The organism is Leptolyngbya sp. GGD (assembly GCF_026735145.1).
In the GTDB taxonomy this organism is placed as follows: domain Bacteria; phylum Cyanobacteriota; class Cyanobacteriia; order Leptolyngbyales; family Leptolyngbyaceae; genus Leptolyngbya; species Leptolyngbya boryana.
On record NZ_JAPQKE010000001.1, the window covers coordinates 1,898,838 to 1,944,626 of the forward strand.

Here is a 45,789-nt window from a genome sequence, read left to right on the forward strand (position 1 = left end):
ATCGTTTGAGGAGAAATGTCCTCCATGTGAGTCTAAAACTTCGCATCCGTGTCCTATCCACAGCAGAAGTTCTTCATAAGCCTTGGGTATGGGTAGATTTAGAAAGTTCTTCAACTCATCAATTTCCGCTATAGTACAAGGCTGAAACCACAAAGGCTTGTCTATTAACTTATGAAGTTGGCGAAATTTCGCCTTTGATTCACGTAAATACATTAGCAACAATAAGCCCTCAATAGAACAAATAGACTCCCTTTGTTTTCAACTAATTCGGATAACTAGTCTCTCTTTTGTTACTCCGTAGAAATAGAGACAGGTACGGGGGTTAAGCTACTGACGTGACAGTAGTTTTCAGGCTTTATGTAATAGATGTAAAATTTGCGATGTAATTATCAATCCAAGGCAAGCAAAACTCATCCAAGTTAGGGGAAAAGTTCCACTCGAAATGTGGATGACTTCTAAATTGACCGTTCTGATCTGGCTCTATCTCGGAGAAAAAATGAACTGGCGGATTGTCGCCTTCCGAGGCTCTTATAAATGCAAAAGAGAAATCTTGATCAAGAATCCAAAATACGATCGCGTCCTCCGGAAGAGTATCTGAAAACTCACTCTCCTGCATCATTTCGAGTGCTAGATCTTGTAGGTTTACCCCATCACTTGAAGAAAAGTGACCTCTGTACGATTCAAATACTTCACATCCATGTCCCACCCATAGAAGGAGTTCCTCATACGCTTTAGAAAGAGGGAGTGTGAGAAATTTTGTTAGTTCATCGATTTCACTTGGGGTGCAAGGTTGAAACCACAAAGGTTTCTCTGCTCTCTCAAGAAGTTGCTGAAATCTTTCTTTTGATCGATCGAGGTACATCAGCTAGTTCATCCTCGAATAAAGACGGATTGTACCTTCAATGCGTTGCAGAAGATAGTCCTCGATCGTCTCTGCGTAGTTCCACTCAATTTGTCCTCCATCTAGCTCTTGGAAGAAGATATGTACAGGTGGGTTACCTCCTTCAGAAGCTCGAATGAAGCCGAATTTATCAGCTTCTTGAGGCATGAAAAAGACGATCGCATCATCAGGCAGTTCTCCCCGAAAACCAAATTCTTGCATGATTTCTTGGGCTGTTTTCCGTCCATCCCAAACATCACTCAACCGACAATTATCAGAGTCGAAGTAACGTGCACCTTGTCCTATCCAAAGTAGGAATTCTTGAAGGGCTGTCGGAACTGTCAAGCCGAGATGCTGCTCCAGTCGGTTGATATCATCGATTGAGCAGGGTTGTGCATCTTCTTTGAAATTTAGTAATCGACATAAGAACTGATAACGTTCTTTAACATGCTTTAAGTACATCAGCGCCTAAGTTCTCTTAGCTTAGTTAATCATGATTCAGATAAATTAGGGTAACTTGATTGAATTATCCCTGCCAAACAATGGGTGAATTTGAGGATTTTAATCGCTCTTCATACCACTCGATACCATTTAAGAGTAGGGCTTCAATGTTCTCGAATTGATTCCATGTGAACCCTTCTCCTTCATAGAATTCATGGACTCTTGGATTGTCTCCATCGGAGGCACAAATGAATTTGAAGTAATAGCCCTGATTTCCCCAAAATAGGACGATCGCATCTTCAGGTAACGTTTCTGAAGTATCATCTTCTACTAATTCTCTCGCATCTATTTGATTTAATGGAAGCCGAGAAATAGAAAAAACAAAATGATCGAGAAAATGATGACCTCCGTTTCCCATCCAAAGCAAAAATTCACGATATGCAATGGGAAAACGAATACGCAGTTGCTGCTCAGCATTTTGAATCTCAGCTTCGCTTGCAGGTCTAGCTTCAAAGGGAATGCGTTCATTTTGACAGAGTTGCTCGAATTGGGCTTTGGCATCATCTAAATACATAATTCAGCGTTCTGTTCATGCAGTTAGTTCTTTTGGTTTGGCAAGAACTCCGGATGTTCCACGCACCATTTAATTCCATCTAAGACAAGACTCTGTAGATCTGGATACTGTCTCCAGGTAAATCCGTCTCCCTCATAGAAGTCGTGTATTGGTGGATTGTCTCCCTCACTGGCTCGAATAAATTTAAAATAGCCGCCTTGTGATCCTCCAAAAATTACAATGGCATCCTCTGATAGTTTTTCGAGTTCGTCTTCTAGTAATTCATCGGCATCCTCTCGGATACCATACAAACTGCGGGTATGAAAAATAAAGTTACCGAGGAAGCCTCCAGCACCGTTGCCCATCCATAGGAGAAATTCACGATAAGCTTCAGGAAAAGAGGTATTTAGCCTGCCTTCCATCTCTGATATCTCTGACTCACTTGAAGAAGTTGGAACAAAACTTGTTCTACGGAAAATCTCTGAAAATCGGGTTTTAGCCTGGTCTAAATACATAAGCATATGCCTTGCCAGCAATAGATGATGAAGCATTCAAGTTTTTCAAGTTTAGAATCCCTCTCTCAGTCCATCTAAAAGCCAAGGTTGTCTCTCATAACCGTTAATGCACTCTAAAAGAAAGCTCTGAAGATCTGCATGAGTTTCCCAAAAGATTCCATCTCCTTCAGAATACTCATGAACTCGTGGATTCTCGCTTTCAAAAGCCTGAATGAATTTGAAGCAGTCTCCTTGTGAACCCCAACAGAAGATGATTGAGTCATCAGGGAGAGTGACTAAAGCATCCTTTTCCACTAATGCTTTGGCATCTTCTAAGTTAAGCGGTAAGCTATGGGTACGGTAGGCAAAGTGACCAATAAAGCCGCGTGTACCATTTCCCATCCACAAAAGAAATTCTTTGTAAGCAGCAGGGAAGGAAAGATTTAAGTCCTTTTCCATTTCTCGTATTTCAGCCTCAGTAGAAGGCTTCGCTTCGCAATTTGTCCCCTGAAAAACTTCTGCAAATTTGACTTTAGCTTCATCTAAGTACACCATGAGATCTGCTATCATCACAACTAGACATTGATTTGGTTCGTTAGAATTTAATCAGTAATAACTGTATCTAGGAACATCTGTCAAAATTGCTGGGCACTAGTATTCGTATCCCGCTCTCAGTCTCGCCAGAAGTTCTGGACGCTCGTCATACCATTTGATGCAATTTAAGATGAAGTTCTGAAGATCAGGACGATGTTCCCATAGGAAACCTTCTCCTTCGTGGTAATCATGCACCTTCGGATTGTCTCCGTCATGCGCTTGAATGAACTTGAAGTAATAGCCTTGGTTTCCCCAGCAGAACACGATCGCATCATCGGGAAGAATGAGTCCTTCATCTTCAATCAGTTCTCTAGCACTCTCCTGATTACGCGGTAAGCGATGGATATTAAAGATGAAATGACTAGCGAAACCGCCAGCACCATGCCCCATCCATAACAGGAATTCTCGATATGCTGGAGGAAAGGTGAGATGGAGTTCCTGTTCCATCTCTTGAATCTCACCTTCAGAAGCGGGTTTAGGGACAAAATTTGTTCCTTGAAATACTTCTGAGAACTTTGCTTTAGCAGTATCTAGGTACATATATCAAATCTTCGGTTGAGGACTCAGTTTCTCACTTTACAAATCCATAGCATCAGGTCCATGTATTACTCTAATCTCAATGTTTTTGAAGAGTTGATTCCATGTACCACCTGGTGCGAGGAGGGGAGCGCACGCTAGACAAGGTTTCCTTTCAGTAAATAGCGTGATTGTGCCATGTATGCCATCTCTAATTTCAATCCATCCAAAATTCTCGCACCTTCTTGCGGTGAGACTTCTGCCAACCTTCCTATCCAAGCCTCTAGATTCTCTCCTAATCCCTTACTCCCTCCATTCAATCCAATGCTTAAGCTTCTGGGATTACCCCGCCTCATCAAAATCTCAAGTGCATCTGTACCAAACCCTAAGAAAGTTTCAGTCACTTTTCCTGCTGCTCCTGATTGACGAGCATTCACCGCCTTCATCGCTTCAATGATGCGTGGGTAATTCTCGATCGCTTGAGATAGTTCCTCCAAACGCCGATAATTGCCCGCTGACTTGAATCGTTTCAGCAATCCTGCCGCTGCTTCAACACCGAGAACATCAACTAACTTCGTCGCGCCTGAGATTCCTTGTCCACCAACTTTCAGCATCCCACCCTTGAATACTTTCAACGCATCCAAGAGCTTGCCCATATTGCCTGCTCCATAGGATGCCAGCAACACACCCAAAGCAACAGCAGCCTCATTCAATTTGTCTTCTCGATTCTTCTCTTTTGCCTCAAATAACGCCTGAAAGAACTTCGCGAGTTCTTGTGCATCTCCAACAAAACCGACGACTGCTAGAATTGCCCCAAATATCAATCCGCCAAAAATCGTGCCCACAATCAGTACTAGCAGCATGATGCCTAGAACGGCTGGGTTGCTTAGAATCTCTTTGACTTGCTGTCGCAGTTCTTTCCCCACTTGGCAGGGAACTCGGCTCAGTACCTCAAGCAGAACCTCCAACTCATCCATGTCAGAAATGGGTTTAGAGAGCGCTCTAGGTTTGCAAGCATTTGGGTCGTTGTCGCCATCCGGTAAAAAATTGGGAGGCGCACCGTCGTAACGAGTTGGGTCAACCTCTTCAAACGGTGCAATGCCTCCACTCGGCAAGTCACGAGTTTTGTCCCCAGGGGAAATGGGATCACCCGGAACTAAACCAATGGGTAAATTGAGCGGTGGCGAAACAGGTGGATTCGACGGCATTTGTGGAATCGGACGGAATGGATCAGGCAATCCATCTTTTGCCGTGGGTAACGGTCTTCCACCATTTGCGCCCAACCCCATTGCATCACTCCCTTCTGGCAGTGGTGTATCTGAGAAGACCGGGCAGAATTAGTTGGGTCAGGGTGCTGGATATCTTCGTTCTATACAAGCTTCGATCCAAGACAGGCAGAGTTTATCTAATGTTGAGCACCAGTTCCATTGCACACTTGGATGATTTTGATATTGACCATTTGCATCTCGTTGTAAGCCCGAGAAGTAGTGAATTGGCGGATCATCTCCTTCTGATGCTCGAATGAAAGCAAAGGAATAAGCTTCATCAAAAATCCAAAAGACGATCGCGTCATCTGGAAGAGTTTCTAAGGCTTCATTGTCTTCCATAATCCCAAATGCTAATTCTTGCAAATTAACACCATTGCTTGAAGAAAAGTGCCCCCCATGTGAGTCTAAAATTTCACATCCATGCCCTACCCACAGAAGAAATTCTTCATATGCCTCCGGAAGTGAAAGCTGAAGAAATCCTCTCAACTCATCAACTTCCTCTAGAGTGCAAGGTTGAAACCAAAGGGGCTTCTCTACTACTTCAAGAAGCTGGTGAAATTTTTTCTTTGATTTTTCTAGATGCATTAATTGAAGGTGTCATTTCAAAAAATCAGCACCCCAAAAATGAGATGCTGAAGAAACTATGTAACTTAAAATACTGTCCCTAATCAGGTAATCACGGTTGGTTTGTCCATGCCCGTTAACGATTTAATCTGAGCAATTGTATCCGCGATCGCAATTAATTCACCCAATGCGACTTGAGGATCATCATTGTGTTTCGTCGGATCAGCCTCATACCGTTCCACATACAGTCGCAAAGTTGCGCCTTGTGTTCCCGTTCCCGATAGTCTGAACACAATCCGCGAACCATCTGTAAAGCCAATCCGCACACCTTGTTTCTGGCTGACACTGCCATCGATCGGGTCGGTATAGCTAAAGTCGTCACTGTATTCGACTTCGTAACTGCCGAATTTCTGACCCTTGAGCGTCGGCAATTTGTCGCGCAGTTGAGTGATCAGTGTGTTTGCTCGATCGCTGTCGATCGCTTCATAATCGTGCCGCGAATAGTAATTCCGTCCGTAAGTCTGCCAATGCTCTTTCATCAGTTCTTCAACTGATTTTCCGGTCACTGCCAGAATGTTTAACCAGAACAAGACCGCCCACAGTCCATCTTTCTCACGAATGTGATTTGATCCGGTTCCAAAGCTCTCTTCACCGCACAGAGTTGCTTTCCCTGCATCGAGCAGATTGCCGAAGAATTTCCACCCGGTCGGGGTTTCATAGCAATCAATTCCAAGCTTCGCAGCAACACGATCGGGAGCTTGAGAAGTCGGCATCGATCGTGCAATTCCCGCCAGTCCGTTGCGATATCCGGGAACTAACGTTGCATTCGCAGCAAGCACTGCCAAACTATCACTGGGAGTCACAAAGAAATTGCGACCGAGAATCATATTACGATCGCCATCGCCATCCGATGCGGCTCCAAAATCCGGTGCGTTCTCACCAAACATGACTTCGACTAAATCATGTGCATAGACCAAATTTGGATCAGGGTGTCCACCGCCAAAATCTTCGAGCGGAACGCCATTTTGAACCGTTCCTTTCGGTGCGCCTAAGCGTTGTTCAAAAATCGCATGAGCATACGATCCGGTCACGGCATGAAGTGAATCCATGCACATGCGGAACTTGCCCGTTGTGAACAATTGACGAATTCGATCAAAATCAAACAGCGATTCCATCAATGCAGCGTAATCAATCACCGAGTCAATCACTTCAACGGTCATGCCTTCAAGCGTTGAAGTGCCGAGAATATCGAGATTGATATCCGGAGCATCGACAATTTTGTATTCGGTGATCGTCTTACTGCGATCGTAAATTGCGTCCGTGACTTTTTCCGGTGCAGGGCCGCCATTGTCGATGTTGTATTTGATGCCAAAATCGCCATCTGGGCCACCCGGATTGTGGCTGGCGGATAGGATAATGCCACCAAACGCGTTGTATTTGCGAATCACAGCCGAGGTCGCAGGCGTTGAAAGAATTCCGCCTTGACCGACTTTCACCCGACCGAAACCATTCGCCGCCGCCATTTTCAAAATAATTTGCGTCGCCTGACGATTGTAAAATCGACCATCACCGCCGACAACTAAAGTCTGTCCTTTGAAATCACCAATGCTATCGAAAATCGCTTGGACAAAATTCTCTAAATAGTGGGGCTGTTGAAAGACTGAAACGAGTTTCCGTAAACCTGATGTTCCAGGCTTTTGATCGGAAAACGGTTGCGTTGCTACGGTTTTACAGGTCATTCCAGAACTTCCTTCCTTTTTTCGCTGGCATGTCTGATTGTGCATCAATTCTGCACCAACACAAAACTATCCGGAGGTAGCCACTCTCTTCAGCCGGATGATGAGCGAAATTTCAGCGATCGACGCTCCGCATTTTTCACAATTATTTATTAATCTGAGGTGATTTTTCTTGCTACCTTATCAGCACATCCGTTCTGCGGTCATGTTATGCAAACTGAAGATATTCAAATCAGAATTGAAGACGATCGGACTGGCTTAGAGATTGAAACCCTAAAACGTGCGATTTTAGATAACCTCTTCTATATTCAAGGCAAGTTTCCAGAGATTGCCACACTGAATGATTACTACATGGCACTGGCATATACGGTGCGCGATCGCTTAATTCACCGTTGGCTAATTAGTTCTCAAACTTATACGAAAGTTCAGCCTCGCGAAGTGTGCTATCTCTCGGCTGAGTTTCTCATGGGACCGCATTTAGGCAACAACTTGATCAATTTGGGTATCTACGATCGGATGCGGCAAGCGGTTCAAGAACTCGGGTTGAATTTTGAGGCATTGCTCGAACAAGAAGAAGAACCGGGACTCGGCAATGGCGGTTTAGGACGGCTCGCAGCGTGCTATCTCGATTCGATGGCGACGTTGGATATTCCGTCAGTTGGGTATGGCATTCGCTATGAATTTGGCATTTTTGATCAAGATATTCACGACGGATGGCAAGTCGAAATTACAGATAAATGGCTAAAAAATGGCAATCCCTGGGAAATTGCCCGTCCAGAATGGGCATTCGAGGTCAAATTTGGGGGACGAACCGAGCGTTACACCGATGAAAAAGGGCGGAGTCGGGTGAAATGGATTCCCGATCGTATGGTGCAAGGTGTGCCTTACGATACGCCGATTTTAGGCTATGACACGAGTAGTACGAATACCCTGCGGCTTTGGTCAGCCCAAGCAGTCGAATCGTTTGATTTCCGAGCCTTTAATGCAGGCGATTACTATGGTGCAGTTGGTAACAAAGTCTTTTCTGAAAACCTCTCTAAGGTTCTTTATCCGAATGATGAGCAGATCCAGGGTAAGCAGTTGCGCTTAGAGCAGCAGTATTTCTTTGTGTCTTGTTCGCTGCAAGATATGATTCGGACGCATTGCGATCGCCGAGGATTACCGATCTCGATATTCCACGAGAAATTTACGGTGCAACTGAATGATACGCATCCCGCGATCGCAGTTGCAGAATTAATGCGATTGCTGCTCGATGAACATGACATCGAGTGGGATCAGGCGTGGCACATTACACAAAATACAATGGCGTATACGAATCATACGCTGTTACCTGAAGCGTTGGAGCGCTGGGCAGTTGGGCTGTTTGGGTCTTTACTGCCTCGGCATTTGGAAATTATTTATGAGATTAACGGGCGATTTCTCAATGAAGTGCGATTGAGATATCCGAAAGATGACGAGCGCATTCGGCGCATGTCGATCATTGATGAAAGTGGCGATCGCTATGTGAGAATGGCGCATTTAGCAACGTTGGGCAGTTATTCGATCAATGGAGTTGCTGAACTGCATACTCAATTGCTCAAGCAAGATGTCTTGCACGATTTTGCTGAGATGTATCCAGAGCGCTTCAACAATAAAACCAACGGGGTAACACCGCGCCGATTTATGGTGCTGAGTAATCCGAGATTAACAAAACTGATTACTAGTAAAATCGGCGATCACTGGATTAGAAATCTACAAGAACTCCGCAAACTCGAATCCTTTGTCGAAAATCCAGAATTTAGAAGTGAATGGAGACAGATCAAGCTAGCGATCAAACGAGATCTCGCAAACTATATTCAAAAACAAAATGGAATTGAAGTGAATGTTGATTCAATTTTTGACATTCAAGCGAAGCGATTTCATGAATACAAGCGTCAGCACTTGAATGTATTGCACATTATCACGCTTTACAATCGTCTCAAAGCGAATCCTAATCTAGACATTACGCCCCGCACCTTTATCTTTGGTGGCAAAGCTGCACCTGGCTATCAGATGGCGAAATTAATCATTAAATTGATTAATTCGGTTGCAGATGTCGTGAATTCTGATCCGGATGTTCGAGATCGCATTAAGGTCGTTTTCCTCAAAGATTACAACGTCAAATTTGCACAGCGCGTTTATCCGGCTGCTGATTTGTCTGAGCAGATTTCAACTGCTGGAAAAGAAGCTTCTGGCACAGGCAACATGAAATTCTCGATGAATGGAGCCTTAACGATCGGAACTCTCGACGGCGCGAACATTGAAATTCGTGAGGAAGTCGGAGCCGAGAATTTCTTTTTGTTTGGGCTAACGGCTTCAGAAGTTTCCCAAATCAAAGCGAAAGGCTACGATCCGATGCAGTACTACATCGCCAATTCAGAATTGAAAGCTGCCATCGATCGCATTAATTCTGGCTTTTTCTCCAAAGGTGATACAGCACTTTTCAAACCGTTGGTCGGTTCATTGATGTATCAAGATCCCTATCTGCTCTTTGCGGATTATCAATCTTATATTGACGTTCAAACGCAAGTGGGCGAGGCTTATCGCGACCAAGACCACTGGACGCGCATGTCCATTTTAAATACAGCGCGGATGGGGAAATTTTCCAGCGATCGCTCGATTCGCGAATATGTGAAAGAAGTCTGGAAGATCGACCCACTGAAGATCTGTCCTCCGAATGAACCCTGTTCGATTCATTGTCCTGATACTTTGATGTAAAAGTTATTCTCTGAATCATGGCATTAACGCTCTACTTCATCCGCCACGGCGAAACGATCTATAGTCGCACTGGCGGATTCTGCGGTTCGCTCGATCCCGACCTCACTCCTGAAGGACTCGAAATGGCAGAAGCCTTTGCCGCAGCCTATTCTCATCTCGATTGGACAGCCGCCTATGTCAGCCCGATGAAACGCACGATCGCAACTGCAAAACCGCTCTGCGACGCAGTTGGACTAGAAATGCAATTACGAGACGGATTAAAAGAACTTCAATTTGGTGAATGGGAAGGCAAAACTCAAGACGAGGTTCGGAAAAATGATTCAGAGAACTATATAGACTGGATGACAGAACCCGCCTGGAATCCTCCCCCTGGCGGAGAAACAGCAGTTCAGATTGATAGCCGATCAGAACTCGTCATTTCTGAAATTACCGCAACTCATAAATCAGGCAATGTCTTAGTTGTCTCACATAAATCCACGTTGCGGATTGTGCTGTGTGGATTGCTCGGCATTGATTTAGGGCGATATCGCGATCGTATTGACATGCCTGCGGCTTCGGTCAGCGTAGTGGAATTCGGCAAATATGGGCCGCAATTGAAACGACTGGGCGATCGCTCTTTTATGAGTGAAACTTTACGATCGCGCCCAGGAACATGAATAAGCAAGCATAAAACGATGCTTGCTCATTTCCTTTCATTCAAAAGTTTAATCATGTCCAAGGGTTCGCAATGCCAAACTGTGGCTAAACTTGAAAATCGTAGGCTTCAGAACCCACATTATGCTGCACGAACTCATGCACGATACAGACAATAATGGATACAAATCCTTCGAGCTACCCGGCGCACGTCCGCACTACAATCCCGATCGCCCTGGACAAGTTGAGCATATTGCGCTCGATTTGATTTTCGACATCCCGAATCAAAGCTATCGAGGCACTTGCAAGATTCGGTTGAACCCAGTTCGCAACCAGATCGATCGATTAACGTTAGATGCAGTCAATCTCAATATTGAAAAGATTACGATCGACAACGTTTCACAGCCGTTTGACTATGACGGAGAGCTATTAAACATTCAGCTAAAACAGCCGACTAAAATTGCAGAAAGAATCGAGTTAGTCATTGCCTACTACGTCGAAAAACCTCAACGTGGTATCTACTTCATTGCTCCAGACGAACATTATCCGAATAAGCCGACTCAAGTTTGGACGCAAGGCGAAGATGAAGATTCGCGGTTTTGGTTTCCCTGCTTTGACTATCCTGGACAGCTTGCTACTTCTGAAATTCGCGTCGAGATTCCAAAACCTTTTATCGCTGTTTCAAACGGTGATCTGATTGCTACTGAAGACAAAGGTGACACCCAAATCTTCCATTGGTATCAGCGAGAAATTCATCCGACTTATCTGATGACGTTAGCGATCGGAGATTTTGCCGAACTACGCGATGAATGGAACGGCAAACCTGTCACTTACTATGTCGAGAAAGGACGAGAAGATCAAGCTCGTCTGAGCATGAGTAAAACGCCTCGCATGATTGAGTTTTATAGTCAAAAGTATGGCTACTCTTATGCTTTTCCCAAATATGCTCAAGTCTGCGTCGATGACTTCATTTTTGGAGGGATGGAGAATACCTCGACAACATTACTCACCGATCGCTGTTTACTCGACGAACGTGCCGCGATCGACAATCGCAGTACCGAATCTTTAGTTGCTCACGAACTTGCGCATCAGTGGTTTGGCGATTTGATCGTGATCAAGCACTGGTCACATGCGTGGATCAAAGAAGGTATGGCTTCTTATGCAGAAGTCATGTGGTTCGAGGAAGAATACGGGCGAGAAGAAGCACTGTATTACTTACTCGGTCAAGCGAGACAGTATTTAGATGAAGACTCCTCGCGCTATCGGCGGTCGCTCGTAACTCATGTGTATCGAGAAGCGATCGAGCTTTACGATCGACATATCTATGAAAAAGGGTCGTGTGTCTATCACATGATTCGAGCAGAACTTGGTGATGAACTGTTTTACAGCGCGATCGCAACTTTTCTCAAAGACAATGCTCATCGCACCGTAGAAACGATCGATTTACTCAGAGCGATCGAGAAAACAACCGGGCGCAATCTTACCTTCTTGTTTGATCAATATGTCTATCGCGGTGGACATCCCGATTTCAAACTCGGCTACAGCTATGACGCAGATAGTAACCTAGCAAAGATTACGGTGACTCAGACTCAACCCGACTTATTTGATCTGAGAATCCCAATCGCGCTACGCTACATCGACGGTGACTCGAAACTCTTGAAAGTTCGAGTGCATGAAAAAGAGCAAAGCTTTTACTTCCCCTGCGATCGCAAGCCTGATTTCATTAGCTTTGATGTCGATAACTATCATCTTAAAACAGTAGCTCTAGAGTATCCGCTGCCAGAACTCAAAGCACAATTGCAGCATGACCCTGATCCTGTTTCCAGAATTTATGCAGCACAAGCGATCGCGAAAAAAGGCGGACTCGAAGCAGTCAAAGCACTTTCTGAGGCTTTGCAAAACGATCCATTCTGGGGAGTTCGTGCTGAAGTCGCAGAAAGCCTAGCAACGATCAAACTCGATCAAGCCGTTGAAGCTGTGATTGCTGGATTGAGCGATCCTGAAGCACGAGTGAGAAAATCGATCGTCACAAGCCTCGCTCAAATTGCAACGCCTGAAAGCTACAAAGCACTTGCCACGATCGTTGAGAAAGGCGATGCAAGTTACTACACCGAAGCTGCCGCACTTCGGAGTTTCGGAAAAGTAGCTGCATCAGGTCTGAGCGATTCTTCAGAAGCAGACACGTTAAGCTTGATCGACTCCGTTCTCAAGCAGCGTCAAGGTTGGAATGAAATTGTTCGAGCAGGCGCAATCGGAGCACTGAGCCAACTCAAAACGTCTGAATCTGCCCTGAATCTCATTCTGGACTACACGCAACCTGGCGTACCTCAACCTCTGCGTCTTGCTGCAATTCGAGCACTTGGCGCAATCTCAACCGGACAAGACAAGCTCAACTTAGAGCGCATTCTCGATCGACTGAAAGTTCTCTCGCGTGAGACATTCTTTCTAACTCAAGTCGCGGTTGCAGTCGCCTTAGGACAAATGGAAACAACAAAAGCGATCGCAGTTCTGCAATCGCTTGCGGATCAAACTCCTGATGGTCGCGTTCGCCGCATTGCCGAAGAATCGATTCAAACCGTGCAAAAGAACGCAGGTTCTGACAAAGCTCTCAAACAGCTTCGAGAAGAACTCGATCAACTCAAGCAAGAAAACCAGGATCTCAAGAGTCGCCTAGAAAATCTAGAAGCCAAGGCAAAGTAGCAACATCAGAAAAGCCCTTCTCGGGCTTTTCTAATTTCGATCGAGTTGATTTCTAAATCCCGAAAAAGTGCCAACTTGCTAGAACTTGACTAACGTGAATTCGGAATAAGGGATTTCGCTCTTGTGCCGATGCGAATTCCATTCGCCAGTCGCCCAAACGTTAACCCGAACTGACGTTGACTACGTTTAACGCCCCAACTCTCTAGATCGTCATAGACTGACTCGGAACTCCAAAATCGATATAAAGATGTGAAGTGCTTAATAGGACACCCCCCGGTACTTGCGCATCGGAGGTTGTTGCGGAGAAGGCACGTCAGATGCAGATGAATCCGGAACTTCAATCACCGGAGAAGCATAGGGGACTCCTCGATACTTGCGTATCGGAGGTTGTTGCGGAGAAGGCACGTCGGCTGCGGGTGACTCCGGAACCTCGAGTGTCGATGGCTCTACCGGAATCGCCTCAGCCTGCTCCAACTCTGCCAACTCAGGTTGCACCACTTGTGTCGCTTGATCGGGATCGAGAATACTCGTCTCGGTCACTGGCAGTATGCTAACCGTGTCTTGGGGTGGTTGATTGAGCGCGATCACTTCGGTAACATGTGCTGCCATTGGAGCAGGGGAAGGCTTCACTTCTCGCCAGGTCATATAGCCTGTTTCCATCTCAACCACGAGGCAGAAGGTTGTCTCGTCATCTTGCTGCCGCAACTGCTCAATGACACGCTGATAGACACGTTGGGACACATTGAAATCTTCAACAAACGTTCTGCCTTGAAAGAGCAGCCGATTATCTTCTGTCTTAGGCAACGCTTCTAACTCATGTGGACTGAATTGAAATACTTTCATAAGCAGCTACTTACAAGCGATTCAAGGTACTTGTGACCATCCGAAGCTAACACTATCTTCGGTTGTGCTGATGCTGACCCTGGAGCTAGGCTTCCAAAATACGATTGCAAGGCTTAAATTCAATGCCTATTACGATGCTGTATTCATTAGCGTATCACATGAAAAATGGTATGTATATCGGACTCTTCCCAAGTTTGAGTGAAGGTGGCAACCCATGCAAGTTGAAACCTTAACCCATTCATCACTTGTTCTCGTTGTACTCACCCATAAGCGATGAATTTACATTCTCCCGTCTCCTCCCCACTCCGCAAAATGAATGCCATCAACTAGCATCCGAAACTTAACCCCAAGGAGGGATAGCCGACAGCGCAATTTTGTGTGTGCAAAGCCTGACATCCCCATGCCATATCCGTACGCCACGTTACATATCCGCGAAAGAATGTTTGATACCATACATCCTTGGTGAATTTCATTTGGTGTGAGGAAAAATGGCAAATTCTATTCGACACTGGAAGCTGTGGTTAGCAGCTCCAGTCGCGTTATGTTGGATGCAATCTGCTCAAGCGTCAGAAAAAGTCCAAGTTTCTAATTCAGCGATCAAGGCAGCGAATTTACACGCGATCGTCGATAAAGCAAAATCCGATGTAAAAGATGCAACTCCGGGTTTTGAGCGTGTTCTAAGCGTTTCCGAACTCAATGCGCCTGATACTCAAACTCCAGCTGAGATGGCTCAAGTCACCTCAGTATCTCAACTGACCGATGTTCGCCCGACCGACTGGGCATTCCAAGCCTTGCAGTCTCTCGTCGAGCGCTACGGCTGTATTGCAGGCTATCCTGACCGAACGTATCGTGGCAATCGCGCGCTAACCCGCTATGAATTTGCAGCAGGTCTAAATGCTTGTCTCGATCGCGTCAACGAACTGATCGCCGCTTCAACTGCTGATCTGGTTAAAAAAGAAGACCTTGACGCACTACAAAAGCTGCAAGAACAATTTGCCGCCGAACTTGCAACCTTACGTGGTCGCGTGGACTCTCTCGAAGCCCGCACCACTACCCTTGAGAAACAGCAATTCTCAACTACGACAAAACTGTTCGGAAACGTCTGGTTCAATATCACAGGTGCAGGTGCAAACCGCGATGTCGTCTTTGAAGGTCCTGCAGGTAGCGGAAACAATACAGAAGGACGATTCTTTGCAACGCGAACGAATGGACAGCCGACTCGGGTTGTCGCTGAAGATCCAGAAATTACAGCAAGTTTCTTAGCTTGGTTAACGTTAGTCACGTCATTTAGCGGGAAAGATCAGTTAGTTACTCAGCTAGCATCCGGTAACGGTCGATCGCCCTACAACCAATACGCTTCAGCAGGCTTTTACAATGCCAGCGGCGTTCCTTTCTTCGATCAAACGGCTGGGACAACCAATGGAGTCAGCGACATCATTATCCGGGACTTGTTCTATAGCTTCCCACTCAATGATGCAATTAAAGTGACAGTCGGCCCTCGCATCAACTGGTATCGCCACTTTGATGGCAACCGCTTCTTGTCCATCTTTGGCTCTGGAGCAAGCTTTGATACCTCGAATAGTACTCAGTCGAATACAATCGATCGCGGTTCCGGTGCAGTTGTAGAATGGCAACTGAACAGGCAACTCAAGCTTGCGGTGGGCTATCTGGGTGAGAACACTGAATTTCTTCCTTCCCAATTTGGCTTCAATACCTCTAGCTCTCCCAGATTTGGACTCTTTGGCGGCACGAATACTGCATCTGCGGAACTCACCTATTCTCCGAGTAGTAATATTAACTTGAGCCTGCAATATAACTATTCGCGAATTCAAGCCTACGGTGGACAAGTGGGAGGCGCGATCGGTGAACCAATCCCTTATGGCTATCTGGATGCAGGTCCCGGTTTCTCAGAAGGTGGAATCGGAGGCGGTCTGCGCTATGCCACCGCCAGCATGTTCGGCGTGAATTTTGACTGGTTGATTACGCCTGGAATTGGACTGTTTGGACGCTATAGCTTTGCGAATCTCACCCTGAATCCGATCGATGCCAAAGTGAGAACACAATCGTTCCAAGTTGGGGCAGCTTTCCCAGATTTGGGTAAAAAAGGCGCGCAAGCAACAGTGGCATTTGTGATGCCGATGGACATCACGAGAGGTCGCCAATTCTTCGCTTCTGGGGGTGGAGACGGCGGAACGCAGTATGAGCTAGAAGCCTCATATTTCTACCCACTTTCGGAAAAAATCGCGATCGTGCCGACGTTCTATGCGATTTTCAATCCCAACAACTTTGAAAGCAACCCAACCGTGTTTGTCGGTAATATTCGCACCCAGTTCAGCTTCTAGAAGTCTCTAATGCAATGACTAAAATCCCCTCATTTATTGAGGGGATTTTTTTAGCCTAAGCGGTTCAAAACATAGCGCTAAGAATATGATTTCTCGTTGCTATCGGATACAGTGTCGATCGCGTGCCAGACCCATACGAGTAGTCCGCTGCATGAGTGGGAAGAACTCAGACTCAGATTGCTCCCTATCTCCCCATCTGATCAAAATAAACTCCTAGTCTTGCGGAACCCAAACAGAAACCGAACCTCCATTACAGCGGAATTCGCCCCAACCATGCTCGTTTGTCGTCACAGGCTCACCGACATGTTCAGTAATATCAATGTAAGTGCGATTGGGTTGTCCCACTTCCATATGCTTACTGCCACCTTCGCCATTACTCAGCAGAACTGCTACGCCACCCGGATACTCTTCATTACCCAAGCGCGTCCAACCGACTAAATTTGGATGATCAAAGTAATCATATTGGTCGCCATAAGCAAACTCTCGCCGCGCTACTAAGAACTTGTCAATCAGCCAGCGATGGCTATCCATCCAAATCTCATACTCATTCCCATCATTGCCTCTATCTTTGTAACAGGCTCCATAGTAATCAGGATAAAAGATACAAGGATAGCCCTGTGCTCTGAGTAAAATTAACGCATATGCTAATGGCTTAAACCAAGATTCAACCGGAGACTCCAGCGACTGTAACGACTGAGAATCATGGTTATCAACTAACGTTACTGCAAGTGCGGGTTGCTGCTGTACCAAAGTATTATCAAAAATTTGGCGCATATCATAACTATCTCCTGCTTGGCTCGCTGCATGGAAGTTATAGTGCAACGGCGCATCAAACAGTGCGACTCGACCATCCGTGACATCTAAGAAGTAGTGCAACGCATCGACTTCAGCAGACCAGTACTCACCAACTGAGAATAAATCCCTTTGAGCATAATGCCGCACATGCTCAAACCATTCTTTGAAAAACCCTGCTTTCACATGCTTCACTGCATCAAAGCGAAACCCATCGACACCCGTTGTATCGATATACCATTCTCCCCAACGCTTGAGTTCTTCGCGCACCTCAGGATTGTCCATATCCAGGTCACAACCCATGAGATAGTCGAAGCTACCTTTCTCAAGGTCAACATTCGCATCAAACTGCTTGCCTTTAAGCAGGTAGATTGCATTTTGGTCTGCTTCATCTGCATTGTAATCGATCGCATCAAAGTGCCACCAATGCCATTCCATATCCGAGTACTTGCCATTACGTCCTGGAAAGGTGAAATGTGTCCAAGCTCGAATTGGCTTATACTCCCCAATCACTTCTCCTCGATTGTCTGGATTGAACGGGGTTGCTTCTACTTCTTCTTCTGCATCTGCACCCATACGATGATTGAATACCACATCAGCATAGACCTGCAATCCCGCATCATGAGCTGCTTTAATTGCTTTTAAGTATTCATCTTTGGTTCCATACTTAGTCCGAACGCTGCCCTTTTGATCAAATTCACCCAGATCATAGAGGTCATACACGCCATACCCAACCTCGTATCCTCCACCCAACCCTTTGTAAGCAGGAGGCAACCAGAGCGACGTAATGCCAGCATTTGCTAGTTCTTCAGCATTCTCGGTCAATTCATTCCAGAAATTTCCATCCGGTGAATTATACCAATGGAAATATTGCATCATCACGCCATTTGGTTCAGACATAGATTTTTTTGTTGAATTGCTTATCATGTCTGCATTCTAGGCTGCGACTCTTCTGAAAGCTATCTATCCCAAGAGAAATTTATTTCGTTAATTCGTAGAGTTGCACTCTACCTAGGGTGAGATCTTTCAATCAAAAAAAGCGCGATCGCAGTGAGCGATCGCGCTTTTCTCCCTAAATTTGAACCTTAAACGTCGGAACCTGAACTACTTTGATTTGCGACAATCCCTAACACTGAAATTCGAGCGGTCTGCAAGGTATCTAGCATCTGCCGCAGATCTTCACGATCGGTTTTTCCTAATCTGGTTACGACTAACATACCATCAGTGTGATTTGCGAGCAGACTACTATCTGCAAAGTTCAACAATGGGGGAGCATCAAAAATCACGAGATCATACATCGCTTTGAAATAGTCATTCAGGCGCTGCATTTTCTGAGAAGACAGCAATCGTGTCGGATCAAGTGGTATTTTTCCACCAACAAGCACCGAGAAATTCGTTGGCTCTACTGCTGCACGATCGACATTGCCTGCCGTTGCCAAGGCATTGATCCGCTGTACGACATCTTGAGGATTTAGATTTCTCGCAATCAGTTCTGTTAACCCTTGCTCATTTGAAACTTCTAAGCGATCTGCAATTTGAGGACTCCGCAAATCCGTGTCCACGAGCAAGACTCTTTGACCCATCGCCGCCGCCGCCTGAGCGAGATAAAGTGCAACGGTAGTCTTGCCATCTCCCGCAGTTGGAGAACTGACCACGAGCGATCGCACAGGATGATCAGTATTGAGCAAACAAAGATTCGTGTAGAGCGATCGAAACGATTCTGTAAATTGTGAGTATTGGCTGAGATCGTACCTGGGGTGATCGCTCTGCATCGTTTGTAAAATCTGCGGCATCGCACCCCGTCCCAAAGGATTTGTTTCGTGCGGAACCACGCCCAAAACTGGCAGTTTCGAGAGCTTTTTCACATCAGTCACTGTCCGCAACCGCTTGTCAAAGCGTTCCGACATTAAAGCCGCCGCAACCCCTAACAGCAAGCCTGCGATCGCGCCCAAGATCAAATTGCGTTCCCTCGATTCCTTCGGCAAATCAGGACGTTCAGGGGGTGTAATTAATTGCCAGGGAATCTCTTTCTGTGCTGCCTCAATCTGCAATTTTTCACGAGTTTCAAGCAGACGATTTAAACTCTCAGTAGCAACGGTGCGTTCTCGATCGAGATCCGTAAACACGCGTGAGAGAACAGGGACTCGTTGAACCTCCCTGTTCCAGTAGGCTTCTGCTTGAGTCAGCACCTGCTGCTGAGTTGATAGCACTGACAACTCTGTTCCCAATTTTGCAAGTTCATTCCCTAAAACTCGCTGCGCTTCTTGGCGTAGAACGGGCAATAAACTGTCTCGCTGCTGTCGGAGGACGCGGATTTCATCATTCTCAGCTTGGAATCGAGTCCCCTCAACCGCTAGCTTACTTTCCAATTCACGGATCTTATTCAGAGTGCTTTGATAAGAAGCATCACCGGCTAGTGCTGCCAGTGCTCCATCACGCTCGTTTAGGCTGTTAAATCTCCGCTGCTTCTCTGCAATCTCTTTATCTGAATTTAGACGTTGCTGCGTCAGGCTTTGAATTTGACCCGTCACTTGTCCAGCGAGCGATTCTGGAGCGACAAAATTGTTCTGTTGGCGAAATGCCTGCATCTGTCGCTGTAGACTGTCTACCCGTTTGCGCGTATCGACAATCTGTCGATCGACAAAAGTAATCCCATAGCTGAGATTACTTTCGCGCTCTTTCTGACTGTATCTCAGATAGGCTTCTGCAACTTTATCCAGAACAAACTTAATTTGATCTGGCTCAGAGCTAGTGTAAGTGACTTGAATGAGCTTAGTACCGTCAGGATTCGCGATTGTGAGATATTGCGCGAGATCGGCATAAGAAAAATTCGGATAGCGTGTTCTAACTTGCTCCAAAATCGGTTGCATCAGTTTTGGACTCTTCAGCACTTCGATTTGAGTTGCATAGTCAACCTCGCCTTTGTCAGAGCCTTGTGAATTCTGGCTCAGGGGTTCACGAGCTTGCTGCGCCTGTGAGTTAACAGGTTCAATTAAGAGTTGAAGTCCACCTTCATAGACCGGAGGTTGATTCCAAGTAATTGCCCAAGTCGCAGCAGTGGTCGCTGCTGCTATCCCAGCAATGAGCGGCACTCTACGCCGTAGGGTGTCAAAAAGCTGTCCTGACTCCTCTTCAAGTTGGGAAAGTTCTGAGATCTGCAAATACTCCGGCAGGGCAGGTACTTTACCATTTTTGGAGATGTCTAATGAGGAGAGCTTGGTTTGGTTTTCCATTGGGACACCTAAAAGAAATCGAACGTTGAAGAGCGATGCAAAATGAATGAGCCTACAGGTGAAAGGAGAGCGAGGAATTACAATCCAAACAGAAAGCGGAAAGGTAAGACTTGGAATACGGGTCTGAGAATGTTTTCGAGCGTATCTCCTGCTTTAGCTGCTCCACTACGATCGACAACGAGCACATCGCCATTCTGTAACAGCGGATTGCCTTGCTCATCAATGCCGCGCGATAGATCGATCGAGACGTCACGACGTGTGACGCTGCCATTCGCATTCAAGCGCACTAACTCAACTCGACGGCGATTCGCTTGACGCGTAAATCCACCTGCGGTCAGCAAAGCTTGGTTGAGCGGCGTATTCATAGGTACTTCAATTTGCCCGGGTCGGGTGACTTCACCGACAACCGTAACCTTGACTAAGCCTGCAAAGCTCGCATCTCCGAGTTCTCTTGCCTGTTCAGGATTGATTGCGAGTGCAGTTGGAATGGTGATGGTATCGCCTTGCTGAAGAACGAGATCTTGATTTAAATCGCCGGACTTGAGCAATTGCCACAGGTCAACACTGATTGACTGGGGGGTGCCAGTGCGCGTAGTCCGACTGACTTTGACTTCTTTGAGGTTGGCTAACTGCTTGATGCCTCCCGCTTCTCGAATCGCGGCTGAGAGAGTCGGAGTTTTATCTTTTAGAGTGTAAGGTCCCGGACGCAACACTTCACCTACGATCGCAATACTGACAGGCTGAGTCGAACTGACGCTAAAGTTCGCATCTGCCATCTGAGTTGCTTCTGCTAAATTCACAGTATTGGAGGCGGGAATAAACACTGAATCGCCGTCTCGAAGGGTGAGATCTTGACGAATGTTGCCTGTGGTGAAGAGTTCCCACATATCCAAGCGAATTTGCTGGTCGGGACCGGATCGCTGAGGACGACGCACAATCACCTGCCGGGCATTTGCAGATCGATTCATCCCACCCGCTTCTCGAATCAATTTTGTGACCGTGGGAAACTTACCGTCGGTGGCGGTCAAAGAGTAGGTTCCAGGTTTGCTGACTTCACCTGCGATCGCGAGATTTAATGGGCGCGATGCCATTAGGCTGAGATCGACGACCGGACTTTTGAGCAAACGCGCATATCGAGCCGCGATCGCGCTTTGTGCTTGCCGCAGGGTTAAGCCGCTGACCGAAAGGCTGCCCGCGCGATGCAGCGTGAGTGTTCCATTCACGAGAACCGTATATTCTTTGCTGTACTCCGGGACATTAAAGATTTCAACGCGCACTCGATCGCCTGCACCCAACGTGTAGGAATCGGCATCGGCGGCATCGGCTGATGCAGTGTTCTGAACGGTTTCAAATGTGAAAGATGGAGAGGTTGTGGGAGGTAGAGGGCTGCTTTGAGCAAGTGCGGGAGGCAAGGGACTGCTTTGAGCAATCGGTGCGATTTCAGCACTGGCAAGTTTCGGCAGCGGGGTTGCAGTTTTGGCAATGAGAGCCTCTGACTCGATAGGATTAGTACGCTGCAACTGACGATGGATATAAGTTGCAGCATCAGCACGGCTCACAATATCGCGAGGGCGGCGCAGAGTCGCTAGAGACTTGGAGCGGTTCGAGGCTTGATTGACGACTGCCCTAAACTGCGCATCCGTAATCTTCTCATTTGGACGGAATGTGCCATCACTGTATCCCTTCATGATTCCTTGCTGCATCAGGGCTGTAATGTGGGCTTGGGCACGGTGTCCTTGAATGTCTTTTGCAACCTTATTATTTTGAGTATTTTGAGTATTGTTTGCCGCTGTAACTTTCTGAGGAGTAGGTTCTTCGTCTACACCGGAAGCCGCAGCGATTCGCGGTGGTGGGGGAGGCGCTGTGTTCGCGAGATTTAAGGTGGCATCGACGAGTGCATCGATCGGCAGTTGATTAACATCGACAACGCGCAGCCGATTCGGGGTGACACTCACTTGAGGAGGTTGCCGCAGAGTCGGAGTAGCAAAGTTCAGTTGAGGTGCCTCTTTCAGAGAGCTTTTGGGTGAGGACGAGGTGGCAGGATTCGGAACGAGGGGCGGGGTTTCAGCAGAAAACAAACTTTCTGGTTGCGAAAGTGCCATAGCACTGCTGGGTAGTGAAGCAGGCACAGCAGTAGGATTGCGCTTTGACTTGGCATTATTAGGAGTAGCGCTCGGTGTTTTTGCATCAGAACGCGTCAATTCTTGGGCAACAACTGCTGCGAAAGCCCCTAAAGCAAGGAGCGAAATACGAGTAGGGGTTAATTTCAACTTCATAAGCTCACGGGGTTGAACTTTGCTACACCAACATTGAGGAAATTGAGAGGGAGCCTTCAAAACGATCGCGACCTCTACAGATGCACACGACTACTGATACAGTGATTCTTCGGATAGATCAGGATAAATTTCTACTTGTTATAAAAACCACATAAATAGTTTTCCTGATGCTCCGTGTCTGTACGAGATTGATTTGGGTATATACCCGGTAAATTTGAGGAATAGAGCAGGAAAACCTGGATGATTCGGGAGCCAAAATTACTCAGTTTCAATCAGGGTAAGACAAATCAGCAGGTTCCGCCCGTGAATAAAAACACGGAGATTTCCGTAGAATCCTCCGTGTTTTTATTTATTGATGAACTTGAAATGCGTGAGCACAGCCAGGGGTTGGGGTTGCTCAATCAGGTGTAACTGCTGCCCGTAGCGATCGACAAAATTCCTCAATAGATTTCAATCCTTCTGCAGACGTTCCTTCCGAAAGTCTTTTCACAAAGGCACTGCCGACGATCGCAGCATCTGATCCCCAGTTCATCACCTGTTTGGCTTGTTCGGGCTGAGAAATTCCGAATCCGACTCCGATCGGTTTATCGGTGACTTGCCGCATTTCGGCAATCAGATCTTTGACGCGCGATTCCATTTGTGTTCGCATTCCGGTGACACCTGTGGTACTCACCAGATAAATGAATCCTTGAGACTGCGCGGCGATCGCCATAATCCGTTCTTTTGGACTCGTCGGTGCAACCAGCAACGTCAATTCAATGCCGTATTCTTTTGCAGGTTTCAAGAGCGTTTCAGCTTCTTCTAAGGGCAAATCGGGAACGACAAGACCTTTTGCTCCAACTTCTGCAATGTCTTTTAAAAATTTCTCAATTCCCCGGTTCAGAATCGGGTTGTAATACGTAAACAGAATAATCGGCGCACGCAGGTTCGGAGCCGATTGTTTGACCAGTTGTAGGACATCTTCTAGACGGGTTCCTTGGGCAAGCGATCGCGTTGCGGCAGCCTGAATCACCGGACCATCTGCCAAGGGATCGGAATAGGGTACGCCCAATTCAATTAAATCGGCTCCGCTGCGATCGAGAATTTCCAGCGCTTTGGCAGTGGTTTCTAAATCCGGATCTCCGGCAGTTAAAAAGGGAATCAACGCACACTGAGCTTGATTCCGAAGCCGCTCAAAGCATTCCGACACTGAAGACATCTCAACCCTCTAGATTTGACAACTTCAGTAGCGTACTGCAAATCTGGGTCGGAATTTCAAGACTTTTCTTGTTCGATTTCGGCTTGAAGTTTTTCTAATTCTTCAGGCGTTAATTCTTCGAGCCGTTTTTGCAGGACGGCTTCTTCATAGTCGCGCAGTTGCTGGTTATAGGTCATATTTTTCGACAGGACGCGGGTGAGATAGCTGATCAGCCATCCGATTAAGCCGCCGACGAGTAAAACCTGACTCCAAATTCCGGCGCTAAATTGATCCAGACCTACGCCCTGAAAAATCAGGTACGCAAGTCCGCCCGCAAGAAATACGCCAAATGTTATCCCGATCGCATCAATCCGCCGCATTCTACGCCTCGATTTGTCGCGCTTTCGGTCTGAAATTCAAAAATGGAGCAAGAACCAGCATTCCTGGGAAGAAAAAGAAGACTAAGAAATACATGAAGCCCCGCTCGATCGAGCTGGCAACGTACCATCTCGATTTGAGGTAGAAAAAGATCACTAAGGGCACAACGAGTAGATAAGCGCCACCGAGAGCGAGGTATAGAAGTGCTACGTCCATCTATTTCAACCGAATACTAACGTTTCTATCCTACCGCTTTTCTTCGATCGCGCCTCGTGATCCCAATAGTGAAATGTAAAGCGCGATCGTTTTACAAATTTCTATGCTAATTGTGCAATTCTAGTGATATCCTTGGAAAGCTTCCGATTTCGAGTTTGAAATTCAGGACGCAACTCTTGGGGGCGTGGCGGAATGGTAGACGCTACGGACTTAAAATCCGTTGACCGCAAGGTCGTAAGGGTTCAAGTCCCTTCGCCCCCATTTTTTCATGCTTGCAAATAGATATAGTGAAAACCCCTAAAAGTTCTATCCCGTAAAGACTTTTAGGGGTTTCTTCTATTTTCCCTATGGTTACTGACATAGCCAGAGAGGTAGAAAAAATCAAGTTTGAATCACATAACTATCACATAACTAGAAATCAGTCCTATCCTACGAATTGAGAGAGATGAGTAAGGCAAACCTTCTATTTCTAGAAAATGTGAATAGTTACCCTATTGCCTAGAACGTCTGATCCTTCCCTAATAAACTCTCATTAAACAGAAACAGGCTAAGAGAGTAAGGCAATACTCCCTCAGCCCTAACCCTGTCACTAACCAGAGCGAGTTTTGAGTATTGGGCGCTGAGCCTGTACCTCTTGGGAAAGTTAAACCGACTCTTAGGCAACCCATGACAGGTTCTCTTCTGGAAGAAATACTGAAGTTTTCAGTCTAATTATCCTGTCGAGAGGTAATATGCTGAGTCCGTGTCGGGCTAAGTAGCTCAATCCGAACTTAGGCAGAATTTTTCTGCCTAAGTTCCTTAAATTGGAATCTTAGACCGAAATTTTCAGTCTACATAATTGTTAGCTTGCTGAGTTACCAGCTTGCTCAGCATCATGAGTTTTATCTTGGGCATCCAATATTAAGCAACTGTTAACATATCTGTAGAGTAGGCTTCAGGATCTTAATTTAGGATGAGGTTCAGAAAAACGTTGGAGAAGAAGTGCACAGCTTCCTCACCACCGAAGCAAAATGCAAACAGCGAACAGAAGGTAAATTATCCGGATATAGTGACGGCAGGATAGAAATTGAAATAAAATAGTATTATCTCTAGTACTTGACAAAGTATCTTTGTTCTAAAGGCGATTTCATGGAACCGATCACTTGGACTGCTGCTACTATTACTGCTCTCATCATCGTAGGAGCTATTAATAAAGTTGGGGAATCCTTAGTAGAAGGTGCTTTTACTGGTTCTTCCCAACTAACTCAGTATGTCTACAAGAAGTTTGAGGAACGAGGAAAGCAATCTCTACTAGCTTCGCCTGAAAAACATCAAGAAGCAATCAATGCTGAATTAGTCGAGCAAATGCAAGAAGACTCAGAGCATCAAAAGCACTTAGAGCAGTTATTGAAGGCAACAGGAATTACTCGGCAAATCGTCCTAAGTAACCTTGAGGTAGGAGGAAGTCTCAAAGCAGGAAACATCAACCTTAGAGATTTTGGTAGCCGTCTACTAGAGCAAGTTGTAATAAGCAATGCAAAGATTACAAAAGATATTGAAGTTGGAGATGTCAGCTTAGAGTCAAAAAAAACTAAATAATAATGATCCTACATTAACCTTAGAGAATTCATCGAAGATATTATCAGATACAACAATTGGTCATGACTTAGTTATTTATGGAAACATTATTAATGTTACTAACTTATCTGGAGTTTCACAGCCAGAAAATTTAGTTGAAGAACATAAAGAGAATCAAGATAAAAAAGATTTCCCTGATATTGAACAGTTGGTTCAGCAGGTAAGAGAGTTTGCCTATGCTGACATTAAAAAGCGAGTGGGTACGATGAGAATGTTACGGGTCAACCAACCGATTCCTGTAACAGATATCTATGTTGATCTCAATATTTTCAAGAGAGTTAGTAGTGATTTTTCATTTTCAAATTGGCATGGAGAATCAGAAGATAATAAGCATAATGGGTATAGCTTCGATCGCTTAGGAGTAGAACAAGCTAAAAGGGAGAGAATTCCTGCCCAACAGGCAATACGTGAGTGCCGAAGACTAACTTTACTGGGTAAGCCAGGAGCAGGAAAAACGACCCTACTTAAGATGTTGGCTAATGCTTGTATTGAGGATAAGTTAGTATTAAATGAACCAAAGCACATTCCTGTATTCATTACTCTACAAGAAATAGCAAAAGAGGAAAGAAGTTTATGGGATGAAATTCAAAGCCAGTTCAGAGGCTGGGGTATTGCTGAAGCTGCCGAGCCAATCTTAAAGGAAGGTAGAGCTATAGTTTTACTGGATGGCTTGGATGAAGTGCCTATCTCGCAAAATAACTATATGACTCGACAGATACTACGATTCTGTCAGGAATACAGCAATAATCGTTTCGTTGTTACTTGCCGAACTCAAAGCTTAAGATCATCATTTGAAGACTTTACCGAAGCAGAGATTGCAGATTTTACACCAGAACAAGTCAGTCAATATGTGTTTAACTGGTCAAGTGTAGTTGTCGGGCATGCTGAAGCAACAAAAGTTTTAGACAGTGTTCTTCAAGACTCCTCCTGGGAAACAGTTTCAGAATTCAATCTAGAGCAAATCGCTCAAGCCAGTAAAAACTTATTTTCAAAGGTAACAAGTGATTCTGAAGCCGATAAAATCTCAAAAGAATTAGTTCAAAGATTATCTGAATACTCAGAGCTTTCCTTGGATTTAGAGTTAGTGAATGCAATCATTCAGCTTTGGCTTTTTGAATTAGTCAAAGGTAATATAGCAGCAAGATTTACAAATTCATTTATTTCACAACTTTCCCAAAATAAAGCTCTTGCTGAAATAGCTATAACACCGATCCTATTAAATCTAACCTGCTCTGTGTTTTTGGATGAGCAAGGCAGGCTTCCAAATAAAAGAGTAGACCTTTATCAGAAAGGAATTCGAGATTTATTAATAAAGTGGGATCAATTTAAGGGAATTCAACAACGCGATGGTTTTCGTTCAATATCTCTGGATGAGAAAGAGAATTTGCTAGCTTGGTTGGCATATACGTTATTTCAAGATAATGATTATTTTCCAGAACAGCGTAAGTTGATAAATTTGATCGCTAATCATTTTCAGATTCAACGCTTAGAAGCTGAACAAATTCTACGATCTCTAGAAGCACAGCATGGCTTAATCATTGAAAGATCCGAAGGATATTTTTCATTTTCTCACCTTACTTTTCAAGAATATTTTGCAGCCCTGTATATCGTTGACAATAAATCTTTGGGAATACTTCAAGCTTTGGCATCAAATATTGGATATTCTAATTGGAGAGAAGTCTTTTTAATCACCTTAGAAATGTTGTCTGATATAGATAGAGGTAATTTACTGTATCAAATGAAACAGCAAATCGATTTTCTTGTGGAACAAGATGGCAAACTAAAACAATTTCTCATTTGGGTAAATACAAAATCTCAGTCAGTTAAAGCAACATACAAGCCAGCTTCAGTCAGAATTTTCTATGCTGCTCATGCTCTTGCTTTATTTCCTGGAATTGCAAATGAATCTTCTCGACACCTTGCTCAAACCACTGAACTTGACTTTGTGCTTGTTGGAGATCCTGAATCGACATTAAAGTTTGGTCGTGCTCTAGCTAATTATCCGGACTTAAGATGTGATATTGCTCTTGATCTTTCCTTAGGTATTGCTGTTATTCGCGCTATTTACATTCTTCAAAAGCGTGAATCAATTGATCGGCAATATTATCAGGATCTCTTTCAGCAAACCGGAAATCCCATTCATAAAGCGTTGTCTTCTATAATTCCTGATATATTTTTATCTAACTACGATCTCCATTATGCTCTCCAACTTGCTTGTGCGCTCACTAATGACCTTAACTTATCCTCTGAGTTGAAGCTTAATCTGGAGAAGCTAAAGGAGAAATTATCACCTATAACTACTAATCATGCTTTTGGTGGAGAGCGTGAAGAAAGTCTTAAGCAGTTAGAAGAATGGTGGCAATGTCATGGAACAAAATGGCTTGAGCAACTTCGGGCAGTAATGGTTGAATATCGCAACATTGGTCATGATTGGCAATTTACTGAGGATCAGGAAGAACAGCTAAAACGATATTTCGATGCAAATAATCTCTTGATAAGCTGTTTAGGTAAAGGTTATGGCGTATATAAAAATTTAGGAGAGAAAATCAAGGAAACACTGTTGCTGCCGACTGCCGAGGAAGATTAAAGTATAAATGCCAGAACCAATATCTAGTGATGCGACGCAAACTAACATATTCCCTGAGCTTCTCTAAGTCAAGTAAGAATGTGAAAAAGTGCTTCTACCATCATTGTTAGATTCATTCTAGACATCACAATTCTATCGATTCTCAATCTGATAACTTCAGTCAGTTTAGAATCGAAAATCTAAATTACATTGAGTTTCATTCCTACATTCACACCATGACAAATGTCGCGTTCATGCTTGTGAAAGAATTTGCTGTGCTAAGGGTGACCCTTTTTGGTGCAATGCCAGGAGGTACTTGGCTTCATCATACGGAACTCGGTCTTGCCAGCAACGAAATAGAATCCGAATCCACTTAAACGCCAGTGCTCGAATTGCAGCTTGATGCGTCTTTCCAGCTTGTTTCTGAGCTTGATAAAATGCCTTTGCCCAGAGGGACGCTTTGCGCGATTCATTCGCCCACTCAATGAAGGTTTGGCGTAAGAATCTCGGCGCTCCCCAACGCCAATGTATCCAACACTTTTTCCCACTGCGTTCGGTTACCGGAGCAATGCCTGCATACTGCAACAAGTCTTGGGCAGTTTGATAACGAGTGCGATCTTCTCCAAACGCCAGCAGCAATCGTGGCGCGAGGTTGGTTCCAGTATGAGGGAGCGCCGCAAAGATCGCAGCATCAGGCAGTTGATTGAATTCGCGATCTATTTGGGCTTCAAACTGACGCACCGATGTGAGCAAGCTACGAAGTTGGCTGACCAAGGCTTGCACCATGAGTTGAGACGATTCGACGATCGCCGAATCTTGCGTGAGTGGAATACCGTTGCGTAAACACTCAATTCGACGAGCATTGCAGTCTTTGTAGCGAGAATGATGCTCACAGAAAAACTGCTGCAACTGTTCATCGCTGACTTGCTGCACCGCACTCAAAGTTGACCATTGTGTGAGAAAGTCACAGAACACCAGAGTATCGCGATGCTCGAAACAGTCAATCGCTTGAGGAAAGTATCCTTTGAGCACATCAACGAGACGATTGGTCGTGCGTCCAATATCTTCAATCAGCGTGCGTCGCCATTCGACGAGTGCTTGCAGCTTTCTGAGCATTGGACTGGCAGGTTGCCAAACCGTCAGTTTATCCCGGTGTTTCCGAAGAAGTTCAACCTGCAGTGCTGCATCGGTCGGATCATCTTTCGCCCGACTCGGAGTAAAGGCTTGACGATACTTAGAGACAGTTTGAGGATTGACGGGATAGAGGACAAGGAACTCGTACTTACACAACGCATAGATCAATGGTCCTCGTTTCTGTTCCAGGCAAACAGCAATCGGTTGTCCTCCATAGCGCACCCGCAGTTGCATTGCCCAGGCTTCAATCGCTTCCGGTCGAGCGCCAATCACACCATGCTCCTGAGTTTGAGTCGCACAATCATACAGACAGATGTCGTGCTTTTGGTCTGCCCAATCTAGACCAATCAAAGCTGCATAGGGAATATCAGTCATCTGAGTCCACCTCCGAAGGAATGTGTCATCATGAACTTGGTTTCAATCCCAGTCTTCAGGCGAAAGTATTATGGCAGACATAAAAATCTGTCCCTGAGGATTCGTTCATTGAGGACTAGGAAGCGAGGTCAGTGCGACAATATGTTAGAAGTCATCTGGCTGTCGCCCGTTGCATAGTCGTCACTGACCTTTCCTATTCTCAGGGCAATTCTGATCTCTTCGGTACTGCCCTTGTCTACCCATAAACCGGTTGGAGCGGACTGCCGAGAGATCTTGGTTTGGATAGAGAGGTTATTTGCAGCCGCTCAACCGGAACGTTGGGCTGCTTGTATTTTGGGTTGTGGCGGTAGCTTGAAAGTTATCTATTGAATGCAAGATCGGGTATTTCAAGGTTCTATAGTTGGTATTTAAGCTGGCGTTTATAAATTTTTCAAATCTCTTCTACCCCAAGGTTTAAGTACAGAAATAGCAATAATGCTTAAGAGGCAGATCGTTTGAATTGCTCCACCAAATGCGGCAGCTTTGAAATCAAACATGAATAATGGATTCGTCAACGCATTGAGACGTTCAGATTCGGCGATCGCGGTTGCCGCATTTGTCCAAGGACCCAGCCAAAATGTCCCAAAGGCGATTAATGTCACTGTTGCGACCCATTTCGTAATCACCCAGTAAAACTTCACAAAGCCCCAAATTGTCAGCCAAGACAATAGTCCACCTGTTAGTAGAGACAGGATTGCCGAGGGAATAATGACAAAATCATCCAATAACTTGAGAGTCGCGTTGATGGCATATAGCTCGCCGCCATTGGTGGAAGTAAGGTGATTGAAAGCAACTGTCACCATACAGATCGCAGTGCCAAACCACGCGCCCCCAAAAATAACATGGGCAGATACCAGCCAGTTTTTTTGTTTACCTGTCAATTGAGGCATATCGTTCCTTCCTTGTTTATTCTCGGCGGCTCGATCTTTAGGTTGAACCCTTAGCCTTGCCCTCTTTAATCTGCCCTGGATAAAGCCAAGGTCGAAAGAGGCGCGTTAGCTGTGGCATGATGCCCCAAGTCATTAATGGCATCATAATACTGATGCTCACCAAGGTGGCTAACCAGGTCGGCAAACTGCTAGTAATAGGACGCAGTAAGAGCGGTAAGACGGAAATGATCGGATAAAGTCCCACGGCACTAACGATCGCAGTTTTCCATTTTGGCGGCGGTGCAAGGTAGGGCACTTCGGGCAAAGAAAACCAAGCCTCTAAACTGTTGACACGACAAACTTTAGGGGGTTCGGTCAGAGCATCTGCACGAGCAATCCAGCCCTGGCAAATTGGAGAGGTTTCCCATTCCTGGAGATGGTTAGGGGTATCAAATCGCAGGATGAGTTGCCATTCTCCGCGACGAGTTTGAGGATAGAGAACTTCACTACCCAAATAGCCCGGAAAAGTACTGGCCGCTAATATCACCCCTCGCACTGCTGCCTCAAAATCATTTTCAAAGCCGGGTTTGACCCGACGAGCGATCGCGATGACCCCTGCTTGAAGGTGCATATTTTTCTCCTGAAAACTGTCATTACCGTTTGGCATAGGCAACCAAGGAAACTCCCAAAACAACGAATACAGCTCCAATAATGCGGGTTGGGCTAGCGGCGTACTTTGTCAGCCCAATTGCGCCATAATGATCCAGAAACAAGGCGGCAATCATTTGTCCGGCGATCGTCAGTGCTAGAGCCAACGCAGCTCCAATTTTAGGGGTTGCAAAAATCGTAGACCAAACATACAACGTTCCTAAACACCCTCCAATCCACATCCACCAAGAGGTTTGCGCTAGAGCCGTTGCTGTAGGCAAGGAATATCGCGCCAAGACACAAATCCCCAAGGAGGCGAAAGTTCCTGCCAAGTAGGAGATAAAGGTAACTTGCATGGGTTCGCCCACGTACCGTCGCAGTAGGGTATTAATGGCAACCTGAACGGGAAGAACAGACCCTCCCAGAAGTGCAGCTAAAAGGTAAATGGTTCGACTATCCATGCGGCATTGATTGATGAAACGTGAAAGGGTTAATTCGACTAGCTGGCAGTAGCAACCAGATCGCCATTGGCATAGACTGCATCAGTTGTAAGAATATCCGCTACAGTTCACGAGCTTTGGTATAAGCGGCTTCTCTAGCTTGCTCGCTTTGATTATCGACACTTTCTTGCACAAATTTGAGAGCCGTATTAAAACTGTCTTCAAGCGCTCGCATTTGGCCTTGATGCTCTGAATAAATTTTCAACAATCCTGCACCTTCTGGGGTGGCAAAGTCGTGCAACAATTCAGCGCCAAGTGGCGACCAAGTTGTGACGATCGCGCCCATCTGTGTCAAACGAGAAATTGCTGCCAGTTCTGAGCGGGTGTCTAACGCAGCGGAGGCATCTAGCACCACGTAAACATCGTAGCCGTCCGCGATCGCAGGTTCCGCCGTAAAAGTTACACATTGCTCAGTGGTGATGCCAGCCATAATCAATTTTTTGCGTCCCGTGCGTTGCACTGCCTCTCGATATTCAGGTACATCCCAAGCCCCAACTTTTGACCGTGGTACAAACTGCATATCGGGAACGATCTCCTCTAATTCCGACATTTCTGCACCGAGATAGCTGCGTCCCGATCGATCGCCCGTGCCGATAGTAGGCAGATTAAAGAGACGCGCAATTTTTGCTAACGCCATCGCATTGTTTTTGAGCAAGCCAGGATCGATAGAACGACAGGCACTCATTAAGCCATGCATATAGTCAATCGGCAAAAAGACGGAGTTTTGAGGAGTCAAGCGTTCAAGGATTCTTTTGGCTTCCTGCATAAACTGGCCTCATATGTAAGGGATGCGATAGAGGTTACAAAATATTACAGTGGTTTGTCTTGCTCATTATTGGGAATTTTGTGCTGAAATTGCGGAGTATCATAATTTCTGTTACTGTGTAGGAGCAAATATCGTGCTGGCTCTCCCGGATCTGCGGTTGAAACTGTACTTGCCGATACATTTTACTTTTTCTGCATTTGCTGAAAGCCTTGCTGTACCTGGATATCAGCTAGGCTTATCACCTTGAACCCGGAAGAGCCATCGTCATCGATCGCACGGCTCATAGAGTACTCATTGATTGAAATATTTGGCAATCATGACAGGTAACAATCCGCCCCAAGCTCATCACGCTGAGATCGACTACTTGGATTGGGCAGCAGAGCATTTGAAAGGTGAATGGCGCGTGTCAAAAAGTTCCCTTTACACAAGGTATGTTTCCACTGAGCATTTGATCACGCTTCCCAACACCCTTGAGTGTCCGCCTCTGATTGAAAACTTGATTGTCATGTCGCTGACAGAACAATCCAGACAAGTCAATCGCTTTGATGGCGGCGAGTATGACGGGGTAGAAAAACCTGGTGAATTCTGTCTCTTACCTTCAGGTCTATCAGGGACATATTACTGGGAAGCTCCCGCTGAGGCATTAGTGCTGACAATTCACCCCAAAGAGTTGCAGCGAGTTGCAGTTGAAACCGAGTGTCTCAATCCTGATAGAGTAGAACTTCGCAGTGTTTTGTTAGATCGCGATCCACAGATTGAAGCGATTGCCCGCTCCTTCTATTCTGAAATGAAGCAAACAGGCATCGGTGGGCAGCTTTACTCTGAGTCTCTGGCAAATATCTTAAATATCCACTTGCTGCGCCATTACTGCACCCAGCCGATCACCCTACGGAGATATGAAAGCGGGTTAAGTCAGCACAGTTTGCAGCAGGTGCTAGATTATATTCATTCGCATCTCGAGCGGGATTTGAGTCTAGATACGTTGTCAAACTTAGCGAACATGAGCAAGTACCATTTCATCTACTTGTTTAAACAATCGAAGGGAATGACACCCCATCAATATGTCATCCAACAGAGAATTCACAGGGCAAAAGAGATGTTAGGCGATCGAAAACTAGCAATATCTGGAATTGGTCTTGCCTGCGGTTTTGCGAATCAGAGCCATTTTACTCGGTTGTTCCGCAAGCATACGGGTGTGGCACCAAAAGCCTACCGCGATCGGTGATGATGCTTTGTGGCTGTAGCACTTGTGAGAACACAGCCCACCAATCCGTTTGCACACCGACCGTATCAAGATGGTCGATCGAGAAAGAAAGGCTACTAGCGGCGGGTGAAGCGGGTCGTTATACCGCAAAGATATCTGTGAGGCAGTAGTTGAGAATTTGTTTGTGTTCTATAGCTCGATCGTTGACGCGTCTCCAGTTCCGAAATCTGCGAGGCTATCCGCGTCGTTTCAATCTTCTCATCATCGCTCTGCCCTGTGAAAGCTTATGAATCGAATCCTTCGTTTTGCCATAATTGTTTCCATTACATTAGGTTGCATCACCTCCGACCTATTTCAGACAGCGCAATCTAAAGCAACAATACCAGCAGCTGTTGAGCCTCCAGATCCCCTAACCATTGCTCAGAATATTGACTTTTCACGCCACTTTCGAGATTTGGGAGTTGAGGGTTCAATTCTGATTTATGACTTGAGCAGTAATCGTGTTTTTCAACACAATCCAAAAAGGAATGAAACCGCTTTCCCCGCTGCATCAACATTCAAAATTCTCAACTCTCTAATTTCATTGGAAACAAAGGTCGTTACCGATGAAATTGCTGTTCTTACGTGGGATGGAATTCAAAGAGAGCTTCCTGAATGGAATCGAGACTTGAATATGAGAGAAGCATTCAAACTTTCTGCGGTCTGGTTTTACCAAGTTCTAGCCCGTCGAGTAGGATATGAGCGAATGCAACAATGGGTAGCTCAGGTAAAATACGGCAACCAAAACATTGGTGGAAAAGAAGATATTGACAAATTTTGGTTAAATGGATCACTAAAAGTCACACCCCAACAGCAAATTCAATTTCTCCGCAGCCTCTACAATAACGATTTACCATTTTCGGAGAGGACACTCTCTATCGTTAAGGACATTATGATTAATGAAAAAACTCCAGACTACACGATTAGAGGCAAGACCGGATGGTACGGTTTTGGAAGTAAAGTAACACCAAATATTGGATGGTATATCGGTTATTTGGAGAGAGGAAAGAATACTTATTTTTTTGCCACCAACATCGATATTCGTAACGAGAAAGATCCACCCCTTCGTGTGGAGTTAACACGTCGTTGCTTTAAAGATATTGCAGTGCTATGAGTTTGGATATCTATTGCTTAATGCTGCATAATTGGGTCGAGGAGAGCATTTAACTCTCCCCTCCCACACCACCTGCCATGCGGCTCCGCAGCAGGCGGTTCATGAAGACGCACAGACAACCCCTGATCACTTAAGCGTAACCCTGCACTTTCATCCGGATTTGGCGAATTCAACTAGCGTGCTGGGACAATGAATCATGAACTAGAATTTGTGCATTTTTCCAGTCAATATCTGCCCATTTAAGTGCAGCTAATTCACCTGATCGCATACCTACACGAAAACGGAAATCAGCAAAGTTAGCATAGAACGGAATTTTTTCTGTGAAGTAGGCAATAATTCTTTGAATTTCTTCAGTATCAAACGTTTTCTTTTTCAGGCTCTTCTTATTAATCTTGATTTCTAAGCCTCTATAGGGATTCTGGGAATATCCTTTTTTCTCTACCAACCAATTACCAAAAGCAGTAAAGCATGTAGCGAGATTCTTTTTCGCTTTATCTTCTAGCGGTTTTACTCTTCTTAAATCTCTTGCTTCATTTAGATATTTCTTAGCAAGTTCAGCATTATAAGGAAAGTTAGTTTTAAGCATTTCCTCTAAATCGGAAGCCTTAGATGTGTCACACATTGGCAGTGACTTCAAGCGATTAAGGAGAGTTCGATAACTTCCTGATGATGAGTATTGCAGTTCGTCATTTTTAAAGCTTACAAATTCCTCATAAAGCTCTAAGGACGCTCTGAATTGTGTGGCTTCTGCGTATTGCTTTTCTAGCCATTTACGATCGCTTTCCTCAGCCCTAGCACGAACTTCATTCCCTAAATACTTTTGACCGCTTGAATCTACACAGCCATTTACACAGTCTTGTTCAATCTGTGCCGCAAGTTTTTTAGCTTGCTCTGACATGGCAACCCAATCGAGCTTTTGCCCTTCATGGGTCAAATAGACCCTCCACACACCATTTTTGAAGCGAATATCTGGGGTGCATTGGCTCTTAATTTGTTCAGGGGTTAGATATTTCTTCAGAGTGTCGTCAAAGTTGCCCGTTTTGTAATCTTCATAGATTTTTTCTCCTAATTTTGCGGCGCGATCCACATCGTCGGAATTGTTCCACTTGCCAGGAGGAGACAGCGTGTAACGCCTGCCTGAGATTGTCCAGTCAAGAATGATAGCGTTAGAATCTCCGTTTTGTTTGGGTCTAGGTGCTCTTCGCATAAATATCACATAAATTTAAGACTATCGCCTGAAAGTACTATTTTTTCGTCATTTTTGAAGGGTTCAATCCCTTCGCCCCCATTCTTCAATTTTAGAAACTGAATAGAAAGCCGCAGGTTTTACGCACAGAACGATTAGACCTATCGATTTTGTCAGAGGCTCTAGACGGAGTTGCCTATATGATCTAAAGTCCATAGAAATTTGGAAATTCAGATCATGACAAAACTCAAGGTAGGATTGCTGTTCGGTGGGCGTTCTGGAGAACATGAAGTGTCGATCGCATCTGCTCGATCGATTGCCCAAGCCTTGAGTGATCCCGCTAATGTGGAGAAATATGATTTGATGCCGTTCTACATTCAGAAGGACGGGCAGTGGCGATCTCCGGATATTGCGCGATCGGTGCTGGAGTCTGGGGCGCTGGAGTGTGACGATCAGGCGACGAATCTCTGGAAGTTTCCTATTGAAACAGAACAGGTCGATGTTTGGTTCCCGATTTTGCACGGGCCAAATGGAGAAGATGGCACAATTCAAGGCTTATTGACGCTGATGCAAAAGCCGTTCGTCGGATCAGGGGTGATGGGATCTGCGGTTGGCATGGATAAGATCGCTATGAAAATGGCGTTCGCTGAGGTGGGACTGCCGCAGGTGAGATATTTGGCAGTGAGTCGAGCAGAGGTATATTCCAATCCTTGCGTCTTTCCTAAATTGTGCGATCGCATTGAATCGGAACTGGGCTATCCCTGTTTTGTCAAACCTGCGAATTTAGGGTCGTCGGTAGGCATCTCGAAAGTCCGGACGCGGGCGGAATTGGAAGCGGCTTTGGATAGTGCCGCGAGTTACGATCGACGAATCATCGTCGAAGCAGGCGTAGTTGCGCGAGAAGTGGAAGTGGCAGTACTCGGCAATGATCAAGCCAAAGCTTCTGTTGTGGGTGAGATTACGTTTGATAGTGATTTTTACGATTACGAAACAAAATACACAGCGGGTAAATCTTCGCATACAATTCCAGCGAATCTGCCCGATGAAGTCGTGAGTTTGATTCAGGAACGCGCTTTGCAGGCGTTTCATGCGATCGATTGTGCAGGACTCAGCCGGGTCGATTTCTTTTATGTCGAATCGACTGGAGAGGTCTTGATTAATGAAATCAATACTCTGCCTGGATTTACTGCAACCAGCATGTACCCAATGATGTGGGCTGCATCGGGAATTCCTTATCCAGAGCTAGTCGATCGCTTGATTCAGCTTGCATTGGAGCAATAAATACGCTGGAGGTGTGAATCCATGAAACGAAAATTTTTGGTCGTCATTCTTGTCCTTTTCGCTTGCATTGGAGGAACGATGTCCCACGCTGGAGCCACACCTTCAAATCAGCAAATTCTAGCCATTCTCAAACAACGAGTTGAACAGGAAAAACAAATGCCTGGAATCGTTGTTGGAATCATCGATCGCAAAGGTCGCCGTCTGATTCAGTACAGCCTTGCCGATTCAAAAGTAGACGGCGATACTCTCTTTGAGATTGGTTCGATTAGTAAGGTCTTTACAGCGATCGCGCTGACCCAGATGGCAGAGCGGGGAGAGCTAAAACTTGATGATCCGATTTCTAAGTTTCTCCCAGTCAAAACGCCAACTCGAAACGGTAAAACAATTTCGTTGTTGAATCTAGCAACGCATACGTCTGGTTTACCACGCTTACCGGATAATCTCGCTCCCAAAGATGAGAGCAATCCCTATGCAGATTACACTGTCGAGCAACTTTATACTTTTCTCCGAAACTATCAACTCACGCGAGATATCGGCACACAGTACGAGTACTCGAATCTAGGAGCAGGTTTACTCGGTCATATCTTGAGTTTGAAAGCAGGCGTGAACTATGAATCGCTGATCAAAACTCGGATTACTCAACCCTTGAAGATGAATGATACGACGATTCAACTGTCTCCAAAACAGCAAGCTCGTTTTACGAAAGGACATAATACCTTTGGTAAACCTGTTTCTTATTGGGATTTGCCAACCTTAGCAGGAGCGGGAGGATTGCGATCGACGACGAATGATCTTTTAAATTTCTTAGCTGTAAACCTACAATTACAACCCTCGGCGCTGAATGCCACTCTGCAAAAAACACATGTTCTTCAACATTCGACACCAACGCCAGAGATGCAAATCGCGATCGGGTGGCATGTTCTCAACCACAAAGGAACAGAAATCATCATGCATGATGGGGGGACAGGTGGATTTCGCAGCTTTATTGGCTTTGTGAAGAACAAAGGAATCGGTGTAGTCGTCCTCTCGAACTCTGAAAATGATATCAATGACATTGGATTGCATCTTTTAGATGAGCGCATTCCTTTAGCAAAGCGTGAAGCGCCAAAGCAACGAAAAGCGATCGCAATTAATCCCAAACTATTAGATGCTTATGTGGGTCGCTATCAATTGGCTCCGGATTTTGTGCTTGCGATTACGAAAGAGCAAAATCGCCTGTTTCTACAAGCAACAAAGCAACCCAAGGTTGAACTGTTTGCAGAAACAGAAACGCAGTTCTTCATTACAGAACTGGATGTTCAAGTTACGTTTGTTCGCAACCCACAAGGCAGTGTGAATCAACTGATTTTGCGCCAAAATGGGCAGAATCTTCCGGCGAAAAGACTAAATTAACAAGGATTGCGGTAGATTATTGCAGGTCAATCACCGGAAAACTTCGCTATGAATCGTGAAATGCAAGTCAAATTCTCCAAAGTTCTTCGGTACTTGCGCTATTACCCCCAAGATTTGTGGCGAGTTTTGCAATTTTGGGTTGTTCATCTTTTGAAAAAGCGAGATGAGAGCAACCACACCTATGTAAAGCATCTCTATCAGTATTTTTTGAAAAAGCGCGATCGCCAATCTGATATCGATTTCTACACAGCACAACTCGATCAAGGTAAAGTCTCGCGCTTAGGTCTGCTATTTTCTTTTTTGATGATTCCTGCGAGTTGGGAACAAAAGTTCTTTCACACCCAGGGGAACTATGCTCATCATCAAGCCCGACTCACACTGATTCAAACTGCGCTCCCTGCGGCTGAGAGAATTCTGGATCTGGGAGGAGCAGGTCTTGAGCCACAGGGAAGCTTACTGACAATGGGTTATCCGCATTGTCCTAAGCAAATTGATATTGTTGACTTACCGATCGAGCAACGGTTTTTTCAATCAGATACCCCTCTGATTCAGCAACATACAACCGAGCAAGGCACTCAGATTTACTATCACTACATCTCGATGACTGACCTCTCGACGTTTGCGGATCAAACGTTTGATTTAGTGTGGTCGGGACAGAGCATTGAGCATATTACGCAAGCAGAAGCAGATCGGGTGATTCAAGAAGTGTATCGAGTCCTCAAACCAGGCGGATACTTTTGTTTGGATACTCCAAATCGTCAGCTAACTATCTTGCAAGTTCGGCAAGGCTTTATTCATCCAGAACATAAGTTTGAGTATACGCCGAGTGAGTTAGCTGCAAAATTAAGTGATCGAGGATTTCATGTCATTGAGCAAAAAGCAGTTTCTCCGATGCCGATGAGCTACGAAACTGGTCGATTTAGCCGATTAGAGTTGATTCATGCAATTGGCTTGGGAGATTTGCCAGAGTTAGGATACTCGTTCTATCTCAGCAGCCGAAAATAGAATTCGCTATGATCGAAGATACTCTTTGAAAGGGTCAACTATGGCTCATTTAACAAATCGGCGATCGCAAAACGCTGCAGGCGATTTTTACGTTGATAGTTCGTGTATTGATTGTGATACTTGTCGCTGGATGTCACCGGAGATTTTTTCGCGTGAAGGCAGTCAATCGATCGTGTTTCATCAACCATTGAATGAAACGGAACGGCTCCACGCCATGCAAGCTTTACTCGCTTGTCCGACAGGTTCAATTGGAACGGTTGAGAAACCGACAGATATTAAATTTGCACAAGAAAGCTTCCCAATTTTAGTCGCTGAAAACGTCTATCATTGCGGCTATCATGCGGAGAATTCTTTCGGGGCTGCTAGCTATTTGATTCAGCGTCCTGAAGGGAATGTTTTAGTCGATTCTCCAAGGTTTTCGCCACCGCTAGTCAAGCGCATTGAAGCAATGGGTGGAGTGAAATATCTGTATTTGACGCATCGAGATGATGTAGCGGATCATCAGAAGTTTCGAGATCATTTTCAGTGCGATCGCATTCTTCACCGTGATGAAATCAATCCCGGTACTGAAAGTGTAGAAATTCAACTCACTGGAACAAACCCCTTTCAGCTTGATTCTGAACTGCTGATCATTCCCGTTCCAGGACATACTAAGGGACATACTGTTTTGCTGTACAAGAATCAGTTCTTGTTCTCTGGCGATCATTTAGCTTGGTCAGCAAAACTCAATCATTTGGTTGGTTTTCGAGATGTTTGTTGGTACTCTTGGGATGAGTTAAAGCGATCGATGCAAAAGCTCAGTGACTATGACTTTGAATGGGTACTGCCGGGACACGGTAGACGCTATCACGCCGATGTAGAAACCATGCACCAAGCGATGCAAACATGCTTGAATTGGATGGGATTGAATCAAGACACGGGGGACTGGGATGATTGAACAAGAGCGGATTGACGAGATGATTCAGACATTGAAACAAGACTTACCCACCTTGTTTGAGAAAGATATTACCTATGACATTTACAGTTCTGATATCTTTTTCAAAGATCCCGTCAATACGTTCAAATGGAAGTTTAATTACCGAATTATCTTCTGGACATTACGCTTTCACGGAAAGCTATTTTTTACAGAACTCTTCTTCGATCTACACAAGGTTTATCCAAAAGATGAATCAACGATTCTAGCAGAATGGACAGTTCGAGGAACTTTGAGAGTTCCCTGGAAAGCGCAATTGTTCTTTAATGGCACATCAACTTACAGTGTGAATTCTGAAGGGCTGATCAACAATCATTTAGATACTTGGGATCGCCCTCCAGGTGAAATTCTCAAACAGTTTTTTCAGCGAGGTGAATCATAACCTTGATGCACAAAGGGCTGCCCCAATCAAGCCTACCTGTGGATTGAGCACGATTTGAATCGGAACTTGTTCCATCAGCGATCGCATTCTTCCTTTCAGTTGGAACGATCGCACAAAGCTTCCTTCTTCCATCAAGGGCAACACTTTCGCAGCAATTCCACCTGCAATGTATAAGCCACCATAAGGAAGCAATTTCAAAGCCTGGTTGCCTGCCTCTGCACCATAGGCATCAATGAACATTTGCATGGTTTTTTCAGACAGATGATCGCGCTGTTCTAATGCGGCTTGAGAAATGGCAGCAGCCGGATCAACGGTTTTTTCTCGTCCGATTTCCGAATTCCAAGTATGCATAATCTCTGCAATCTCTGGAGATTCTTTAGCAAAATCGCGATCGCGCAAAAATTGATAAATGGCAATGATGCCTTGTCCCGAAACAATTCGTTCGACCGAGATGCGTTCAATATTTAACTTATCCAGTAAGTAGCGCGACATCTGAAATTCTAATTCCGTCCGAGGCGCAAAATCAGCATGTCCACCTTCAGATTCAAACACTTGATAAGCCGTGCCATCATGCACTAAATAGCCCTGTCCTAAGCCCGTTCCTGCCCCAATCACAGCAATCGGAGCGTTTTCCTTCGGCTGACCTTGCTGTAAGACATGCAGATCTGTCGGCTCTAAGGCGAGAATCCCATAACCGATCGCGGCAAAGTCATTAATCAGGGAAATTTTCGGAATCGAGAGTTGTTCAGATAAGCGATCGCCTTCTAACATCCAGCCAACATTCGTGACTTTACTGGTATTGTTCACAACTGGACCAGCAATTCCAAAACAAGCCTTTTCTGGCGCAAATGATTGTCCGGTTGACTGCTGTGCTTCTTGCAAGAATTTTTCCACCATCGGCACGAGATCAGGAAAGTCACGACTGACATAGCGTTGCTCAAACAAGCTATTTTTTGCGGTTTCCGTTTGATCTACTTGAGCTTCCACCAGTCGCAAAATTGTTTTCGTTCCACCAATATCGCCAGCTAATAACAGCGCCATTTTTACATTACTCTCCGATCGCAACCTTTTTAAGTTATGCCAGATCGATCGCTTTTTGTGATCTCCCAGGCGAATAGAATAGAAAATGGCGCATAAAAAATAAACGATGATGTCTTCGATTGCGGATCTCAGAAAGGATTACACCAGAGAAACCTTGAACGAAACGGATGTTGATCCGAATCCTTTTCAACAATTTCAACACTGGTTTGATCAAGCGGTGAAGGCAGAGTTGCCAGAACCGAATGCAATGACTTTGGCAACTGCCAGCAAAGATGGCATTCCTGCGGCTCGGATTGTGTTGTTGAAAGCCGTTGACGATCGAGGTTTTACTTTTTTCACGAACTACAACAGCAACAAAGGAAAAGAGTTAGAAGCGAATCCTCAAGCAGCTTTGGTGTTTTTGTGGACAGAGCTAGAACGCCAGGTGCGAATTGTCGGCAGCGTTGAAAAAGTGTCTGCTGAAGAATCGGATGGCTATTTTTTCAGTCGTCCGCACAACAGTCGTTTGGGAGCTTGGGCATCGGAGCAGAGCGAAATTATCCCGAATCGGGATGTTTTGGAGCAGAAATTAGCGGCGTTGAAAGTGGAATATGAAAGCCAGGAAGTACCGCGTCCGCCGCATTGGGGCGGATTTCGAGTGATTCCACGCGAGATTGAATTTTGGCAAGGCAGACCGAGTCGATTGCACGATCGCTTACTCTACCGTCGTCAAGAGAGAGAAGATTGGATTATTGAGCGTATGTCGCCCTAATTGACATTAGGGCACCTTTTGATCTTGTGTAGCTATTTGAGGTGCAATACATTCTTAAACCATCTTGAGGATTTCTCTTATCCATACGAAAATAAGTTACAACAGAAGCTAATCATACTGACCCTCGGTATTAGATATGGAAGCAGTTTATATTGCTCTCGCGATCGTATTTTGCGTGATTGTAGTCGTGTACATTTTGCGAGATCGGATTTCTTCAGGAAAGATACTGTGTTGAAAGTCAAGCGTCCGCTGCTCTGAAATTTGGGTTGAACGGTTGACCAGATTTCAGCACACCATAGACTAAATGCAGCAATTTTCGCATTGCGGCTCCAATCACCTGCTTTTTTGCTTTACCTTTTTCCAGCAAGCGTTCGCACAAAGGTGTAATCAGTGGATTGCAGCGTCGAGCCGCCATCGCAGGCATGTAGAGTGCTTTGCGTAAGCGTCGATTACCGACACGCGAAAGCCCTGGCTTGCCCCGAACGGAAGACCCACTGGAGCGCTCTCGTGGGGTCAATCCCGCATACGCTGCCAGTTGACGGGGCGACTCAAAGATACTCCAGTGCATAATTTCCGAGAGGATTGCAGCAGCGGTTTGTTCCCCAATCCCTGGAATTGAGACCAGCAGGTCGCGTTGCTGTTTTAATCCAGGATGTTGGTCAAAGTGGTCTTTGATCTGTTGCTTGATCTTTTCAATGTCTTGTTGTAGATAGTCAATATGTGACTGAATCGATTGGCGTAACGTTGCTGTTGTTGTTTCTAATCGATTCTGTTCTTGTACAATCATCTGTTGTAACGCTTCAAGTCGTCGCAATAACATCTGTAACTGCTTGACTTCAGGAGCGGGAGGCTGCCACGGCTCAGGACGCAATGCCATCAAAAATCTCAAGATGAGTTGAGCATCAGCTTTATCAGTTTTGGATCGCGATAGTTCGCTGACTGCAAACCCCTTGATTCGCGCAGGATTGACGATACTCACGGTGTGTCCCTGCTCGACTAAAAATTCAGCTACAGGTTCACCATAAGTACTGGTTGCCTCCAAACACACATGAACCTGTTCAACCCCTTGCTGCTGTAACCAGCGTTGCAATTGTTCAAAGCCTCCTAAATTGTTCGGAAATACTTTGATTTTTGGCTTGTTCTGACGCTTCTCCTCAGCTTGCAGAGCCACGTGAAACTTCACTTTGCTGATATCGATACCTAAACACGCTTGGGGCATTTTAAATTGGCACTCCTCATACAGACGATGATTGCCACAGGTTCTCGGTTATCCTTGTGAATGCAGGTTCTCGTTCGATGAACGGACCTCTGATACTGTCCAACCTCTTTAGAACACAGGGCAGACAATCCAGGATCTTATCTTTCCTACAGACTCTTGATGTCTCAGCTATCAGCAGATTCACCGGATTGCTTGAACTGTTTCCAGTCTATTCCCAACATACAAGATATCCAGTGGCACAGATGGGTTCAGTGGAGAATTCACTGCTGATTCTAAAGTGCAGAAAAACTTGCGGAAATCTATTCAGATTAAGAGAAATAGAGCCACTAACAAAAGTACGATTCGGGCACTTGGTGAAGATATCACTGTTACCCGTAATAATGTTGATAACAGCAAAATTGATGCTCGTGGAACAGGTATTGATATTGATGACAATGATGCTGTTGGACAAAGCGTGATTGAGGCAAGTTCTACTTCTGATGGTTCTATTCAACGTGATGAACTAGTGATTATCGATGCAGAAATCGAGTCTTCTTCACAACACGCCCTGCCGCAAGGAGAAGTACAAGCAATCGACTTAGAACAGTTGCCAGAAAAGGAAACGCTCGACCGTGACTAAATTCAATTCAAAACGGGCAATTGCGAATCGGACGAAAGAAATGGCTTTATTCCGCAGCATTATATACGGAGAGAATGAAACTCGAATCTTATTAATTCGAGCAGATTCTGGATTTGGTAAGACAAAACTAATCGATAAATTTTGGCGGTTCTGCCAAGAGAACGAAGCTGTAACACCTATAAAGATAGACTTTAAGTATTTGTTGACTGATCCGCTCAACTTCTTTGATGAAGTTTTAGATATATTGGGCGAAGAAAATTTTCCACGCTACAACTTAGAAATATCAAAATTGGAGAGTCCTCAAGGTATTGAGATCAGTGGTAACCAAACTGTAGGAAGATTGGATATCCAAGCAATTCAGATGTCTTTAGGGCAAGAAAGATCTACACGAGAGCGTCGCTTGAAACCCTGCCACACAGCTTTCTTTGATGACTTGCGCCATTTAGGAAAACGATTGAAACATAGACTCGTGTTTCTGCTTGATACCTTTGAAAAAGCTGAGAATTTCAGTGCATGGGTAGAAAAGAACCTGTTAAAAGAAATTAAAAACACTGAAAGTTGGTGTGCAGTAATTGCAGGTCAGAATGTTCCTTCAGACGACCACATTGTGTGGGGTAAGTGTGCCGATCTGATTGAGCTTGGGGCAATTGATGATGAGAATGATTGGCTAGAATTTTCTATTCAGGCAGGTTATAAC

General features: G+C 45.2%; 42 protein-coding genes and 1 tRNA gene (1 of these 43 cut by a window edge). 18 read left to right on the top strand and 25 right to left on the bottom strand.

Features of this window, described 5'->3' with window-relative positions; translation table 11 throughout:
* From OU814_RS08845 to OU814_RS31310, 9 genes are all read right to left on the bottom strand, one after another.
* On the bottom strand, window positions 1-213 hold the start of the coding sequence (locus OU814_RS08845) for an SMI1/KNR4 family protein (protein WP_268182000.1). The gene continues 294 nt to the left of window position 1, outside the view; the window shows 213 of its 507 coding nt (coding positions 1-213); the start codon lies at window positions 211-213; the stop codon falls past the left edge of the window.
* 142 nt (window positions 214-355) lie between these two features.
* Window positions 356-862, bottom strand: a complete 507-nt coding sequence (locus OU814_RS08850) for an SMI1/KNR4 family protein (protein WP_268182002.1) — start codon at window positions 860-862, stop codon at window positions 356-358.
* Between the two features lie 3 nt (window positions 863-865).
* Window positions 866-1,342 (bottom strand): SMI1/KNR4 family protein, encoded by a 477-nt coding sequence (locus tag OU814_RS08855; protein WP_268182004.1) that lies wholly within the window; start codon window positions 1,340-1,342, stop codon window positions 866-868.
* A gap of 64 nt (window positions 1,343-1,406) precedes the next feature.
* Window positions 1,407-1,895, bottom strand: a complete 489-nt coding sequence (locus OU814_RS08860; protein WP_268182005.1) for an SMI1/KNR4 family protein — start codon at window positions 1,893-1,895, stop codon at window positions 1,407-1,409.
* A gap of 23 nt (window positions 1,896-1,918) precedes the next feature.
* Window positions 1,919-2,389, bottom strand: a complete 471-nt coding sequence (locus OU814_RS08865; RefSeq protein ID WP_268182006.1) for an SMI1/KNR4 family protein — start codon at window positions 2,387-2,389, stop codon at window positions 1,919-1,921.
* Between the two features lie 51 nt (window positions 2,390-2,440).
* On the bottom strand, window positions 2,441-2,923 hold the full coding sequence (locus OU814_RS08870) for an SMI1/KNR4 family protein (protein WP_268182007.1): 483 nt from the start codon (window positions 2,921-2,923) through the stop codon (window positions 2,441-2,443).
* Between the two features lie 96 nt (window positions 2,924-3,019).
* Window positions 3,020-3,502 carry an SMI1/KNR4 family protein gene (locus tag OU814_RS08875; protein ID WP_268182009.1) on the bottom strand — a complete coding sequence of 161 codons (483 nt, stop codon included), beginning with the start codon at window positions 3,500-3,502 and terminating at the stop codon, window positions 3,020-3,022.
* Between the two features lie 134 nt (window positions 3,503-3,636).
* Entirely contained in the window at window positions 3,637-4,767 is a 1,131-nt protein-coding gene (locus OU814_RS08880) for a hypothetical protein (protein ID WP_268182011.1), read from the bottom strand.
* A 57-nt stretch (window positions 4,768-4,824) separates the two neighbouring features.
* Window positions 4,825-5,232: a hypothetical protein gene (locus tag OU814_RS31310; RefSeq protein WP_326498291.1), complete on the bottom strand. Its 408-nt coding sequence runs from the start codon at window positions 5,230-5,232 to the stop codon at window positions 4,825-4,827.
* Here OU814_RS31310 and OU814_RS08890 point away from each other — a divergent pair.
* Complete coding sequence (locus OU814_RS08890; RefSeq protein WP_268182015.1) at window positions 5,196-5,414, top strand: hypothetical protein; 219 nt, start codon at window positions 5,196-5,198, stop codon at window positions 5,412-5,414. The two genes, OU814_RS31310 and OU814_RS08890, sit on opposite strands and share 37 nt — an antisense overlap.
* Here OU814_RS08890 and OU814_RS08895 read toward each other — a convergent pair whose 3' ends face one another.
* Complete coding sequence (locus OU814_RS08895; RefSeq protein WP_017289258.1) at window positions 5,415-7,049, bottom strand: alpha-D-glucose phosphate-specific phosphoglucomutase; 1,635 nt, start codon at window positions 7,047-7,049, stop codon at window positions 5,415-5,417. It lies immediately after the preceding gene.
* 207 nt (window positions 7,050-7,256) lie between these two features.
* Here OU814_RS08895 and OU814_RS08900 point away from each other — a divergent pair, with 207 nt between their 5' ends.
* From OU814_RS08900 to OU814_RS08910, 3 genes are all read left to right on the top strand, one after another.
* Window positions 7,257-9,782, top strand: a complete 2,526-nt coding sequence (locus tag OU814_RS08900) for a glycogen/starch/alpha-glucan phosphorylase (protein WP_268182018.1) — start codon at window positions 7,257-7,259, stop codon at window positions 9,780-9,782.
* A 17-nt stretch (window positions 9,783-9,799) separates the two neighbouring features.
* Window positions 9,800-10,438, top strand: a complete 639-nt coding sequence (locus tag OU814_RS08905) for a histidine phosphatase family protein (protein WP_268182020.1) — start codon at window positions 9,800-9,802, stop codon at window positions 10,436-10,438.
* Between the two features lie 121 nt (window positions 10,439-10,559).
* Entirely contained in the window at window positions 10,560-13,115 is a 2,556-nt protein-coding gene (locus OU814_RS08910) for a M1 family metallopeptidase (protein WP_268182022.1), read from the top strand.
* Between the two features lie 258 nt (window positions 13,116-13,373).
* Here the strand turns inward: OU814_RS08910 and OU814_RS08915 are convergent, their stop codons facing one another.
* The gene (locus tag OU814_RS08915; RefSeq protein ID WP_268182023.1) at window positions 13,374-13,958 is read right to left on the bottom strand and encodes a hypothetical protein; all 585 of its coding nucleotides are present in this window, start codon (window positions 13,956-13,958) and stop codon (window positions 13,374-13,376) included.
* A gap of 488 nt (window positions 13,959-14,446) precedes the next feature.
* Here OU814_RS08915 and OU814_RS08920 point away from each other — a divergent pair, with 488 nt between their 5' ends.
* Entirely contained in the window at window positions 14,447-16,300 is a 1,854-nt protein-coding gene (locus tag OU814_RS08920) for an iron uptake porin (RefSeq protein ID WP_268182025.1), read from the top strand.
* A 213-nt stretch (window positions 16,301-16,513) separates the two neighbouring features.
* Here the strand turns inward: OU814_RS08920 and OU814_RS08925 are convergent, their stop codons facing one another.
* The 6 genes from OU814_RS08925 to ndhL form a co-directional block, all read right to left on the bottom strand.
* Window positions 16,514-17,992 (bottom strand): alpha-amylase, encoded by a 1,479-nt coding sequence (locus tag OU814_RS08925; RefSeq protein WP_268182027.1) that lies wholly within the window; start codon window positions 17,990-17,992, stop codon window positions 16,514-16,516.
* Between the two features lie 185 nt (window positions 17,993-18,177).
* Complete coding sequence (locus OU814_RS08930) at window positions 18,178-20,325, bottom strand: GumC family protein (protein ID WP_268182029.1); 2,148 nt, start codon at window positions 20,323-20,325, stop codon at window positions 18,178-18,180.
* Between the two features lie 77 nt (window positions 20,326-20,402).
* Complete coding sequence (locus tag OU814_RS08935) at window positions 20,403-22,601, bottom strand: SLBB domain-containing protein (protein ID WP_268182031.1); 2,199 nt, start codon at window positions 22,599-22,601, stop codon at window positions 20,403-20,405.
* Between the two features lie 397 nt (window positions 22,602-22,998).
* Window positions 22,999-23,799, bottom strand: a complete 801-nt coding sequence (gene trpA, locus OU814_RS08940; RefSeq protein ID WP_268182033.1) for a tryptophan synthase subunit alpha — start codon at window positions 23,797-23,799, stop codon at window positions 22,999-23,001.
* 56 nt (window positions 23,800-23,855) lie between these two features.
* Window positions 23,856-24,158 (bottom strand): DUF3007 family protein, encoded by a 303-nt coding sequence (locus tag OU814_RS08945; protein WP_017289247.1) that lies wholly within the window; start codon window positions 24,156-24,158, stop codon window positions 23,856-23,858.
* Window position 24,159: 1 nt separating this feature from the next.
* A complete protein-coding gene (gene ndhL, locus OU814_RS08950) occupies window positions 24,160-24,372 on the bottom strand; it encodes an NAD(P)H-quinone oxidoreductase subunit L (RefSeq protein ID WP_017289246.1) in 213 nt (70 codons plus the stop codon).
* A gap of 178 nt (window positions 24,373-24,550) precedes the next feature.
* Here ndhL and OU814_RS08955 point away from each other — a divergent pair.
* The 3 genes from OU814_RS08955 to OU814_RS08965 all read left to right on the top strand — a co-directional run bounded on the left by OU814_RS08955 (window position 24,551) and on the right by OU814_RS08965 (window position 28,576).
* Window positions 24,551-24,633: transfer RNA gene (locus OU814_RS08955), tRNA-Leu, on the top strand.
* A gap of 867 nt (window positions 24,634-25,500) precedes the next feature.
* Window positions 25,501-25,950 carry a hypothetical protein gene (locus OU814_RS08960; protein ID WP_268182037.1) on the top strand — a complete coding sequence of 150 codons (450 nt, stop codon included), beginning with the start codon at window positions 25,501-25,503 and terminating at the stop codon, window positions 25,948-25,950.
* 187 nt (window positions 25,951-26,137) lie between these two features.
* On the top strand, window positions 26,138-28,576 hold the full coding sequence (locus tag OU814_RS08965; protein ID WP_268182039.1) for an NACHT C-terminal helical domain 2-containing protein: 2,439 nt from the start codon (window positions 26,138-26,140) through the stop codon (window positions 28,574-28,576).
* 231 nt (window positions 28,577-28,807) lie between these two features.
* On the opposite strand, the gene OU814_RS08970 is transcribed toward OU814_RS08965, so the two are convergent.
* From OU814_RS08970 to OU814_RS08990, 5 genes are all read right to left on the bottom strand, one after another.
* Entirely contained in the window at window positions 28,808-30,064 is a 1,257-nt protein-coding gene (locus OU814_RS08970) for an IS110 family transposase (RefSeq protein ID WP_268182041.1), read from the bottom strand.
* A gap of 419 nt (window positions 30,065-30,483) precedes the next feature.
* Window positions 30,484-30,993, bottom strand: coding sequence for a hypothetical protein (locus OU814_RS08975; RefSeq protein ID WP_268182043.1), 510 nt, complete (start codon window positions 30,991-30,993; stop codon window positions 30,484-30,486).
* Window positions 30,994-31,030: 37 nt separating this feature from the next.
* The gene (locus OU814_RS08980) at window positions 31,031-31,639 is read right to left on the bottom strand and encodes an antibiotic biosynthesis monooxygenase (RefSeq protein ID WP_268182045.1); all 609 of its coding nucleotides are present in this window, start codon (window positions 31,637-31,639) and stop codon (window positions 31,031-31,033) included.
* Window positions 31,626-32,081, bottom strand: coding sequence for a DMT family transporter (locus tag OU814_RS08985; RefSeq protein ID WP_268182047.1), 456 nt, complete (start codon window positions 32,079-32,081; stop codon window positions 31,626-31,628). The genes OU814_RS08980 and OU814_RS08985 overlap by 14 nt, the downstream gene beginning before the upstream one ends.
* A gap of 100 nt (window positions 32,082-32,181) precedes the next feature.
* Entirely contained in the window at window positions 32,182-32,886 is a 705-nt protein-coding gene (locus OU814_RS08990; RefSeq protein WP_268182049.1) for an isochorismatase family protein, read from the bottom strand.
* A 316-nt stretch (window positions 32,887-33,202) separates the two neighbouring features.
* On the opposite strand from OU814_RS08990, the gene OU814_RS08995 reads away from it, so the two are divergent.
* A complete protein-coding gene (locus tag OU814_RS08995; protein WP_268182051.1) occupies window positions 33,203-34,111 on the top strand; it encodes a helix-turn-helix domain-containing protein in 909 nt (302 codons plus the stop codon).
* 265 nt (window positions 34,112-34,376) lie between these two features.
* The gene (blaOXA, locus tag OU814_RS09000) at window positions 34,377-35,243 is read left to right on the top strand and encodes a class D beta-lactamase (protein WP_268182053.1); all 867 of its coding nucleotides are present in this window, start codon (window positions 34,377-34,379) and stop codon (window positions 35,241-35,243) included.
* A 169-nt stretch (window positions 35,244-35,412) separates the two neighbouring features.
* Here the strand turns inward: blaOXA and OU814_RS09005 are convergent, their stop codons facing one another.
* Window positions 35,413-36,450 carry a hypothetical protein gene (locus OU814_RS09005; RefSeq protein WP_268182055.1) on the bottom strand — a complete coding sequence of 346 codons (1,038 nt, stop codon included), beginning with the start codon at window positions 36,448-36,450 and terminating at the stop codon, window positions 35,413-35,415.
* A gap of 216 nt (window positions 36,451-36,666) precedes the next feature.
* On the opposite strand from OU814_RS09005, the gene OU814_RS09010 reads away from it, so the two are divergent.
* From OU814_RS09010 to OU814_RS09030, 5 genes are read left to right on the top strand one after another with little or no spacing between them, the layout of a single operon-like run.
* Window positions 36,667-37,710 carry a D-alanine--D-alanine ligase family protein gene (locus tag OU814_RS09010; protein ID WP_268182057.1) on the top strand — a complete coding sequence of 348 codons (1,044 nt, stop codon included), beginning with the start codon at window positions 36,667-36,669 and terminating at the stop codon, window positions 37,708-37,710.
* Between the two features lie 21 nt (window positions 37,711-37,731).
* A complete protein-coding gene (locus tag OU814_RS09015) occupies window positions 37,732-39,102 on the top strand; it encodes a serine hydrolase (RefSeq protein WP_268182059.1) in 1,371 nt (456 codons plus the stop codon).
* 48 nt (window positions 39,103-39,150) lie between these two features.
* Entirely contained in the window at window positions 39,151-40,107 is a 957-nt protein-coding gene (locus tag OU814_RS09020; protein WP_268182061.1) for a methyltransferase domain-containing protein, read from the top strand.
* Between the two features lie 40 nt (window positions 40,108-40,147).
* Window positions 40,148-41,044 (top strand): MBL fold metallo-hydrolase, encoded by an 897-nt coding sequence (locus OU814_RS09025; RefSeq protein WP_268182063.1) that lies wholly within the window; start codon window positions 40,148-40,150, stop codon window positions 41,042-41,044.
* Window positions 41,037-41,462, top strand: a complete 426-nt coding sequence (locus OU814_RS09030; protein ID WP_268182065.1) for a DUF2358 domain-containing protein — start codon at window positions 41,037-41,039, stop codon at window positions 41,460-41,462. The genes OU814_RS09025 and OU814_RS09030 overlap by 8 nt, the downstream gene beginning before the upstream one ends.
* Here the strand turns inward: OU814_RS09030 and OU814_RS09035 are convergent.
* Window positions 41,457-42,503, bottom strand: coding sequence for a glucokinase (locus OU814_RS09035; protein ID WP_268182067.1), 1,047 nt, complete (start codon window positions 42,501-42,503; stop codon window positions 41,457-41,459). The two genes, OU814_RS09030 and OU814_RS09035, sit on opposite strands and share 6 nt — an antisense overlap.
* A gap of 106 nt (window positions 42,504-42,609) precedes the next feature.
* Between OU814_RS09035 and pdxH the strand changes: the two genes are divergently transcribed.
* A complete protein-coding gene (gene pdxH, locus OU814_RS09040; RefSeq protein WP_326498292.1) occupies window positions 42,610-43,254 on the top strand; it encodes a pyridoxamine 5'-phosphate oxidase in 645 nt (214 codons plus the stop codon).
* Between the two features lie 238 nt (window positions 43,255-43,492).
* Here the strand turns inward: pdxH and OU814_RS09045 are convergent, their stop codons facing one another.
* Entirely contained in the window at window positions 43,493-44,473 is a 981-nt protein-coding gene (locus OU814_RS09045) for an IS110 family transposase (protein ID WP_268182069.1), read from the bottom strand.
* Between the two features lie 289 nt (window positions 44,474-44,762).
* On the opposite strand from OU814_RS09045, the gene OU814_RS09050 reads away from it, so the two are divergent.
* Together OU814_RS09050 and OU814_RS09055 are read left to right on the top strand one after the other, a co-directional pair.
* Window positions 44,763-45,092, top strand: coding sequence for a hypothetical protein (locus OU814_RS09050; protein WP_268182071.1), 330 nt, complete (start codon window positions 44,763-44,765; stop codon window positions 45,090-45,092).
* Between the two features lie 40 nt (window positions 45,093-45,132).
* The coding region (locus tag OU814_RS09055; RefSeq protein WP_268182073.1) for a hypothetical protein at window positions 45,133-45,789 on the top strand (657 nt) is incomplete at its 3' end.

Bases quoted from the DNA above. Each gene is read 5' to 3' on its own strand.
- OU814_RS08865 (WP_268182006.1), bottom strand. From the start codon at position 2,389: ATGTATTTAGACCAGGCTAAAACCCGATTTTCAGAGATTTTCCGTAGA.
- OU814_RS08870 (WP_268182007.1), bottom strand. From the start codon at position 2,923: ATGGTGTACTTAGATGAAGCTAAAGTCAAATTTGCAGAAGTTTTTCAG.
- OU814_RS08855 (WP_268182004.1), bottom strand. From the start codon at position 1,342: ATGTACTTAAAGCATGTTAAAGAACGTTATCAGTTCTTATGTCGATTA.
- OU814_RS09020 (WP_268182061.1), top strand. From the start codon at position 39,151: ATGAATCGTGAAATGCAAGTCAAATTCTCCAAAGTTCTTCGGTACTTG.
- OU814_RS08895 (WP_017289258.1), bottom strand. From the start codon at position 7,049: ATGACCTGTAAAACCGTAGCAACGCAACCGTTTTCCGATCAAAAGCCT.
- OU814_RS08875 (WP_268182009.1), bottom strand. From the start codon at position 3,502: ATGTACCTAGATACTGCTAAAGCAAAGTTCTCAGAAGTATTTCAAGGA.
- OU814_RS08930 (WP_268182029.1), bottom strand. From the start codon at position 20,325: ATGGAAAACCAAACCAAGCTCTCCTCATTAGACATCTCCAAAAATGGT.
- OU814_RS09030 (WP_268182065.1), top strand. From the start codon at position 41,037: ATGATTGAACAAGAGCGGATTGACGAGATGATTCAGACATTGAAACAA.
- OU814_RS08985 (WP_268182047.1), bottom strand. From the start codon at position 32,081: ATGGATAGTCGAACCATTTACCTTTTAGCTGCACTTCTGGGAGGGTCT.
- OU814_RS08960 (WP_268182037.1), top strand. From the start codon at position 25,501: ATGGAACCGATCACTTGGACTGCTGCTACTATTACTGCTCTCATCATC.
- pdxH (WP_326498292.1), top strand. From the start codon at position 42,610: ATGATGTCTTCGATTGCGGATCTCAGAAAGGATTACACCAGAGAAACC.
- OU814_RS09010 (WP_268182057.1), top strand. From the start codon at position 36,667: ATGACAAAACTCAAGGTAGGATTGCTGTTCGGTGGGCGTTCTGGAGAA.
- trpA (WP_268182033.1), bottom strand. From the start codon at position 23,799: ATGTCTTCAGTGTCGGAATGCTTTGAGCGGCTTCGGAATCAAGCTCAG.
- OU814_RS08915 (WP_268182023.1), bottom strand. From the start codon at position 13,958: ATGAAAGTATTTCAATTCAGTCCACATGAGTTAGAAGCGTTGCCTAAG.
- OU814_RS09035 (WP_268182067.1), bottom strand. From the start codon at position 42,503: ATGGCGCTGTTATTAGCTGGCGATATTGGTGGAACGAAAACAATTTTG.
- OU814_RS08905 (WP_268182020.1), top strand. From the start codon at position 9,800: ATGGCATTAACGCTCTACTTCATCCGCCACGGCGAAACGATCTATAGT.
- OU814_RS08980 (WP_268182045.1), bottom strand. From the start codon at position 31,639: ATGCCAAACGGTAATGACAGTTTTCAGGAGAAAAATATGCACCTTCAA.
- OU814_RS09015 (WP_268182059.1), top strand. From the start codon at position 37,732: ATGAAACGAAAATTTTTGGTCGTCATTCTTGTCCTTTTCGCTTGCATT.
- OU814_RS08920 (WP_268182025.1), top strand. From the start codon at position 14,447: ATGGCAAATTCTATTCGACACTGGAAGCTGTGGTTAGCAGCTCCAGTC.
- OU814_RS08910 (WP_268182022.1), top strand. From the start codon at position 10,560: ATGCTGCACGAACTCATGCACGATACAGACAATAATGGATACAAATCC.
- OU814_RS08860 (WP_268182005.1), bottom strand. From the start codon at position 1,895: ATGTATTTAGATGATGCCAAAGCCCAATTCGAGCAACTCTGTCAAAAT.
- blaOXA (WP_268182053.1), top strand. From the start codon at position 34,377: ATGAATCGAATCCTTCGTTTTGCCATAATTGTTTCCATTACATTAGGT.
- OU814_RS09045 (WP_268182069.1), bottom strand. From the start codon at position 44,473: ATGCCCCAAGCGTGTTTAGGTATCGATATCAGCAAAGTGAAGTTTCAC.
- OU814_RS08900 (WP_268182018.1), top strand. From the start codon at position 7,257: ATGCAAACTGAAGATATTCAAATCAGAATTGAAGACGATCGGACTGGC.
- OU814_RS09005 (WP_268182055.1), bottom strand. From the start codon at position 36,450: ATGCGAAGAGCACCTAGACCCAAACAAAACGGAGATTCTAACGCTATC.
- OU814_RS08995 (WP_268182051.1), top strand. From the start codon at position 33,203: ATGACAGGTAACAATCCGCCCCAAGCTCATCACGCTGAGATCGACTAC.
- OU814_RS08945 (WP_017289247.1), bottom strand. From the start codon at position 24,158: ATGCGGCGGATTGATGCGATCGGGATAACATTTGGCGTATTTCTTGCG.
- OU814_RS08975 (WP_268182043.1), bottom strand. From the start codon at position 30,993: ATGCCTCAATTGACAGGTAAACAAAAAAACTGGCTGGTATCTGCCCAT.
- OU814_RS08925 (WP_268182027.1), bottom strand. From the start codon at position 17,992: ATGTCTGAACCAAATGGCGTGATGATGCAATATTTCCATTGGTATAAT.
- OU814_RS08880 (WP_268182011.1), bottom strand. From the start codon at position 4,767: ATGGGGTTGGGCGCAAATGGTGGAAGACCGTTACCCACGGCAAAAGAT.
- OU814_RS08970 (WP_268182041.1), bottom strand. From the start codon at position 30,064: ATGACTGATATTCCCTATGCAGCTTTGATTGGTCTAGATTGGGCAGAC.
- ndhL (WP_017289246.1), bottom strand. From the start codon at position 24,372: ATGGACGTAGCACTTCTATACCTCGCTCTCGGTGGCGCTTATCTACTC.
- OU814_RS08990 (WP_268182049.1), bottom strand. From the start codon at position 32,886: ATGCAGGAAGCCAAAAGAATCCTTGAACGCTTGACTCCTCAAAACTCC.
- OU814_RS09025 (WP_268182063.1), top strand. From the start codon at position 40,148: ATGGCTCATTTAACAAATCGGCGATCGCAAAACGCTGCAGGCGATTTT.
- OU814_RS08890 (WP_268182015.1), top strand. From the start codon at position 5,196: ATGCCTCCGGAAGTGAAAGCTGAAGAAATCCTCTCAACTCATCAACTT.
- OU814_RS08935 (WP_268182031.1), bottom strand. From the start codon at position 22,601: ATGAAGTTGAAATTAACCCCTACTCGTATTTCGCTCCTTGCTTTAGGG.
- OU814_RS08850 (WP_268182002.1), bottom strand. From the start codon at position 862: ATGTACCTCGATCGATCAAAAGAAAGATTTCAGCAACTTCTTGAGAGA.